This window comes from Streptomyces sp. NPDC003635, assembly GCF_053587635.1.
Map to the genome: position 1 here is coordinate 1 of NZ_JBSFOK010000033.1, position 57,411 is coordinate 57,411.

Annotated in this window: 47 protein-coding genes and 1 pseudogene; 14 read left to right on the plus strand and 34 right to left on the minus strand. The window is 71.7% G+C overall.

Features of this window, described 5'->3' with window-relative positions; genetic code table 11:
• Window positions 1-350 precede the first annotated feature (350 nt).
• The 3 genes from ACWDRW_RS26980 to ACWDRW_RS26990 form a co-directional block, all read right to left on the minus strand.
• Complete coding sequence (locus ACWDRW_RS26980) at window positions 351-2,042, minus strand: hypothetical protein (protein ID WP_451726702.1); 1,692 nt, start codon at window positions 2,040-2,042, stop codon at window positions 351-353.
• A gap of 64 nt (window positions 2,043-2,106) precedes the next feature.
• The gene (locus ACWDRW_RS26985; protein ID WP_451726704.1) at window positions 2,107-3,312 is read right to left on the minus strand and encodes an MFS transporter; all 1,206 of its coding nucleotides are present in this window, start codon (window positions 3,310-3,312) and stop codon (window positions 2,107-2,109) included.
• The gene (locus ACWDRW_RS26990) at window positions 3,309-3,887 is read right to left on the minus strand and encodes a helix-turn-helix domain-containing protein (RefSeq protein ID WP_451726903.1); all 579 of its coding nucleotides are present in this window, start codon (window positions 3,885-3,887) and stop codon (window positions 3,309-3,311) included. The genes ACWDRW_RS26985 and ACWDRW_RS26990 overlap by 4 nt, the downstream gene beginning before the upstream one ends.
• A gap of 7 nt (window positions 3,888-3,894) precedes the next feature.
• On the opposite strand from ACWDRW_RS26990, the gene ACWDRW_RS26995 reads away from it, so the two are divergent.
• Both ACWDRW_RS26995 and ACWDRW_RS27000 read left to right on the plus strand, forming a co-directional pair.
• Window positions 3,895-4,413 carry an N-acetyltransferase family protein gene (locus ACWDRW_RS26995; RefSeq protein ID WP_451726706.1) on the plus strand — a complete coding sequence of 173 codons (519 nt, stop codon included), beginning with the start codon at window positions 3,895-3,897 and terminating at the stop codon, window positions 4,411-4,413.
• A 57-nt stretch (window positions 4,414-4,470) separates the two neighbouring features.
• The gene (locus tag ACWDRW_RS27000; protein ID WP_451726708.1) at window positions 4,471-4,989 is read left to right on the plus strand and encodes an SMI1/KNR4 family protein; all 519 of its coding nucleotides are present in this window, start codon (window positions 4,471-4,473) and stop codon (window positions 4,987-4,989) included.
• A 43-nt stretch (window positions 4,990-5,032) separates the two neighbouring features.
• Here ACWDRW_RS27000 and ACWDRW_RS27005 read toward each other — a convergent pair whose 3' ends face one another.
• The 6 genes and pseudogenes from ACWDRW_RS27005 to pgm form a co-directional block, all read right to left on the minus strand.
• On the minus strand, window positions 5,033-5,803 hold the full coding sequence (locus ACWDRW_RS27005; protein ID WP_451726710.1) for a class I SAM-dependent methyltransferase: 771 nt from the start codon (window positions 5,801-5,803) through the stop codon (window positions 5,033-5,035).
• Between the two features lie 12 nt (window positions 5,804-5,815).
• Window positions 5,816-8,290: a tetratricopeptide repeat protein gene (locus ACWDRW_RS27010; RefSeq protein WP_451726712.1), complete on the minus strand. Its 2,475-nt coding sequence runs from the start codon at window positions 8,288-8,290 to the stop codon at window positions 5,816-5,818.
• Entirely contained in the window at window positions 8,283-8,654 is a 372-nt protein-coding gene (locus tag ACWDRW_RS27015) for an STAS domain-containing protein (protein ID WP_451726906.1), read from the minus strand. The genes ACWDRW_RS27010 and ACWDRW_RS27015 overlap by 8 nt, the downstream gene beginning before the upstream one ends.
• A 93-nt stretch (window positions 8,655-8,747) precedes the next feature.
• Window positions 8,748-9,089 (minus strand): annotated as a pseudogene (locus ACWDRW_RS27020) (STAS domain-containing protein); the annotation flags it as partial.
• Window positions 9,090-9,106: 17 nt separating this feature from the next.
• Window positions 9,107-9,688: a hypothetical protein gene (locus tag ACWDRW_RS27025; RefSeq protein WP_451726714.1), complete on the minus strand. Its 582-nt coding sequence runs from the start codon at window positions 9,686-9,688 to the stop codon at window positions 9,107-9,109.
• Window position 9,689: 1 nt separating this feature from the next.
• Entirely contained in the window at window positions 9,690-11,330 is a 1,641-nt protein-coding gene (gene pgm / locus ACWDRW_RS27030) for a phosphoglucomutase (alpha-D-glucose-1,6-bisphosphate-dependent) (protein ID WP_451726716.1), read from the minus strand.
• A gap of 145 nt (window positions 11,331-11,475) precedes the next feature.
• Here pgm and ACWDRW_RS27035 point away from each other — a divergent pair, with 145 nt between their 5' ends.
• On the plus strand, window positions 11,476-12,111 hold the full coding sequence (locus ACWDRW_RS27035) for a class I SAM-dependent methyltransferase (protein WP_451726718.1): 636 nt from the start codon (window positions 11,476-11,478) through the stop codon (window positions 12,109-12,111).
• Here ACWDRW_RS27035 and ACWDRW_RS27040 read toward each other — a convergent pair.
• Entirely contained in the window at window positions 12,108-15,482 is a 3,375-nt protein-coding gene (locus ACWDRW_RS27040) for a pyruvate carboxylase (RefSeq protein ID WP_451726720.1), read from the minus strand. The genes ACWDRW_RS27035 and ACWDRW_RS27040 overlap by 4 nt on opposite strands.
• A gap of 218 nt (window positions 15,483-15,700) precedes the next feature.
• Here ACWDRW_RS27040 and ACWDRW_RS27045 point away from each other — a divergent pair, with 218 nt between their 5' ends.
• Entirely contained in the window at window positions 15,701-16,357 is a 657-nt protein-coding gene (locus tag ACWDRW_RS27045) for a hypothetical protein (protein ID WP_451726722.1), read from the plus strand.
• 55 nt (window positions 16,358-16,412) lie between these two features.
• On the plus strand, window positions 16,413-17,144 hold the full coding sequence (locus ACWDRW_RS27050) for a DUF1775 domain-containing protein (protein ID WP_451726724.1): 732 nt from the start codon (window positions 16,413-16,415) through the stop codon (window positions 17,142-17,144).
• 49 nt (window positions 17,145-17,193) lie between these two features.
• Here the strand turns inward: ACWDRW_RS27050 and ACWDRW_RS27055 are convergent, their stop codons facing one another.
• A complete protein-coding gene (locus ACWDRW_RS27055) occupies window positions 17,194-18,252 on the minus strand; it encodes a hypothetical protein (protein WP_451726726.1) in 1,059 nt (352 codons plus the stop codon).
• A gap of 180 nt (window positions 18,253-18,432) precedes the next feature.
• Here ACWDRW_RS27055 and ACWDRW_RS27060 point away from each other — a divergent pair, with 180 nt between their 5' ends.
• On the plus strand, window positions 18,433-19,692 hold the full coding sequence (locus tag ACWDRW_RS27060; protein WP_451726728.1) for a hypothetical protein: 1,260 nt from the start codon (window positions 18,433-18,435) through the stop codon (window positions 19,690-19,692).
• Between the two features lie 57 nt (window positions 19,693-19,749).
• Here the strand turns inward: ACWDRW_RS27060 and ACWDRW_RS27065 are convergent, their stop codons facing one another.
• The 8 genes from ACWDRW_RS27065 to ACWDRW_RS27100 form a co-directional block, all read right to left on the minus strand.
• A complete protein-coding gene (locus ACWDRW_RS27065; RefSeq protein WP_451726730.1) occupies window positions 19,750-20,364 on the minus strand; it encodes a sarcosine oxidase subunit gamma in 615 nt (204 codons plus the stop codon).
• Complete coding sequence (locus tag ACWDRW_RS27070) at window positions 20,357-23,614, minus strand: sarcosine oxidase subunit delta family protein (protein WP_451726732.1); 3,258 nt, start codon at window positions 23,612-23,614, stop codon at window positions 20,357-20,359. The genes ACWDRW_RS27065 and ACWDRW_RS27070 overlap by 8 nt, the downstream gene beginning before the upstream one ends.
• 28 nt (window positions 23,615-23,642) lie before the next feature.
• Complete coding sequence (locus ACWDRW_RS27075; RefSeq protein WP_451726734.1) at window positions 23,643-24,875, minus strand: sarcosine oxidase subunit beta family protein; 1,233 nt, start codon at window positions 24,873-24,875, stop codon at window positions 23,643-23,645.
• 95 nt (window positions 24,876-24,970) lie between these two features.
• Window positions 24,971-27,409, minus strand: coding sequence for a GcvT family protein (locus ACWDRW_RS27080; RefSeq protein ID WP_451726736.1), 2,439 nt, complete (start codon window positions 27,407-27,409; stop codon window positions 24,971-24,973).
• A 193-nt stretch (window positions 27,410-27,602) separates the two neighbouring features.
• Window positions 27,603-28,565, minus strand: a complete 963-nt coding sequence (locus tag ACWDRW_RS27085) for an ABC transporter substrate-binding protein (RefSeq protein ID WP_451726738.1) — start codon at window positions 28,563-28,565, stop codon at window positions 27,603-27,605.
• Between the two features lie 13 nt (window positions 28,566-28,578).
• A complete protein-coding gene (locus ACWDRW_RS27090) occupies window positions 28,579-30,579 on the minus strand; it encodes an ABC transporter permease (RefSeq protein ID WP_451726740.1) in 2,001 nt (666 codons plus the stop codon).
• Window positions 30,579-31,664: a quaternary amine ABC transporter ATP-binding protein gene (locus ACWDRW_RS27095; RefSeq protein WP_451726742.1), complete on the minus strand. Its 1,086-nt coding sequence runs from the start codon at window positions 31,662-31,664 to the stop codon at window positions 30,579-30,581. The genes ACWDRW_RS27090 and ACWDRW_RS27095 overlap by 1 nt, the downstream gene beginning before the upstream one ends.
• Window positions 31,665-31,684: 20 nt before the next feature.
• Window positions 31,685-33,154, minus strand: coding sequence for an aldehyde dehydrogenase family protein (locus tag ACWDRW_RS27100; protein ID WP_451726744.1), 1,470 nt, complete (start codon window positions 33,152-33,154; stop codon window positions 31,685-31,687).
• A gap of 218 nt (window positions 33,155-33,372) precedes the next feature.
• On the opposite strand from ACWDRW_RS27100, the gene purU reads away from it, so the two are divergent.
• Window positions 33,373-34,245 carry a formyltetrahydrofolate deformylase gene (gene purU / locus ACWDRW_RS27105; protein WP_451726746.1) on the plus strand — a complete coding sequence of 291 codons (873 nt, stop codon included), beginning with the start codon at window positions 33,373-33,375 and terminating at the stop codon, window positions 34,243-34,245.
• A 70-nt stretch (window positions 34,246-34,315) separates the two neighbouring features.
• Here the strand turns inward: purU and ACWDRW_RS27110 are convergent, their stop codons facing one another.
• Together ACWDRW_RS27110 and betA are read right to left on the minus strand one after the other, a co-directional pair.
• Complete coding sequence (locus tag ACWDRW_RS27110; RefSeq protein ID WP_451726748.1) at window positions 34,316-35,152, minus strand: 5,10-methylenetetrahydrofolate reductase; 837 nt, start codon at window positions 35,150-35,152, stop codon at window positions 34,316-34,318.
• 3 nt (window positions 35,153-35,155) lie between these two features.
• A complete protein-coding gene (gene betA / locus ACWDRW_RS27115; RefSeq protein ID WP_451726750.1) occupies window positions 35,156-36,826 on the minus strand; it encodes a choline dehydrogenase in 1,671 nt (556 codons plus the stop codon).
• Window positions 36,827-37,029: 203 nt separating this feature from the next.
• Here betA and ACWDRW_RS27120 point away from each other — a divergent pair, with 203 nt between their 5' ends.
• Entirely contained in the window at window positions 37,030-37,776 is a 747-nt protein-coding gene (locus ACWDRW_RS27120; protein WP_451726908.1) for an IclR family transcriptional regulator, read from the plus strand.
• A 23-nt stretch (window positions 37,777-37,799) separates the two neighbouring features.
• On the opposite strand, the gene ACWDRW_RS27125 is transcribed toward ACWDRW_RS27120, so the two are convergent.
• From ACWDRW_RS27125 to ACWDRW_RS27145, 5 genes are all read right to left on the minus strand, one after another.
• Window positions 37,800-38,930 (minus strand): aromatic ring-hydroxylating oxygenase subunit alpha, encoded by a 1,131-nt coding sequence (locus tag ACWDRW_RS27125; protein ID WP_451726752.1) that lies wholly within the window; start codon window positions 38,928-38,930, stop codon window positions 37,800-37,802.
• A gap of 52 nt (window positions 38,931-38,982) precedes the next feature.
• Complete coding sequence (locus ACWDRW_RS27130) at window positions 38,983-40,146, minus strand: NAD(P)/FAD-dependent oxidoreductase (RefSeq protein WP_451726754.1); 1,164 nt, start codon at window positions 40,144-40,146, stop codon at window positions 38,983-38,985.
• Window positions 40,143-40,505, minus strand: a complete 363-nt coding sequence (locus ACWDRW_RS27135) for a bifunctional 3-phenylpropionate/cinnamic acid dioxygenase ferredoxin subunit (RefSeq protein WP_451726756.1) — start codon at window positions 40,503-40,505, stop codon at window positions 40,143-40,145. The genes ACWDRW_RS27130 and ACWDRW_RS27135 overlap by 4 nt, the downstream gene beginning before the upstream one ends.
• A gap of 195 nt (window positions 40,506-40,700) precedes the next feature.
• The gene (locus ACWDRW_RS27140) at window positions 40,701-41,786 is read right to left on the minus strand and encodes an S-(hydroxymethyl)mycothiol dehydrogenase (protein ID WP_451726758.1); all 1,086 of its coding nucleotides are present in this window, start codon (window positions 41,784-41,786) and stop codon (window positions 40,701-40,703) included.
• Between the two features lie 227 nt (window positions 41,787-42,013).
• A complete protein-coding gene (locus tag ACWDRW_RS27145; protein WP_451726760.1) occupies window positions 42,014-43,540 on the minus strand; it encodes a cellulase family glycosylhydrolase in 1,527 nt (508 codons plus the stop codon).
• Window positions 43,541-43,797: 257 nt separating this feature from the next.
• Between ACWDRW_RS27145 and ACWDRW_RS27150 the strand changes: the two genes are divergently transcribed.
• From ACWDRW_RS27150 to ACWDRW_RS27160, 3 genes are all read left to right on the plus strand, one after another.
• Window positions 43,798-44,805 (plus strand): NADP-dependent oxidoreductase, encoded by a 1,008-nt coding sequence (locus tag ACWDRW_RS27150; RefSeq protein WP_451726762.1) that lies wholly within the window; start codon window positions 43,798-43,800, stop codon window positions 44,803-44,805.
• A 27-nt stretch (window positions 44,806-44,832) separates the two neighbouring features.
• Entirely contained in the window at window positions 44,833-45,885 is a 1,053-nt protein-coding gene (locus tag ACWDRW_RS27155; RefSeq protein ID WP_451726764.1) for an alcohol dehydrogenase catalytic domain-containing protein, read from the plus strand.
• Between the two features lie 126 nt (window positions 45,886-46,011).
• Complete coding sequence (locus ACWDRW_RS27160; protein ID WP_451726766.1) at window positions 46,012-46,344, plus strand: putative quinol monooxygenase; 333 nt, start codon at window positions 46,012-46,014, stop codon at window positions 46,342-46,344.
• Between the two features lie 59 nt (window positions 46,345-46,403).
• On the opposite strand, the gene ACWDRW_RS27165 is transcribed toward ACWDRW_RS27160, so the two are convergent.
• Window positions 46,404-47,516: a catalase family protein gene (locus ACWDRW_RS27165; protein ID WP_451726768.1), complete on the minus strand. Its 1,113-nt coding sequence runs from the start codon at window positions 47,514-47,516 to the stop codon at window positions 46,404-46,406.
• Between the two features lie 296 nt (window positions 47,517-47,812).
• On the opposite strand from ACWDRW_RS27165, the gene ACWDRW_RS27170 reads away from it, so the two are divergent.
• On the plus strand, window positions 47,813-49,036 hold the full coding sequence (locus tag ACWDRW_RS27170) for a choice-of-anchor Q domain-containing protein (RefSeq protein WP_451726770.1): 1,224 nt from the start codon (window positions 47,813-47,815) through the stop codon (window positions 49,034-49,036).
• 43 nt (window positions 49,037-49,079) lie between these two features.
• Window positions 49,080-50,723 (plus strand): carboxylesterase/lipase family protein, encoded by a 1,644-nt coding sequence (locus ACWDRW_RS27175; protein ID WP_451726772.1) that lies wholly within the window; start codon window positions 49,080-49,082, stop codon window positions 50,721-50,723.
• Here ACWDRW_RS27175 and ACWDRW_RS27180 read toward each other — a convergent pair.
• A complete protein-coding gene (locus ACWDRW_RS27180; protein ID WP_451726774.1) occupies window positions 50,687-51,367 on the minus strand; it encodes a TetR/AcrR family transcriptional regulator in 681 nt (226 codons plus the stop codon). The genes ACWDRW_RS27175 and ACWDRW_RS27180 overlap by 37 nt on opposite strands.
• A 136-nt stretch (window positions 51,368-51,503) precedes the next feature.
• On the minus strand, window positions 51,504-51,890 hold the full coding sequence (locus tag ACWDRW_RS27185) for a hypothetical protein (RefSeq protein WP_451726776.1): 387 nt from the start codon (window positions 51,888-51,890) through the stop codon (window positions 51,504-51,506).
• Between the two features lie 181 nt (window positions 51,891-52,071).
• Between ACWDRW_RS27185 and ACWDRW_RS27190 the strand changes: the two genes are divergently transcribed.
• Window positions 52,072-53,313, plus strand: a complete 1,242-nt coding sequence (locus ACWDRW_RS27190; RefSeq protein ID WP_451726778.1) for a cytochrome P450 family protein — start codon at window positions 52,072-52,074, stop codon at window positions 53,311-53,313.
• On the opposite strand, the gene ACWDRW_RS27195 is transcribed toward ACWDRW_RS27190, so the two are convergent.
• From ACWDRW_RS27195 to ACWDRW_RS27215, 5 genes are read right to left on the minus strand one after another with little or no spacing between them, the layout of a single operon-like run.
• Window positions 53,314-54,666 (minus strand): cytochrome P450, encoded by a 1,353-nt coding sequence (locus ACWDRW_RS27195; RefSeq protein ID WP_451726780.1) that lies wholly within the window; start codon window positions 54,664-54,666, stop codon window positions 53,314-53,316.
• Complete coding sequence (locus tag ACWDRW_RS27200) at window positions 54,663-55,301, minus strand: GTP-binding protein (protein WP_451726782.1); 639 nt, start codon at window positions 55,299-55,301, stop codon at window positions 54,663-54,665. Before ACWDRW_RS27200 ends, ACWDRW_RS27195 begins: the two co-directional genes overlap by 4 nt.
• Window positions 55,279-55,638 carry a DUF742 domain-containing protein gene (locus ACWDRW_RS27205; protein ID WP_451726784.1) on the minus strand — a complete coding sequence of 120 codons (360 nt, stop codon included), beginning with the start codon at window positions 55,636-55,638 and terminating at the stop codon, window positions 55,279-55,281. Before ACWDRW_RS27205 ends, ACWDRW_RS27200 begins: the two co-directional genes overlap by 23 nt.
• Window positions 55,635-56,048: a roadblock/LC7 domain-containing protein gene (locus tag ACWDRW_RS27210; protein ID WP_451726787.1), complete on the minus strand. Its 414-nt coding sequence runs from the start codon at window positions 56,046-56,048 to the stop codon at window positions 55,635-55,637. Before ACWDRW_RS27210 ends, ACWDRW_RS27205 begins: the two co-directional genes overlap by 4 nt.
• Window positions 56,045-57,394, minus strand: coding sequence for an ATP-binding protein (locus ACWDRW_RS27215; protein ID WP_451726790.1), 1,350 nt, complete (start codon window positions 57,392-57,394; stop codon window positions 56,045-56,047). Before ACWDRW_RS27215 ends, ACWDRW_RS27210 begins: the two co-directional genes overlap by 4 nt.
• Window positions 57,395-57,411: the final 17 nt, after the last annotated feature.

The following is a 57,411-nucleotide window of genomic DNA, read 5'->3' on the forward strand; positions in this document are numbered from 1 at the left end:
GTGGAGCACCGCGGCGACCTGGGCGGTCCGGCCGGCGGATCTCGGGCCGGTGGGCTCCCGACCGATGAGCCTCGGGCCGGTGCGCCGTAAGCCCGTGGGCCTCCAGCCGATGGGCCTCGGGCGAATGAGCTTCCGGCCGGTGGGGCTCGGACCAGTGGGCTTTCGACCGGTGGGGCTCGGGCCGGTGGGTCTTCAGCCGGGGGAAGTTCGGCCGGTTGAGCTTCGGGATGCTGGCGGCCTTGCGGGGGTGGATGGGCGGCCCTCCTTCGTCCGGGGCGGCGACGGTTTCGCCGGTACGACGTCACCGTGCCACGCCCGGAAGGACCCCGACCATCGGGGACAACACCCATCTAATCGCCCGAGCAGCAGTCCCCCTTCGCGGACTTCTCCGAGTTCTCCGACCTCTCCACGCGGCAGAAGCACGACGACTCGATCGGCACGTCCGCCAACGCGGCCGCGATGCGCAGCTGTTGGGCGATGATGCCCGCCTCCGCGTCCTTGCCCTGCCGCATCAGGCACTCGTGGAGTCCGTGCAGCGCCCACACGTTGCCGGGGTGCTGGCAGGCCCGTGGGAGGGTGCCGTCCAGGCCCAGGTCGGCCCGGTAGACCGCCTCGGCCTCCGGGACCCGGCCCTGTTCCAGCAGGAGGGCGCCGTAGGCGTGCCGGGCGGGCTGCATCCAGCCCCAGGGTTCGTCGTAGGGGAGGTTGTCGTCGAGCTCGATCGAGCGTTCCAGCGCGGCGAAGGCGGCCTCGAACCGGCCCTTGCGGTACTCCAGTTCGCCCTCCCGCATGGCCGCGGCGATGGCGAGGATGTCGGCGCACGTGTTGTTGAACAGCATCCGGGTCTCCGGCACCCGGGTGACCGCCTCCTGGAACAGCCGCTGTTCCGCCTCGGCCTCGGGAACACGGCCCAGGGCGGAGAGGGCGACGCCACGGGCGTAATGGAGCATCGCGGTCGTCATGGAGTACAGCTCGGGGTCGGCGGGCAGCGGCAGTTCGAGGATGTCCGGCCAGCGTCCGAAGCGGATCAGCACGTGGACCCGCATGGCGAGGAACGCCTCCAGCCAGTCGGCCATCGGCGGGCTCTCCACCCGCAGCAGGTCCTCCGGTACCGCCGCCTCCAACTGGTCGGCGGTCTCCAGCGCGACCCGCGACTGGCCGAGGAACATCGCGCCGTAGATCCTGAAGTGGTAGTTGTGCGCGCGGTACAGGGTGTAGAAGTTCATCGCGCCGGAGCGCTCGCGGACCTTCTCGTCGGCGAGGATCGCGATCGTGTTGTCCGAGACCACCCGCCGGTAGTCCCCGCACAGCACTTCCAGGTGCGAGGGCATGTGGTGCAGGTGCCCGGCGGCGGGCACGAGCCCGCGCAGCCGGTCCGCGGCCGTCAGGGCCACCTCGGGCGTCGGGGACATCTCCATCAGGTGGATGTACATGTGCAGGACGCCCGGGTGCAGCCGGCCCTGCGGGGAGTCGACGACCCGCTCCAGCACCTCCCTCGCCTCCACGGTCCGGGCGCCCTCGGCCGGCTCGCCGGTCCGCAGGTCCCACAGCTGCCAGGGCGTGAGGTTCATCAGCGCGTCGGCGTACAGGGTCGCCAGGTCCGGGTCGTCGGGGGCGAGCCGGTGGACGGCGCGCATGGCGTCGGCGTAGGGCGCGTTCCACACCGAGCAGTCCTCGACGGCCTTCGCCTGCGGGTAGCGGGCGCGCAGGGCGCCGATGAGGGCCTGTTCCACGGGGGTGCAGCCGGCGGCCTTGGCGTGGGCGGCCTCGACGGCGTTGTGGGTGCGCTCGACGGTCCGGACCAGGTCCCGCTCGTCGAAGAACTCCCAGGGTTTGTTGTAGTTCGGGCCGAGCGCGTAGGCGAGCCCCCAGTGGGCCATGGCGCAGTCGGGGTCGGCTGCGGCGGCTCGCTGGAAGCACTCGGCGGCCTCCTCGTGATGGAAGGCGTACGTCCAGGTCAGCCCGCGGTCGAACCAGAGCTGCGCCTCGGGCGATGCGGTGGTCACGGTCCGGCCGTGCGGGCCGAGGTCGTAGTACTCCACGGGTGTCTCCTGACGCCGACTCGTAATCAGGATTCTTCCGGAGTTTCCCGGCCTTGCCCCGGCTCTACCTTTTCTGTCTCACTCGTACGAGGGGTTCGGCGGCGCCTGCCAGGAGTGCCGCCCCGGCCAGCGCGCCCACGGCGACGAGCGTGGTGCCGCGCATGCCGATGCCGTCGACCAGCGGCCCGGCGAGCGCGGTGCCCACGGCACCGACCGCGAAGTACGAGACGAGGTACGTGCCGCTCAGGCTGCCGGAATCGGCGGGGTCGATGCCGATGACGAGGCTCTGGTTGGCGGCCTGGGCGACGAAGCAGCCCGCGTCGAACACGGCGAGCCCCGCGGCGATGGCGAGGACGCTGTCCGGGGCGAGTGCGATGAGCAGCGTGCCGCTCGCGGCGGCGGTGACGGCGGCGGTCATCACGGTGTGCGGGCTGCGACGGTCGACGAGACGTCCGGTGAAGGGCAGTACGGCGAAGCCGAGCAGTCCGGCCAGGCCGAACAGTCCGATGGCGGTGGGGTCGAGGGAGTGCGGCGGCCGGGCGAGGGAAAGGGCGAGGCCGAGCCAGAGCAGGGTGAAGGCGAAGTACCACAGGCCCCCGGTGGCGATCGCGCGCCGGAGCCTCGCCTCGCGCAGGGGGAGGCGGGGCAGCGCGGCGAGGGCGGCGCGGTAGGAGGCGCGGGCGTCGGGCCGGGTGCGGGGCAGCAGCGTCGCGGCCGTACCGGCGCCGAGCAGGGCCAGGGCGGCGCAGACCAGGAGCATCGCGCGCCAGCCGAGGAGGTCGGTGAGGGCACCGCCGACCAGGCGGCTGAGCAGGATGCCCGCGGACAGGCCGGTGGCCACCAGGGCGACGGCGGCTCCGCGTCGGCCGGGCTCGGCCAGGCGTCCCGCGATGACGCTCGCCTGGGCGGCGACCGAGGCGGCGGCGCCGATGAGGAGATGCGCGGCCACCAGCACGGCCGCGTCGGACGCGGTGGCGGCGAGGAGGAGGCCGGCGGCGAGGGCGGTGAAGTGGGCGGCGACCAGGCGGTGGGGGGCGACGCGGTCGGCGAGGGGCAGCAGCAGGGCGAAGCCGGTCATGGAGCCGGCCAGCGCGGCGGACGGGACGAGGCTGATGGCGGAGAGCGGGACGTCCAGGTCGCCGGCGACGACGCTGAGGGCGGGCTGGAGGGTGTAGTTGTCGGCTGTCGCGGTGCCGGCCAGGGCGGCGAGCAGGGCGGTGGTGCCGCGGCGGAGGGGCTGGGTCGCGGCCGGGCCGGGTATCGCGGTCACGGGCGGCTGGTCCGGCTCAGGACTACGGCGTAACGGCACGCGGTGGCACCGGAGTTGACGAAGACGCGCGGGGCGGGATCACCGAGTTCGATGACGTCCCCGGGCCCGAGCTCGTGCACGCTGTCACCGTCGTGGAAGGTGAGGAACCCCTCCTGCACCCAGACGAGCTGGTGGAGGAAGGCGAAGGCGGCCGCGGGGTACGGAACACGCGCCCCGGGCGGCAGATGGATCTCGGCGATCTCGGCGGGGAAGCGCGGCGAGGTGATCTGGCGCCGCCGGTAGCCGGTCTCGGGGTCGGTCCACTCGACGTCGTCGCCCCGCCGCCGTACGCCCTGGGGCCCTTCCTCGACGGGGACCTCCTCGGCCACGGCGAGCAGGGAGGCCACGCTGAGCTGGAAGGCCGCGGACAGTTTGCCCAGCACGACGGCCGTGGGGTTGCTCTCGCCGCGCTCGATCCGGTTGATCATCGCCCGGGACACGCCGGAGGCGTCCGCGAGCTGGGCGAGCGTCCATCGGCGCCGCTCGCGCTCCACCCGGATCCGGGTGGCGATCCGCTCGACCAGAGGATCTATCATATTGGACATGATTCCAATATACGAGACGCGAGGAGGCGTGACGGTCCGCGCGGCCCGGCCGGAGGACACCGAGGCCGTGGTGGCGATCCGCAACCACGCCGTCGAGCACTCGACCGCGCTGTGGACCCAGGTGCCGCACTCCCCCGCCGAGGGCCGGGCCTGGTTCGCCGACCATCTCGACCGGCGCTCGGCGCTGGTGGCGGAGGTGGCGGGAGAGATCGCGGGCTTCGCGGCGTACGCGCCGTGGCGGGCCCTGGAGGGCTACCGCCACACCGTCGAGGACTCCGTCTACGTCCGCGACGAGCACCACGGTCTCGGCATCGGCGGCGCCCTGCTCACCGCGCTGATCGAGTCGGCCCGCGCCACCGGGCAGCACAGCATGATCGCCGGCATCGAGTCGGGGAACACCGCGTCGGTGCGGCTGCACGAGCGTCGGGGCTTCGAGCACGTCGGCAGGGTCCGGGAGGCCGGGACCAAGTTCGGCCGCTGGTTCGATCTGACGCTGATGCAGCTACGGCTCGGCTGAGCCCGTTGTCAGTGGCGCCCCGTAGTCTTCGGCGCGGTACTCGGCGATGGGGGAAGCATGGCGACGCTCGACGACATCACGGCACTGCTGGGTGAGCCCCGGTTCAACTGGTCCGATCCGGAGCCCTGGGTCCGGTTGGAGGAGGATCTCGGAGTGTCGTTCCCTTCCGACTTCCGGGCCGTCACCGACGCCTACGGTCCCGTGCTGATCAACAAGCAGGTGTACCTGGACCACCCGGGCCATCCGGTCAGGAACCTGCGAGGCCACATCAAGGAACAGCTCGACTTCTATCGCGAAGAGGGTTCGGCGGATTTCCTGACCAGCGCACCGGGTTCCGGTCCCGGAGAACTGCTGCCGGTCGCGACGACCTCGACCGCGGAGGACATCTTCCTGCGCATACCCGACGAGCCTTCCGGGCCCTGGGCCGTGGGCGTGCAGGAGTGGGACAGCTTCGGCTTCGTGCTCCACGAGATGGCGTTCGGCGACTGGCTGCTGGCGTATCTCAGGGGCGAGGACATGACCGTCCACGCTCACCACCTCGCCCCCGACGGGCCGTTCTTCGAGCCGCTGGTCTGAGCCGTGGGGTGGCCCTGGCGTCGGGGCCCGTGAGGCGACTCGGTCACGGATCAGAGTGCGGCCTGGACTCGAGATCGGTCACGAGCAGTCGATATCCGACGTCGATCGCGTCGAGGGTCAGCAAGTCTTGGTGCCGGGCATGCCAGCGTCCGGTCATCAGGTCCTCGGCGAGGCGGGCCAGTCCCGGTGCGAGTACGGTCTCGCCGGTCTGGGCCAGCAGGGAGATTCCCGCGCGTACCCGCGGGTCCAGGTAGGCGTCGGGGCGGCGCCAGTACGCGGCGGCGAACCCGTCGGCGCAGTTGTGGGGGACGCGGACGGGTTCCGTGCGTCCGCCGCCGAGCAGGTCGATCAGCTCGTCGGTCGGGACGGCGCGGGTGTCGTCGAAGTCGGCCGCCTCCGGAAGGTAGTCCCGCACGAGCCAGAACCGCTCACGGAAGAGGCGCTGATCCCAGGTCAGGACGATGACGCGGCGGCGGGCGACCCTGCGCAGTTCCCTGATCCCGGCCCGCACGTCGCTCCAGTGGTGGACGGTGAGCAGCGCCATGACGGCGTCGGCGGCGTCGTCCGGGACGGGGAGGTGCTCGGCGACCCCCTGCACGGCAGGGGCGGCCCCCGACGGCCGCTGGGAGATCATGACCCGGCTGGGCTCGACCGCGAGAACCGTCCGCGCCGGTTCGTAGGAGCCCGTCCCCGCACCGACGTTGATCACATCCGCGGCGTCCCCGAGTGCGGCGTGGATCTGCGCGGCGATCCGGGGATCGGCCTGCCGAGTGCGGCCGTACTGGGCACCGAGCGCGTCGTAGGTGGCGGCCATGCCAGTCTCCTCTCAGTCCTGCGGCGGAAGTCCTTCCCTGCGCAGCCGCTCCACCATCTGCGCCGATGCCGGGCGCGGCGCCTTGGCGGCCAGGGCCGACAGGAGGCCTTCCCACGCGTCGGGGAGCCCGGCGTCCACGGCGGAGCGGTAGGCGGTGCAAGCGTCGGCCGTACGGCCCTGCTCCAGGCAGAGGGCGCCCAGCGCGGCGTACGCCTCCGTGTCACCGGCCTCGCAGCCGCGGAGGTAGGCGCGTTCGGCGGCGGCCACGTCACCACGTGCCTCTCGTACGCGCCCCAGGGCCGTCCACGCGTCGTAGGCACCCAGGGCGCTCGCCCTGAGCACCGCGCGCCGGGAACCGTCCCGGTCGTCGGCCCGTTCCCGCATCCGGGACAGCGCGGCCCAGGCCGCCGGGGAGCCACGGTCGGCGGCGAGGTCGGCGGCGGTCTCCGCGCCTTCGGTGTCCCCGGCGCGTTCCCGGGCGCGGGCCAGGTTGATCCATGCCTCGACGTCGCCCGCACGAGCGGCCTCCGTCGCGGCATGCGCGGCGCCGGTGTCGTCGCCGCGTTCCTGACGGGCTTCGGCCAGGGCGGTCCATGCTTCGGGGTCCCCGGTGCGCACGGCCTGTGCGGCGGCTTCCTCGGCGGCGCGGAGGTCGCCCTCCGACTCGGCGAGCAGGGCGAGTTCGCGCCAGGCGGCCCCCACCCCGAGGGCGGCGGCCTCGCGGTGCGCGGCGGCGGCCCCGGACAAGTCGCCTTCGGAGTACCGCAGTTGAGCCAGCAGGGACCAGCCCTCGGGGTTCCCGGCAGCCGCGCCGGCGGTGGCCGCGGTCACGGCGGACGCGGGGTCGCCGAGCGCCCAGTGCAGTCGTACGAGAAGCGCCCAGGCGGCGGTGACGCCCGCCGCGGCCGCCCGACCGGCGTGCTCCACCGCTTCCGGGATCTCGCCGCCGCGCTCGGCGACCTGCGCGAGCCCCATGTGCCCCCACCCGTCGCCGACGCTGACGGCCTGCTCGAACGCCTTGGCCGCGGCGGGGCCGTGGGCCGCGCGCATCCGGCCGAGCGTGCGCCAGGCGAGCGGCTGCCCGGCATGGGCGGCCAGGGCCGCGACGGCGTCGGCGGCGGTCGGATCGCCCTCCTCTTCACGGATCCGGGCCATGGCCGACCAGGCCCAGGCGTCTCCGGCCTCCGACGCACGCAGGTAGGCGTCGTAGGCGGCTTGCCTGTCCCCGAGGTTCTCCCTGGACACGGCGAGCGCGGCCCACGCGCCGGGGTCCGTGGCGGCGGTCTCCTCGGCGGCGGCGGGACCGTCGGTGGTCTCGCGCAGGACGGCCCAGGCGGTACGCGCGCGACTGTGGCCCTGCCGCACGGCGTTCTCGTACAGCGCCGCGGCGCAGGAGTATCGACGGCGCTGTTCGGCGGCGCGACCGAAGGCGTAGAGGTCATCGGGGGTACGGGCCCAGGCGGCGCCGGTCCAGAACTCGGCGGGCGGTGCGCGATGCGCCCGGACGCGGCGGATGTGCTGTTCCACGTAGTCGTCCGGGCGGTAGCTGTCGGGGTCGCCGACGCCGGGGCCGTGCCGTTCCGCGATCAGCGGTGCCGGGCCGCGTCCGGGGGCGGTCAACGCGCTGACGGCGGCGGGGAACCACTCCTTGCCGGCGGTGGCTCGGGCGCCGGAGTCCATGAACCCGACGGCGGCCTCCATCAGCAGCCGTGCCGGTACGGCGCCGGCATGGCCGAGCCGGCGTGCTTCGACGGCCGCGGTAAGGACGGCATGCTCGGGCGCCGTGAACCACTGATCGGGTCCCATGTCCCAGCGGCGCACCAACTCGGGTCCGCCGGTGAGGTGTTGGAGGACGCGGTCGGTGGCGCCTGCAGCCCGCACCGCGGCCGCGATACGCGGATCCCGGGCTGCCGCAGCCGCTACGGCGGGGGAGTCTCCCGGCAGCGTGTCGGGCACCGTGACAGTCGGGTGCCGCCCCGTCAACAGCGCCCAGGCGTGCGGGGCTTCGTCACGGCTCTCCGCGAACCGCCGCAAGTGCTCGGGCCACATGGTGCCCACCACGGCGAGCGGCGCCACCTTGTCGAGCAGCCGCCCGATCTGCCGGGCGGCGCCCTCGCCCGTCGCACCGCTCAGATAACGCTGCGCTTCGTCGAGCCACAGCACGGTTCGGGGCCCGACGTCCTCCGCGATCAACTCGTCCGCGTCAACGGGGTGCAGCACGGGCCAGTCAGGCAGCACAGCCGCCACGGCTTCATAGACCGCACGCGTCTTGCCACTTGAGGAACGACCCACAAGCAGGACGAACACGGCGTCGTTCGTCGCCGCGGCACGGGTCAGCCGCTGTCGCAGGGTCTCGTCGTGCGGGCGAGGCAGGTAGTCCGGCAACATCAGGTCGACGGAACCGTCCGGGCCCGGAGCGGGGTGAACTCCGAGGCGTACGGCACCCCATTGGGCGGCGGTGCGCGTACCGGTCTCACCGTCAGGCATGTTCCCTGGCCTTCCGGCCGAGGTGCTCCACTGCGCGGTCCGCCGTGGCGAACGTGGGAAAGATCTTGATGAATCCAGTGATCCGCAACTGCTTGTGAATTCTCTCGCTCGACACGACCAGCGCCACCGCGCCGTTGTGTGCGCGAACGCGTCTGTCAGCGCCCAGCAGCACCCCCATTCCTGTCGAATCGAGCCATTCGATCGCCGTCAGATCCAGAACCAGGAACCGCCTTCCGTGGTTCACCAGGTCGACCAGCAGCTTGCGCGCGTCCGGAGTGGTGTACACGTCCATCTCGCCCACGAGTCTGACCAGGGTGACGTCCTCGGTGACGTGCTCATAGGAATGCCCGCCCGCAGCTTTGATACGGTTCGCACGCTCCGCCAGGGCCGCGCGACGGTCTTCGGCACTCGTCTCGGCATAGTCGGCGACAAGTTGCTCGACGGCGCCGGAAACGGTCTCGTGGACACGGAGGACTGGGTCCAGCCGTGTTTCGGCCAGGATCTGCCGTGTTTGCGGACAGCCGACAACCATAACGAGACTGCCGCCCTGGCAGTGCACCCGTTTCAGGGCACCGAGCACCACACGCAGGCCCGCCTTTCCGATGGCGTCCAAGGCGCTCAGATCGACGACCAGAACCACCCGCCCGGCGTCGCTGATCTCCCTCAGTACGGAACGCAGCTGCGAGGCTGAGTCGGCGTCCAATACGCCGCCGGGTCCGTCGCCCGCGACCCGCACAACGGTGACGTCCTCGGCTCGGCCCTCGTACGACACCTGCAGCTGCACCGGATCCCCCATCATTTCGGGCACTGTGGATCTTATCCGCCCGACGCGGACGGGACCGGAGTGAGCGCCCTACGCGCCGCGTTCAAGAACTCCTCCTGCGCGGTGGCATACCCGCTGCCGGGACTCACCGCGGCGAGTGTGCCGCGCAGAGTCTCCGCCGCCGCAGTCACAGCCTCCGGCCCCTCCAGCCGTACGACGTTCAGCGCCTCCCCCACCGCCGCCATCGCCACGTCGTGCTCCCGCCTGCTCGCCGCCTCGTCCCCGGTGCCGATGGCGTTCTGCCAAGCCGTGAGGGCCACATGGGCGCTGTCGGTCCGGCTGAGGTACGTGACATACGCCGCCCGACGCACTGCCCGCTGATTCGCCAGCGTCTGTTCGGTCAACGTTCGGCGGGCCACGTCGAGTTGGGCCGTCGCCTGGAGTTGGCCCGCGTCCCAGGCGGCGGCCGCCTGTTGGCGGCCCGCCTCCCACGCGGCCGCGGCCTGCCGCTCGCCCGCCGCCCACGCGGCCTCCGCCTGGCGCTTGGCGGCGGCGAAGGTGAACACCCCCGTCAACGCCCCGCCACCGATCGCGGCCCCCGCCGCGATCAGTGCCGAGACGACCGCGTCGTCCACGTCAGCCGCCCAGTGCCCCGAGCACCACCGACCGGGCCTCCTCCTGCACCCGGGCCAGATGGTCCGCCCCGAGGAAGGACTCCCCGTAGATCTTGTACACGTCCTCCGTGCCCGAAGGCCGCGCCGCGAACCAGGCGTTGGCCGTGGACACCTTGATGCCGCCGAGGGCCGCGCCGTTGCCCGGTGCTTCCGTCAGTACCGACGTCACCGGTTCCCCGGCGAGCGTGTCGGCCGTGACCTGTCGCGGGGACAGCTTCGCGAGGAGGGCCTTCTCCTCGCGGGACGCCGGGGCGTCGACGCGGGCGTACGCCGGGGCGCCGAACCGGTCCGTCAACCCCGCGTAGTGCTGGGACGGCGTCCTGCCCGTCACCGCCGTGATCTCGGAGGCGAGCAGCGCCAGGATGATGCCGTCCTTGTCCGTCGTCCACACCGAGCCGTCCCGGCGCAGGAAGGACGCGCCCGCCGACTCCTCGCCCCCGAAGCCGAGCGTGCCGTCGGACAGGCCGTCCACGAACCACTTGAAGCCGACCGGGACCTCGACCAGCCGTCGGTCCACGTCCGCCGCCACCCGGTCGATCATGCTGGACGAGACCAGGGTCTTACCGACCCCCGCGCCCGCCGGCCAGTCCCTCCGGTGGGAGAACAGGTACGAAATCGCCACCGCCAGGTAGTGGTTGGGGTTCATCAGGCCCCCGTCCGGCGTGACGATGCCGTGGCGGTCGGCGTCGGCGTCGTTGCCCGTCGCGATGTCGAAGCGGTCGCGCTGTTCGATCAGCGAGGCCATGGCGTACGGCGAGGAGCAGTCCATGCGGATCTTGCCGTCCCAGTCCAGCGTCATGAAGCGCCAGGTGGGGTCGGTGAGCGGGTTCACCACCGTCAGGTCCAGGCCGTGCTCCTCGGCGATCCGGCCCCAGTACGCCACCGAGGCACCGCCCAGCGGGTCCGCGCCGATGCGCACTCCGGCGGACCGGATCGCCGCCAGGTCCAGGACCTGCGGCAGGTCGGCCACGTACGTGCCGAGGAAGTCGTAGCGGCCGGTGCCGGGAGCCGTCAGGGCGCGGGAGTACGGGATCCGGCGTACGTCCTTCATGCCGCCCGTGATGATCTCGTTGGCGCGGTCCTGGATCCAGGACGTCGCCTCGGAGCCGGCCGGGCCGCCGCTCGGCGGGTTGTACTTGAAGCCGCCGTCGGCGGGCGGGTTGTGCGAGGGGGTGACCACCACACCGTCGGCCAGGCCCGAGGCGCGGCCGCGGTTATGGGTGAGGATGGCGTGCGAGACCGCCGGAGTCGGCGTGTAACCGTCCGCCTCGTCGATCAGGACGGTCACTCCGTTGGCCGCGAACACCTCCAGGGCCGTGACCCTGGCCGGCTCCGACAGCGCGTGGGTGTCCGCGCCGAGGAACAGGGGGCCGTCGGTGCCCTGGGCGGTGCGGTACTCGCAGATGGCCTGGCTGGTGGCCGCGATGTGGTCCTCGTTGAAGGCCGCCGCCAGCGCCGAGCCGCGGTGGCCCGAGGTGCCGAACGCCACCCGCTGCCCGGGCTCGGCCGGGTCGGGGTGCAGCGCGTAGTACGCCGTGACCAGGCGGGCCACATCGATGAGGTCCTCGGGCCCGGCGACCTGACCCGCTCGCTCGTGCTGCATCTCCCGGCTCCTCCGCAAGGTTCGACCGTCGGTTGGGTCCTCATTCTCCCCTGCCCGGGGCACGCGGACGCGCACCGGGCCGTCGTTGTGGCCCGCGTCCACCGGGTGCGACGATGCGGGCCGACGAGCGAAAGGGAGACCAGCCGTGACGCACGAGGACCAACGTCCGCCCGCCGCCGCCCTGTTCGACGTGCTGGGCGCCGACTACGAGAAGGCGTTCGCGCACGCCCCCGCGCATCTGGCCGCTCTGGAGTGGCTGAGCGAGCGGTTGCCGCCGGCCGCGCGGACGCTGGACGTGGGCAGCGGAACCGGTCGGCCCACCGCGGCGCTGCTCACCGCGGCCGGGCACTCGGTGCTGGGCGTAGACGTCTCCCCCGTCATGGTGGAACTCGCCGCCCGCCAGGTCCCCGAGGCCGAGTTCCGCCACGCCGACATCCGCGAACTGCCCCTGGACGAGGACCGTTTCGACGGCATCTGCGTGTTCTTCTCGCTGCTCCAGATGACCCGCGCCGAACAGTCGAGCCTCATGCGGCGGCTCGCTCTGGCCCTCAAGCCCGGCGGGCACCTCGTCCTGGCCACCGTGCCGGCCGACGTGGAGGACGTCGAGGTCGTCTTCATGGGCCGCCCGGTCCGCGCGACCAGCTTCGCCGAGGACGACCTCACGTACATGGTGGAGGCGGCGGGGCTGACGGTGCTGTCGCGGAACAGCACCGTCTTCACTCCGGACCACCCCGGAGCGGGGCCTGAGCCCCACCTGTTCCTGTACTGCCGTCGGGACTAGGCGATCTCCACCAGCAGGTCGCCGCCCTCGACCTGCTGGATACGGTTCACGGCGAGCCGCGAGACCGTGCCGTCCTTGGCGGCCGTGATCGACGCCTCCATCTTCATCGCCTCGATCGTCGCCACCGTCGCCCCGGCCGCCACCTGGTCGCCCTCGGCGACGGCGAGGGTCACCACGCCCGCGAACGGGGCAGCCACATGGCCGGGGTTGGCGCGGTCGGCCTTCTCGGTGGCCGGGATGTCCGAGGCCACCGACCGGTCGCGGACCTGGATGGGCCGCAACTGGCCGTTCAGCGAGGACATCACGGTCCGCATGCCGCGCTCGTCGGCCTCGCCGACGGCCTGGAGCTCGATCAGCAGCCGCACCCCGGGTTCGAGGTCGATGGCGTACTCCTTGGCCTGGCGCAGGCCGTAGAAGAAGTCCTTGCTGTCCAGGACGCTGGTGTCGCCGTAGCTCTGGCGGTGTGCCTCGAACTCTCGGGTGGGGCCGGGGAAGAGCAGCCTGTTGAGGGTGGCCCGGCGGTCCTTGACCAGCGCCCCCCGGTCGTCGGCTGACAGTTCCGCGGTCGGCTTGGCCTCGGCCCGGCCGCGCAGCGCCTTCGTACGGAAGGGCTCGGGCCAGCCGCCGGGAGGGGTGCCGAGTTCGCCGCGGAGGAAGCCGATGACGGAGTCGGGGATGTCGAAGCGGTCCGGCTCGGCCTCGAAGTCGGCCGGGGACACGCCCGCGCCCACCAGGTGGAGCGCCAGGTCGCCGACGACCTTCGACGACGGGGTGACCTTCACCAGTCGGCCCAGCATGCGGTCGGCGGCGGCGTACATGGCCTCGATGTCCTCGAAGCGGTCGCCGAGACCGAGCGCGATGGCCTGGGTGCGCAGGTTGGACAGCTGTCCGCCGGGGATCTCGTGGTGGTAGACGCGCCCGGTCGGCGCGGGCAGGCCGGCCTCGAAGGGGGCGTAGACCTTGCGGACGCTCTCCCAGTACGGCTCCAGGTCGCCGATTGCCTGGATGTCGAGGCCGGTCGGGCGGGCGGAGTGGTCGGTGGCGGCGACGATCGCGGACAGGGACGGCTGCGAGGTGCTGCCCGCCATGGACGCCACGGCTCCGTCGACGGCGTCCGCGCCGGCCTGGACGGCGGCGAGGTAGGTGGCGAGCTGGCCGCCCGCGGTGTCGTGGGTGTGCAGGTGCACCGGCAGGTCGAACTCCCTGCGCAGCGCCGATACGAGGGTGGCGGCGGCCGGGGCCCGCAGCAGTCCGGCCATGTCCTTGACGGCCAGGACGTGGGCGCCCGCTTCGACGATCTGCTCCGCGAGGCGCAGGTAGTAGTCGAGGGTGTAGAGCCGCTCGTTCGGGTCGGACAGGTCGGAGGTGTAGCAGAGGGCGACCTCGGCGACGGCGGTCCCGGTCTGGCGTACGGCGTCGATGGCGGGACGCATCTGGTCGACGTCGTTGAGGGCGTCGAAGATGCGGAAGATGTCGATGCCGGTGGCCGCTGCCTCCTGCACGAAGGCGTCGGTGACCTCGGTCGGGTACGGGGTGTAGCCGACGGTGTTGCGGCCGCGCAGCAGCATCTGCAGGCAGATGTTGGGCACCGCCTCGCGCAGGGCGGCCAGCCGCTCCCAGGGGTCCTCGGCGAGGAACCGCAGGGCGACGTCGTAGGTCGCGCCGCCCCAGCACTCCAGGGAGAGCAGCTCGGGCAGGGTGCGGGCGACGACCGGGGCGACGGCGAGCATGTCCTTCGTGCGGACCCGGGTGGCGAGCAGTGACTGGTGGGCGTCGCGGAACGTGGTGTCGGTGACGCCGATGGTGGGTGCCTCGCGCAGGGCGCGGGCGAAGCCCTCGGGGCCGAGCTCGACGAGCCGCTGCCGGGAGCCCGCCGGAGGCAGCCCCTCTGGTACCGGGGGCAGCTTGCCCATCGGGTCGGCCAGATCGGGCCGTTCGCCGTGCGGCCGGTTGACGGTGACGTCGGCCAGGTAGGTCAGCAGCTTGGTGCCGCGGTCCGCGGAGTGGCGGGCGGTGAGCAGATGCGGGCGCTGCTCGATGAAGGAGGTGGTGACCCGGCCCGCCTGGAAGTCCGGGTCGTCCAGGACCGCCTGCAGGAAGGGGATGTTGGTGGCGACACCGCGGATGCGGAACTCGGCGACGGCACGCCGGGCCCGGCCCACCGCGGCGGCGAAGTCCCGCCCCCGGCAGGTCAGCTTGACCAGCATGGAGTCGAAGTGGGCGCTGATCTCGGTGCCGGCGTGGGTGGTGCCGCCGTCCAGCCGGATGCCGGAGCCACCCGGTGAGCGGTAGGCGCTGATCCGGCCGGTGTCGGGGCGGAAGCCGTTGGCGGGGTCCTCGGTGGTGATACGGCACTGCAGGGCCGCGCCGCGCAGGGTGACCGTCTCCTGGGCGAGCCCGAGGTCGGCGAGGCTCTCACCGGCGGCGATGCGCAGCTGGGCCTGGACGAGGTCGACGTCGGTGACCTCCTCGGTGACCGTGTGCTCGACCTGGATGCGCGGGTTCATCTCGATGAAGACGTGGTTGCCCTCGCGGTCGAGGAGGAACTCCACGGTGCCCGCGTTGCGGTAGCCGATCTGCCGGGCGAAGCGGACGGCGTCGGCGCAGATGCGGTCGCGCAGGGCGGGGTCGAGGTTGGGGGCGGGGGCGAGCTCGATCACCTTCTGGTGGCGGCGCTGCACCGAGCAGTCCCGCTCGAAGAGGTGGATGACGTTGCCGTCGCCGTCGGCGAGGATCTGCACCTCGATGTGCCGGGGCTCGACGACGGCCTTCTCCAGGAAGACGGTCGGGTCGCCGAAGGCGGAGGCGGCCTCGCGGGAGGCGGCCTCGATCGACTCCCGCAGCTGGGCGGGGTCCTCGACACGCCGCATCCCGCGGCCGCCGCCGCCCGCGACGGCCTTGACGAACACGGGGAAGCCGATGTCGTCGGCGGCGCGGACGAGTTCGTCGACGTCGTTGGAGGGCGCGGAGGAACCGAGCACGGGCACGCCGGCCTCGCGGGCGGCGGCCACCGCGCGGGCCTTGTTGCCGGTCAGCTCCAGGATGTCGGCGCCGGGGCCGACGAAGGTGATGCCCGCTGCCTCGCAGGCACGGGCCAGTTCGGGGTTCTCGGAGAGGAATCCATAACCGGGGTAGACGGCGTCCGCGCCCGCGCGCTGGGCCGCGGCGACGATCTCGTCGACGGACAGATAGGCGCGCACCGGGTGCCCGGGCTCGCCGATCTCGTATGCCTCGTCGGCCTTCAGCCGGTGCAATGAGTTGCGGTCCTCGTGCGGGAAGACGGCGACGGTGCGCGCGCCCAGCTCATAGCCCGCACGAAACGCCCGAATCGCGATCTCGCCACGGTTGGCGACCAGCACCTTGCGGAACATTCGTGATCCCTTCGCCTGCCGGTGAGAGCCCCCATGGTGTCGGCCGCACCCCGCCCACGCCATGTGAACCTGGCCACGGCCGGGCCTAACACACGTCCACTTCACTCTGGCGGCCCGGCCTCGGGCGCGTCTGGGGCCCGGCCGCCTCGAACCCCCGGCACCGACTTTGCGGGAGCCGCCTGCCGTCCGGGCCGGTCATGACCCATGATGGGCGGGCCATGAACCAGCCCAGCAGCCCCTGTCCCCCGTCGCGGCCCGCGCCGCTGCGCGTGACGCGGGCCGGGGTGTTCACGGTGGCCGGGACCGCGCTCGGGGTGAGCGCGCACCAGCTGGCCGCCGACGGCGCGGTGCCGTGGCGGCAGGCGGCCGCGGCCGCCGTCGTTCTCTTCGGCGTCGCGCTCGCCGGTGCGCGCCGTCCGCGCTCGCTCGGCGCGGTGGTCGGCACGTGCGGCGTCGCGCAGACGGCGCTGCACCTGTGGCTGTCGGCCGCGCACGCGCACCGTGCCGGACCGGTCGCGGCCGGACACACCCACCACGGCGCGGCGGCCGGCCGCCCCTGGCACGAGCAGGTGCACGTCTCCCCCGCGATGACCGCCGCGCACGCGGTCGCCGCCCTCCTGGTCGCCGTGCTCCTGCACCGCGCGGACGCGGCCTGCTGGACGCTGGCCCGCGGTGTGACCTCGGCGGTGGACGCCGTACGGGTGCGGATCGCCACGGCGGGGGCGCTGGGCTCGGAGCGCACGGCCCCCCTCACGGCCGTAGGACCGGCACCGGTCCTGGCGCGGACCGGACCGCCGCCTCGGAAGACGGCGGTGCTCGCGGACGTGGTGGTACGGCGGGGTCCTCCCCGGTGCGGAGTCGCACCCACCAACTGACCGCACCGGAGCGGCGGCTGGTCCGCTCCGCTCTTCCCCACGCCCGGAGACTCACATGTTCCGTACCACCACCGCGCGGCGCCTGCCCCTCACCGCCGCCGCCCTGACGGCCACCGCCGCCGTCCTCCTCAGCGCCGGCACCGCCGCCGCGCATGTCGAGGTCGAGTCCGAACAGGCCCAGGCCCTCGCCGAGAACGTCCGTATCGAGTTCACCGCCGAGTCCGAGTCCGCCACGGCCGGGATCACCGAGCTGCGGATCGTCCTGCCCAAGGGCATCGCTCCCGGGGACGTGACCTACGACGACGGGCCCACCGGCTGGGAGTTCACCACCGAGGACGACCATTACACCGTCAAGGGCCCGGCCGTCGCCGTGGGTGAGGACGCCGCGCACTCCGTCGTCGTGCGCCAACTGCCCGACGCGAAGGAACTGGTGTTCAAGACACTCCAGACGTACAGCGACGGCAAGGTCGACCGCTGGATCGAGCTGGGCGAGTCCGGCGGCGACGGACACGGGCACGGCAACGAGGCGCCCGTGCTCCAGCTCGAGGCCGCGGCGCCCGGCGCGAAGCCGGTCAGCCCCTCACCGAGCGCGACGGAGTCCCCCTCGCCGACCGCGACCCCGACTCCCGCCGCGTCCACCCCCTCGTCCTCCCCCGCCGCCTCGGCGACCGAGGACGAGGACAGCGGCCTGTCGGCGGGCGCCTGGACGGGCATCATCGCGGCTGTCCTCCTCCTGGCCGCCGGCGCCCTGTACTTCATGCGCCGCCGCTCCGACGGGTCGGCGTAGTCCGGGCGCTCCCGTGTCCCGCGGCTCGGCGGGACACGGGAGCCGGGGCCTAGTCGCCGCCGCCCCCTCCGCCGCCGTCGCCGCCGCCCCCGTCGCCGCCTCCGGAGTCGCCGCCGTCGCCGCCGTCCGCGCCCCAGCCGTCGGAACCGCCGGATTCGTTGTCCTCGCGGCCCTGGCCCAGGTTGCTGAACCAAGGGCGGTCCCACCACTCGTCGGGGGCGATCGGCTCGGCGGTCCGCGACCGGCGCCGCTCCTTGCGGAAACGGGCCGAGCCCGTCGTGTCCCCGATACCGAAGGTGACCGCGAAGGCGTGGGCGACGACGGCGTCCAGCGGGTCGGTGCTCTCGTGCTGTACGGGGGACAGCGGTATCAGGACCGTGCCCGGTTCGGGCACCGGCCGGCCGTGCGGGCGACTCAGCAAGGCGACCGGGCGGTCGTCCCGCAGCAGCCGCGAGCTCTTCGCGTTCTCCCGCCGCAGCACCCAGTGCTGTCCGGGCAGTCGGATCTCCGTCTGCCGCTTGGACTTGCGGATCGTCCGCTTGAGGACCACTTGGGCCGAGACGTCACCGACCGTCACCAGCAACCCCTGCGCGGGATCGGAGCCCTCGCCCCGGAAGCCGTACGGTGCGCGGATCCGTACGACCGGAGCGTGCGGCCCCCAAACGTCGACCCGCACCAGGTTCCGGTCCACGGCGACGGCGATCGGCCCGGCGGGCCCCTGGGCGAACCGGCGCGCGATCCACAGCGGTACGCCTTCGGCGCGGGCCTGGGCCGCCAGCGCGGCCACGTGCTCCGGGCCGCCGCAGTGCCGTACCGCCAACTCGCCCAGGGTGCGGGCGAACTCGGCCGCCTGCCGGACCTTCCAGGGCCTGGTGGTCCCGGTGATCCGGGTCACCGGGACGGCCCCCGGTCCGTCCGGCAGCGACCCGAGCGGGCGTTCCGCCCCGCCGCCGCCGAGCCAGTACCCGCGCTGGTACGCGTCCGCCATGGCGGCGAGGTTCAGCTCCCCGAGCGGCATGCTCCTGCCGCCCCTGCGCAGCCCGCCGTCGGTCAGCTCCGTACGTGTCAGCGGATTCCACGACCGCTCGCCGTAGAGCAACTGGCTCACCACAACCCCCCTGCCTGCGCGGCCCTGCCACAACGCCTCTCCCCCACAGAGTGTCCGGAGCCCGTCTGCGGTTCCCGCGCGCCGGGCGCTCAGGTGACCTGACCCGGGCCTCGTTGTCAGTGCCCCGCCCTAGTCTTCTGGTGATCGCCCGGTTCAGGGGCGCGGGAGAGTGAGGGGGTCGTGGTGCGCAGGCCTGTCGAGGGGGAAGTGCATGTCCACTACGGGCAGATCTACGTGGAGAGCGATCCGGACTGCTGCGGCACGGATCTCGGGGACTCGTTCGCCGGGCAGCGGGCCGGGTTGTGCGGGGCGGCCGTACCGGGTGCCCTGTTCCTGCTGACCGGCCTGCACACGGGCCATGTCGGCTTCACCGTCGAGGTGCATGACGAGGAACCGCCGTTGGACCCGGCGTGGGAAGACGTCGTGGAGGTGTCCTTCCGGCCCCTTTCGGCCGACTGCTCGCTGGTGGAGTGGGGCGGCGAGGACTCCTGGGAGCTGGACCTGGAGGAGATCGACTTCCGCGTGCGCTACTGCGCCAGAGGCATGGACGCCGGGAACGAACTCGACACGCGGCTCGACGAGGAACCCCAACAGGACTCCTACCTCTTGCAGTTCTGGCCCGCCGCGCCCGCCCCGGACCGCGTCGTGAAGCAAACCTCCAAGACCGCTTCCTACTGGCACGAGTACGCCCGCGAGCAGCCGGCCCCTCCCACGCCGGCCGAACGCGCCGAAGCCGAACGCCTGGCCCGAGAGGCACAGGAGCGGGAAGACCGTGAGCGTCGGCTCGCCTACGAGCGGTGGGAGTGGGGCGGCCGGCTCCCGAGCGACGCCCTGCGCGGCGTCCAGGGCAACGTGCGCGGTCTCCTGGAGTTCGATCCGGACCTGGTCCACGCCCTCGACGCGGCAGGGCCCGACACCCAGCGCGCGGTGGCCGCACTGGCGGCCCGCCGTGCCTGCGAGGCGGCCGGTCTCGCCGCACTCGACTGGGTCGCCGCGGGACTCGCCGCCCTGGACGAAGGGCGCCCGCTGCCGCCGCCCTTCGACGACTGGGACCGCATGTGGCAGGCCCTGTACGACGACCCCGGTGCGCCCGACGGGACCGTGGGCCGGGCCGTCCCACCCGAGCGGCCACCTTTCCGGCCCGAGCACGAGAGCCCGGCACAGCAGATCGTGGGCCCGGCGGCCGCCATGGTGACGTCACCCGCGGCGCAGCTCCCCACCCGCCGCGTCCGAGGGGCCTCGGGCGGGCTCCTGGTCACCCACGGAGCGCCGGACGACTCCCTGCCCATGTCCCAGCCGCACATGGCGCTTCCCGCGATCCCCGGTGCCGCCGAACCCGATCCGCTCCGGGCGGCCCTGGACGCGGTGTTCGCGGCGGTGGTCACGTACGGCGAGGACTACCCGGTCCTCCTCCAGCAGATCCGGGCGGCCCTGCCGTAAGCACGCTCACCGACCGCCGGAGTGCCGCCGTACGTCTCGTAAAGCCGATGCGCCACGTCAGGAACGGCCGGTCACAGGCCGGGAAACGTACTCGGTCGCGGCGTCGAGGAGCCAGTCCGTCAGGTAGCCGGCGAACGACGAGCGGACCAGGATCCAGAACCCGGCCCTGGGTTCGTCCCTGGCGACCAGGACGACCTGGGTGCGGCCCAGTGTCGACTGGGCGCAGCGGCCGGGGCCGAAGGCTCGGGGGTGCAGGTCCAGCGGGCAGCCGTGGGCCAGGAGGTCGCGGGCGCGGGGGCCGGAGACGAGGAGCGTGGTGCGCTGCGCGGAGACGTCGGTGACGGCGATCGGCACGTCACCCGCGGCCTGACGGATCCGCGCCTCCAGATCCCGCTCGCTGCCCGGTGGCCCCACCAGCAGCCACTCGTCCGGGCCGAGCCACAGCGCGGTCAGCCCGCCCGCGCGGACCACGGTGTTCGGCTGGAGCGGCAGCTGCAGGTCCAGGGCGAGGCCGACGGCTTCCGCCGCGGCTCCCTTGGCGTCGAGGCGCACGTCGAGCTGGGCCAGGAAGGGGAGTTCGGCCAGCCGGATCGCGCCCGCGGAGCCGCGGGTGGCGGCGGCCAGGCGGCCTGTGGCGTGCGACAGAGGACTGATGAGTGCGGTGTCAGCCATCGCGGCGGGCTCCCTCGGGGTCGTAGAGGACAGGGCCCGCGACGGTCACCGGCACCAACTGGTCGCCGACGGGGGCGTACAGCCGTTCGCCGACGCGGTCCCGGCCGCCCTTGATCAGGGCGAGCGCGAAGGTCCGGCCGAGGGCGGCGCTGCGATAGCTGGAGGTGACATGGCCGAGCATCGGGACGGGCGGGGCGGGCAGTTCGCGCTCGGCGACCAGATGGGTGCCTTCCGGGAGTAGCGTGCCCGGGTCCTCGGGGAGCAGGCCGACCAGGTGCTTGCGGTCGGGCCGGGAGGTGTCGGGGCGGGCGTGCGACCGCTTGCCGATGAAGTCCGGCTTCTTCTTCGACACCGCCCAACTCATGCCGAGATCCTGGGGGGTGACCGTGCCGTCGGTGTCCTGGCCGATGATCGGGTAACCCTTCTCGGCCCGCAGGACGTGCATGGTCTGCGTGCCGTACGGGGTGATGCCGTAGGGGGCGCCCGCCTCGTACAGCGCCTCCCACAGGCTGAGCGCCTGCCACGGCGACACGTTGATCTCGTAGGCGAGTTCGCCGGAGAAGCTGATCCGGCAGACCCGGGCCGCGATGCCCGCGACGGTCGTCTCGCGCCAGGCCATGAAGGGGAAGTCCGCGTTGGCCAGGGCCAGTTCGGGCGCGAGCGAGCCGAGGACCTCGCGGGACTTCGGGCCGGCCAGGGCGACCGTGGCCCACTGCTCGGTCACGGAGGTGCAGTGCACCTTCAGCTCCGGCCACTCCGTCTGCAGCCACTCCTCCATCCAGTCCAGTACGGCGGCGGCGTTGCCGGTCGTCGTGGTGACCAGGAAGCGGTCCTGGGCGACGCGCATGACCGTGCCGTCGTCGAAGACCATGCCGTCGGGGCGGCACATGACGCCGTAGCGGATCATGCCGACCTTCAGAGTGCTGATCATGTTGGTGTAGAGCCGGTCGAGGAAGACGCCGGCGTCCGGGCCCTGCACGTCGATCTTGCCAAGGGTGGAGGCGTCCATGAAGCCCACGCTCTCGCGGGTGGCGGCGCACTCGCGCAGCACGGCGGCCTCCATGTCCTCGCCGTCCCGGGGGTAGTACCAAGGGCGTTTCCACTGGCCGACGTTCTCGAACAGGGCGCCGTGCGCGACATGCCAGCCGTGGAGGGCGGTCGTACGGACCGGGTCGCTCAGTGCGCCCCGGTCGCGGCCCGCGAGGGCGGCGAAGGAGACCGGCGTGTACGGCGGGCGGAACGTGGTCGTACCCAGCGCCGCGATGTCCACGCCGAGCAGTTCGGCGACGACTCCGCCGGCCAGGACTCCGGAGGTCTTGCCCTGGTCGTTGGCGGTGCCGGCCGTGGTGTAGCGCTTGGTGTGTTCGACCGAGCGCAGGCCGGCGCCGGTCGCGCGGGCCAGGTCGTCGACGGTGACGTCGCGTTGGAGGTCGACGAAACGGGGGACGTCGGCGGGGCCGCCCGGGACGACGTACACGTGCGTCGGGGGCGACTGTTGCGGCTGCGCGTGCGGCTCCGGGAGGCGGGGCGTCCGGGACGTGTAGCCCTCGGCCTCCACGGCACGGGCTCCGGCCGCGGCGCCCTGCGCCAGGACCGTGGTCAGGTCGAGGGCACCGCTCGCGCTGCCCGCCACCTCGACCGCCTGCCGGCAGGTGCCCGGGACGAAGGTGCCGAGCGCGTCGTCGTAGCGGAGCCTGCCGCCCGACTGGCTGAACAGGTGCGCCACCGGGTTCCAGCCGCCGGAGACCAGCAGCAGGTCGGCGGCGAACCGCCGCCCGGCGGTCTGTCCGTACGGCGCGACGGTGACGGCGGTGAGGCGGGCCTCTCCCTCCGTGCCGGTGACGGCGTGGCCCGCCAGCACCTCGATGCCGGCCGCCCTCGCGCGCTCGGCCCACTCCCCCGGCGCGGGGCGGACGTCGACGATCGCCGTGACGGACAGGCCCGCCGAGGCGAGGTCGAGCGCCGCCTCGTATGCGCTGTCGTTCGTGGTGAAGACCACCGCGTGTCGGCCGGGCAGGGCGCCGTGGCGGTTGACGTGGGTGCGGGCCGAGGCGGCGAGCATCACTCCGGGACGGTCGTTGTCCGGGAAGGCCAGGGAGCGCTCGTGGGCGCCGGTGGCGAGGACGACTCGACGGGCGCGGATGCGGTGGACGCGTTCGCGGGAGACCGTGTCGGGGGCGTCGGCGCCGAGGTGGTGGGTGCGGCGTTCGACGGCGAGGAGGTGGTTGTCGTCGTAGTGGCCGAAGACGGTGGTGCGGGGCAGGACGCGGACCTCGGGGGCTCTGGCCAGCCGCTCCTTCGTCTCCTCCACCCAGTCGAGGTGTTCCGCCGTGCCGAGGAGGCTGCCGCCCGGTTCCGGCTGGTCGTCGGCGAGGATGACTCGGGCGCCGCTGTGCGCGGCGGCGGCCGCTGCCGCGAGGCCGGCCGGGCCGGCTCCGACGATCAGCAGGTCGCAGTGGGCGTGTACGGCGTCGTAGCGGGCGGGGTCGGGGGTGGTGGCGAGGCGGCCCTGACCGGGGAGGCTGGTGGCGACGAGGCCGTCGCAGAGCTCCACGGTCGTGGCGGGGAGCATCGGCTCCGGAAAGGGTTCCTCGATCTGGACGACGGCGTTGGGCTCTTCGGGGCCGGCCGAGAAGATGCCGCGGGGGCGGCCGAGTCTGATGCTGGTGCCGGTCTGGATGACGCCGTTGGCGAGGAGGGCGGAGGCCAGGGTGTCGCCCTGGTAGCCCTGGTATCGGGTGCCGTCGAAGGTGAAGGTGAGGGGGGTGTGGCGGTTGATTCGGCCGCGGGTCGCGTGGCGGAACGGCTGGTTCTCGCCCCCGCCGCCCCTACCCGTCCCGTCCTGAAGGGGCTTCGCCCCATCGACCCCACTGGGGGCCACGCCCCCAGACCCCCGCTTCGGCCCCGAAGAGGCTGACGCCCTCGGGCTCGGCTCGGCTGGTGTCGGGTGGGCCGGGACCCATGGTCTTGGCTCGGCCGGTGCCGGGCGCTGTTCGCCCGGTCGGTATGCCGCCAGGATCTCGTTCGTCGACGTGTCCCGTACCGCGTTGAACCAGCGGCGGCAGCCCGACGCGTGGCTCCAGCGTTCGGCGAAGGGGCCCCTCGGGTTGTCGCGGAAGAACAGGTAGCGCGCCCAGTCCTCGTCGGAGAGGGACGCCGGGTCCTCCGGGTACGGCACGTGGGCCTGGCCGCCGTAGTGGAACTCGGCCTCGTCGCGGGGCCCGCACCACGGGCAGGGGATGAGCAGCATGGATCGGCTCCCAAAGCGTCCAGTGGTCCTAGTGGGCCACCGCGGCCGCGCCGTGCTCGTCGACGAGCGCGCCGGTGGTGAAACGGTCGAGCGAGAAGGGGGCGTTCAGCGGGTGCGGAGCGTCGTGGGCGATCGTGTGGGCGTAGACCCAGCCCACGCCCGGGGTCGCCTTGAAACCGCCCGTTCCCCAGCCGCAGTTGAGGTAGAGGTTGTCCACCGGGGTGAGGCCGACGATCGGTGACGCGTCGGGGCTGACGTCCACGATGCCGCCCCAGGTGCGCAGCACGTGCGCGCGGGCGAAGACCGGGAAGAGCTCCAGGGCGGCCGACATCTGCTCTTCGATGATGTGGAAGGCGCCGCGCTGGGTGTAGGAGTTGTACGCGTCGATGCCCGCGCCCATCACCAACTCCCCCTTGTGCGCCTGGCTGACGTACACGTGGACCGCGTTGGACATGACGACCGTGGGATGGACCGGTTCCAGCAGCTCCGAGACCAGGGCCTGCAACGGGTGGCTCTGGAGCGGGAGTTCGATGCCCGCCATCGCCGCCAGGACCGAGGTGTGGCCCGCCGAGCACAGCGCCACCTTGCCGGCCGCGATGGGGCCCAGGTTCGTCCGGACCCCGACCACCCGGCCACCGACCACGTCCAGACCGGTGACCTCGCAGTTCTGGATGATGTCGACGCCCGCCGCGTCCGCCGAGCGCGCCAGGCCCCAGGCCACGTGGTCGTGCTTGGCGATGCCCGCGCGGGGCTGGTAGGTGGCGCCCAGGACCGGGTAGCGCACGTCCGGCGAGACGTCGACGATCGGGCAGACGTCCTTGACGCCGTCCGCGTCGAGCCATTCCGCGTCCACGCCGTTGAGGCGGTTGGCCTCGACCCGGCGCACGCTGTCGCGGACGTCCTGGAGGCTGTGGGCCAGATTCAGGACGCCTCGCTGGGAGAACAGGATCGGGTAGTCCAGTTCCTCGGCCAGGCCTTCCCACAGCCTGAGCGCGTGCTCGTAGATGCCGGCGCTCTCGTCCCACAGGTAGTTGGAGCGGATGATGGTGGTGTTGCGGGCCATGTTGCCGCCCGCGAGCCAGCCCTTCTCCAGCACCGCGACGTTGGTGATGCCGTGGTTCCTGGCCAGGTAGTGGGCGGTGGCCAGGCCGTGTCCGCCGCCTCCGACGATCACCACGTCGTACGACCGCGCGGGCTCCGGACTCCGCCACAGCCGGTCGGGGTGCTCGGGGAGGTCGGCGCCGGGGGTGCGGGGGCTCATCGGGCGTCTCCGTTCAGCGCGTTCATACGGTGTTCGCGTTCCGCTCGGCCGGGTGGATGCCGTCGAGTACTTGCGCGGTCATCGGCTTTCCTCCGTCAGCCACGGAGGCGGGACATCGTCGGGTCGAACAGGGGCTCTTCGGCCACGACCGCCTCGACGCGCTGGTCGAAGTAGCCGATCCGCACGGACGTGCCGGGGGTGGCGAGTTCCGTCGGGAGCCAGGCGTACGCGATGCCCTTGCCGATCGTGTAGCCGTACGCGGCGCTCGTGACGTATCCGACCGCGCGATCACCGGCGTACACCGGCTCCTTGCCCATGACGACCGACCGCGGGTCGTCGATGGTCAGGCAGGTCAGCCTGCGCCGGACGTCGGCCTTGCGGCGCTCCAGCGCCGCCTTGCCGATGAAGTCGCCCTTGTCGAGCTTGACGGCGAAGCCGACACCGACCTCGTAGGGGTCGTGCTCGTAGGTCATGTCGGTGCCGAAAGAGCGGTAACCCTTCTCCAGGCGCAGGCTGTTGAAGGCGCCGCGGCCCGCGATGACGCCGCCGAGGGGCCGCGCCGCCCGCCAGAGCGTGTCCCACAGTTTCAGGCCCTGGTCGGCGGTGGTGTAGAGCTCCCAGCCGAGTTCACCGACGTACGACAGCCGCATCGCCGTCACCGGCACGCTGCCGACGTAGGCGTGCTTGGCGCGGAAGTACTTAAGGCCCTCGTTGGAGAAGTCCTCGTCCGTCAGGGGCTGGAGGACCTTGCGGGCGAGCGGACCCCACAGGCCGACGCAGCAGGTGCCCGGCGTGATGTCACGGACCTGGACGGTGCCGTCGGCGGGGAGGTGGCGGGTGAGCCAGTCGAGGTCGAGGTTGCCGTTGGCGCCCACCTGGAAGAGGTCACGGGCCAGGCGGGCGACGGTGACGTCGCTGCGGATGCCGCCGTCGTGGTCGAGGAGCAGGGTGTACGTCACCGAGCCGACGGACTTGGCGACCTTGCCGGTGCACAGGCGCTCCAGGAGGTCGGCGGCGCCGGGGCCGCTCACCTCCAGGCGTTTGAGGGCCGTCATGTCGTACATCGCGACGGTCTCGCGGGTGGCCTGCGCCTCGGCGCCGACGATGGGCGACCAGAACCGCGCGGCCCAGTCGTTGGGGGTGGGGATGGTGCGGCCGTCCACCAACCCGGCGTTGGACTCGTACCAGTGCGGGCGCTCCCAGCCGTTGGCCTCCAGGAAGAAGGCGCCCAGCTCCTGCTGGCGCGCGTGGAAGGGGCTGGTGCGGATCGGGCGCGGGTCCCCCGAGGGCTGCGAGGGATGCAGGATGTCGTAGACCTCGACGAAGTTCCGGCAGTCGCGGGCGAGGACGTACTCCGGGGCGAGCTGGTGCGGCTCGAAGCGGTTGACGTCGCACTCGTGCAGGTCGAACGACGAGCAGTGGCCGTCGACCAGCCACTCGGCCATGGCCCGGCCCACACCGGCGGAGTGGGTGACCCAGACGGCCTCGGCGACCCAGAAGCCCTTGACGTCCCGCGACTCGCCGAGCAGCGGGAAGTTGTCGGTGGTGAAGGAGAACAGGCCGTTGATGCCTTCCTCGACCTTCGCCTCGCGCGTCGCGGGCAGCAGGGACCGGGTCTCGGTCCAGGCGTCCTCGAAGTCCTCCTCGGTGAACTTCAGGACGGACGGCATCTCGTCGGCCTCGGCGACGGAGAGGATGTCGTCGGCGGAGATCGGCATCGGGCGGTGGCCGTAGAAGCCGATGCCGATGGCGTCGAAGCGGTCGCGGTAGTAGAGGTCCGCGTCCTGGTGGCGCAGGATCGGGCGGACCGCCTCCTCGGTCTGGCCGGCGAGGGCCGGAATCGGCCCGGTCCAGGCGAGTTGGTGGGCCAGCGGGGTCAGCGGGAGGTTCATGCCGACCATGCGGGCGATCCTCGGGCCCCAGATGCCGGCGCAGCACACGACGATGTCGGCTTCGAGGTCGCCCTGGTCGGTGCGGACGCCGGTGACCTCGCCGTCGGCCCGCAGGACGTCCAGGACCTCGTGACGGGCCAGGAAGGTCACACCGCGCTCGGTGGCGCGGCGGATCTGGGCCTCGACGGCGAGGACGGCCTTGGCGAGGCCGTCGGTCGGGACGAGGAGGCCGCCGAGGACCCTGTCGCGGTTGACGAGCGGATGCCGCTCGACGCACTCGTCGGCGCTCAGGATCCGTGCCTCGACGCCCCAGGCGGTGATCCAGCCGTGCCGACGGTGCAGTTCCGCGAGGCGCTCCGGGGTGGTCGCCACTTCCAGGCCGCCGACCTGGAGGAAGCAGGGCTTGCCGTCGACGTCGAGGGAGCGGAGCTTCTCGACGGTGTAGCGGGCCAGTTCGGTCATCGTCTTGGAGGAGTTGGTCTGGAAGACCAGGCCGGGGGCGTGCGACGACGAACCCCCGGTGGCGGGGAGCGGGCCCTGGTCGACCACGGTCACTTCGGTCCAGCCGCGTGCGGAGATCTCGTCCGCGAGCGCCGCGCCGACGACTCCCGCTCCGATGATGACCACTCGGGGTCCCGCCATCGCCGCACCTCCGGTTGAGTTGCTTCGTGCGCAACGCGATTCAGGTTGCGCAACTCAATGTGCCTGCCCGCGCAGAGGGGTGTCAAGAGGTCCGGTGACGTCGGGGAACGTCGGAAAACGCCCTGGAAAAACGGCGATGCCCGGTGGGCGGTACGCGTCACTGCGCACCGCCCACCGGGCACCCGGCGAGTGGTTACTTGATCCAGGCCTCCACCTTGTCGCGGTTGGCCTCGACCCACTTCTCGGCCGCCGCTTCGGGGGTCATCCGGTCCACGGCGATGTACTTGGCCACGACGTTCTGGTCGTCGTTGGTCCAGGTGAAGTTCTTGACCAGGTCATAGGCGGGGCTGCCCGACTTGGCGAACTTCGCGCTGACGATCTTGTCCAGCTCGTACACGGGATAGTCGCAGGCGACCTTCTCGGGGTCGGCGTCACAGCCCTCCGTGTACTCGGGGAGCTCGACCTTCTCCAGCGGCACCTCGGACATGAACCACTGCGGCTCGTAGAAGTAGCCGATCACCCACTCCTTGTCCTTCTCCGCCTTGCGGAAGGCCTGGATGAGGGCGGTCTCGCTGCCCGCGTACACGACCTTGTAGTCCAGCTTCAGGTTCTTCACCAGCGACTCGTCGTTGGTGACGAACGACGGGTCGCCGTCGAGGAGTTGGCCCTTGCCGCCGGACTCGGACGTCTTGAACTCGGCCGCGTACTTGTTGAGGTTCTTCCAGTCGAGGATGTCCGGGTGCTCCTTGGCCAGCCACGGCGGCACGTACCAGCCGATGAGACCTTCGTTGCCGGTGGGGCCCGCGTCGACGGCGGTCTTCTGGTCGGTGATGTACTTCTTCTTCAGATCGTCGTGGCCCCAGTTCTCGACGACGGCGTCGACCTCGCCCGTCCCGAAGCCCTGCCAGGCGATCTCCTCCTTCAGGTCCTTCTTGGTGACCTTGCAGCCCAGGTCGTTCTCGGCGACGTACGCGATGACGGCCGCGTTGGCCTCGTAGCCCACCCACGGGTTGACCGCGAGGTTGAAGGTGCCGCACTTGCCCGATTCACCGGAGTCGCCGGCGCTGTCGTCACCGACCTTCGCACCGCCGCAGGCCGTGAGGGTGAGGCCCAGTATCGCCAGGCCGGCCGCGCCGGCTCGCCAGTGTCCTGCCATGGTGTGGTGCTCCTTATGCCCCGACGCGGCGCGCCGCTGCCTGAGTGATCCGGTCGAACATGACTCCGAGAAGGACGATGGCGAGCCCCGCGGCGAGCCCCTTCCCGAACAACTGCCCCTGCGAGAAGCCGGCCACGACGTCGTAGCCGAGCGCGCCCGCTCCCACCAGTCCGCCCACCACCACCATCGACAGCACGTAGATCAGGCCCTGGTTGGTCGCGAGGGTCAGGGCGCCGCGCGCCATGGGCAGTTGGACCTTGGTGATGATCTGCCAGGTGTTGCACCCGGTGGCCGTGGCCGCCTCCACGGTGGTGGCGGGCACGTTCCGTATCCCGTCCGCGATGATCTTGATGGCTACGGGGGCCGCGTAGACGACGGCGGCGACGATCGCCGTGAAGCGGGTCGCGCCGAACAGCGCGAGGAACGGCACGAGGTAGACGAACGGCGGCATGACCTGGGCCGCGTCGAGGCTGGGCCGCAGCAGCCGGTCCACCAGCGCGCTGCGCCCCATCCACACGCCGAAGACGACGCCGAGGACCATCACGAGCACCGTGGCGACGACGGTCGACGCGAGCGTCGTCATGCTGTCCGACCACACCCCGGTGGCGACGAGGAGGCCCACGCACACCAGGGTGGTGATGCCCGCGCGCAGGCCGCCGAGGACGGCGCCGAGCGCGATCAGGGCCGCGCCGACCAGCCACCAGGGAGAGTCGGTGAGCAGGGTCTGGAACGGGTTGAGCAGACCGTTGGTGAGGGCGTCCCGGAAGGCGCTGGTGAGGCCCGAGAGGTTGTCCTGCGCCCAGGTGGTCACGGTGTCCGCGCCACTGGAGATGGCTCTGCCGGTGCCGCCCTCGCCGGGGAACTCCGCCGCCCACACATAGGTGTGGGACAGGTAGACCAGTACCGCCATGGCTGCCGCGCCCGCGCCGAGCAGGGGGCGTCGCCAGGTCAGGACGCGGTGCGTCGAGCGCCGGGCGGTCTCCTCGCGGGTGCTCGCCGCGGTGGTGACCCGGTCCAGCACGATGGCCAGGACGACGATGGCGAGGCCGGCGTTGAAGGCCGTGCCGACGTCGAGCGACTCCAGGGCCTGCATGACGGTCTTGCCGAGGCCGGGCGCGTCGATCAGGGCGGCGATGGTCACCATGGCCAGGGCGGCCATGATGGTCTGGTTGACGCCCAGCACCACGGTCCGCTTCGACATCGGCAGCAGGACCTTCCGCAGGGTTTGCCACCGGGTCGCGCCGAGTGAGTCGGCCGCCTCCACCGTCGTCGCCGGCACGGACCGGATGGCGTGGGCGGTGATGCGGATCGCGGGCGGTGCCGCGTAGATCACGGTCGCGATGGTGGCGGAGGCCGGACCGATGAGGAAGAACAGGGTCAGCGGGGCCAGGTAGACGAAGGTCGGCATCGTCTGCATGAAGTCGAGGAAGGGCGTGACGATCCGGTTGAACCGGTCGGACAGCCCCGCCCACACGCCGAGCGGGATCGCGAACAGCAGCGCCACGAGGACGGCGGAGACGGTGAGCGCCAGGGTGTCCATGCTCTCCTGCCACAGGCCCTGCAGGCCGAGGAAGGTGAAGCCGGCCACGGCCAGCAGCGCGACCCGCCAGTTGCCGACGGCCCAGGAGACATAGCCGACGATGCCGACGACACCGAGCCAGCCGATCCGCGGGACGGGCCGGTCGGCGGACGGCTGTGAGATGAGCTCCTGGACGAAGGTCACCAGGGTGTCGATGGCCAGGCGGATCTCGTTGAAGAAGTACAGGAAGAGCGGGTTGGAGTTGCGGTTGGCGCCGATGGAGTCGTTGACGTCGTTGAACCACCGGTGCAGATCCGTCAGGTCGGCCGCCGCGAGGGCGAGGGTCTGTTTGCCGCGCAGTACGGCGAACAGCACCAGCCAGCCGACCAGGACGGCGCCGACCACCATGGACCTGCTGACCTTGCGCGGCTTCCTCGCGGGCGCCGCCGGTTCGGCCTCCCGTGTCCGTTCGGGTTTCTCCACGGCCACGGTCATCAGGCGCCGCCTTCCCGCCCGGCGACCACCGCGAGGATCTCCTCGTCGCCGACGATGCCGAGCAGCTTGCCGTCCTCGACGACCTTGACCGGCTTGTCGGCCGCGAGGACGGCCCGCGTGGCCTCCTTCACCACGACGTCCGGGCCCAGTTCGGGTCCGTCCAGGGCGTCGCCGTCGGCCACCGACCGCATGATCCAGCGCAGAGTGAGCACGTCACCGCGCGGCACGTCCCTGACGAACTCGCGGACGTAGTCGTCGGCCGGGGCGCCGACGAGTTCGTCGCCGGTGCCGCACTGGACCATCCTGCCGTCCCGCATGATGAGGATGCGGTCGCCGAGCTTGAGGGCCTCGGAGAGGTCGTGGGTGATGAACACCATCGTCTTGCCGACCTCGTGGTGCAGCCGGATGACCTCGTTCTGCATGTCCCGGCGGATCAGCGGGTCGAGCGCCGAGAACGGCTCGTCGAAGAAGAGCACGTCGGGGTCGCCCGCCAACGCGCGGGCGAGGCCGACACGTTGCTGCATGCCGCCGGACAACTGGTCGGGGTAGGAGTTCTCGTAGCCCGCGAGACCGACCAGTTCGACGACCTCCTGGGCCCGCTTGGCGCGCTCGGCCCGGCCGGTGCCGCGAATCTCCAGACCGAACGCCACGTTGTCGACGACGCGGCGGTGGGGCAGCAGACCGAAGTGCTGGAAGACCATGGAGAACTTACGGCGGCGCAGCTCGCGCAGCCGCCCGGCGTCGGCCTGGCGGATGTCCTCACCCTCGAAGACGACCTCGCCGGCGGTGGGTTCGATCAGCCGGGTCAGACAGCGCACCAGCGTGGACTTGCCCGAGCCGGACAGGCCCATGACGACGAAGACCTCACCGGGCGAGACGTCGAAGTGGACGTCTCGTACGGCGGCGGTGCAGCCGGTGCGGTCCATGAGCTCGCGCCGGGTGAGCCCGCACAGCTCCTCGGATCCCGGCACCTGGTCGGCCTTCGGCCCGAACACCTTCCACAGCCTGCGCACGGAGATGACCGGGGTGGAGCCCGGTTCCTGGGGCGTGCCGCGCCGCTGCGGCACCTCGGTCTGTGTGGTCACGTTCGACCTTCTTTCGGCGTTCAGCCGCGGAACCAGTGCTGCGGCCGGGGTCGGATGTTCTGCCAGACGTGCTTGGGCTCGCGGTACTCGTTCAGGCCGGTCGGTCCCAGCTCCCGGCCCACGCCCGAGTGCCCGAAGCCACCCCATTCCGCTTGCGGCACATAGGGGTGGTAGTCGTTGATCCACACCGTGCCGTGGCGCAGCCGCCGGGCGACTCGCTGGGCCTTGCCGGAGTCCTGCGTCCAGACGGCTCCGGCGAGTCCGTATTCGGTGTCGTTGGCGATGCGTACGGCGTCGTCCTCGCCGGTGAAGCGCTCCACGGTGAGCACGGGCCCGAAGGACTCCTCGTGCACCACGCGCATGTCCTGCCGGCACCCGTCGAGCACGGTGGGCAGGTAGAAGTGGCCGCCCCTGAGTGCCGGTTCGTCGGGCCGGGCGCCACCGCAGCGCAGTTCGGCACCTTCGGTGAGCCCGGCGGCGACGTACGCCTCGACCTTGGCCAGGTGCTGAGCCGAGATCAGCGCCCCGGTCTCGGCGTCGGGGTCGAAGGGGCCGCCGAGCCGGATCCGCCGGGCCCGGCGGACGACCTCGTCGACGAAGCGGTCGTGCAGGGAGTCCTCGACGATGAGCCGGGCCCCCGCCGAGCAGACCTGGCCCGAGTGGAGGAACACGGCGGTGAGGGCGAAGTCGACGGCCGTGTCGAAGTCGGCGTCCGCGAACACGACGTTGGGGTTCTTGCCGCCGAGTTCCAGCGCGACCTTCTTCACGGTCGCGGCGGCCGTGGCCATGATCCGCTTTCCGGTCTCCGGTCCACCGGTGAAGGAGACCATGTCCACGGCCGGGTGCTCGGCGAGCGGTGCGCCCGCCTCGGGCCCGGCGCCCAGGACGAGGTTCGCGACGCCGGCCGGGAGCCCGGCCTCCTCAAGGGCCTTCATCAGCAGGATGGAGGTGGACGGGGTGAGCTCGCTGGGCTTCAGGACGATCGTGTTGCCGGCGAGGAGCGCCGGGGCGATCTTCCAACTCGCTTGGAGCAGAGGGTAGTTCCAGGGGGTGATGAGTCCGCACACACCGACCGGCTCGTAGACCACGCGACTTACGGCGTCGTCGCGGCCGGTGTCGATCACGCGTCCGGCGTCGGCGCCCGCGAGCCCGCCGTAGTAGCGGAAGCAGGAGACGACGTCGGCGATGTCGTACTCGCTCTCCACCAGCCGCTTGCCGGTGTCCAGGGACTCGGCGCGGGCGAACTCCTTGGCGTCGCGCTCGAGAAGGTCGGCGGTGCGCAGCAGCAGCGCGCCGCGCTCGCGTTCGGGGGTGTCCGGCCAGAGCCCGGCGTCGAAGGCGCGGCGGGCGGCGGCGATCGCGGCCTCGGTGTCGGGGCGGGTCGCCTCCGAGACGGTCGCCGCGAGGGTGCCGTCGGCGGGACAGCGGATGTCCCGGTGTCCCCCGGCGACCGGATCCCGCCATTCGCCATCCACATACAGGTCTGCCACGCGACGAGCCTTTCCATGGAACTTCGTTGCGCATTGTGCACCCGATTGCTTGTGGTGGAACACAGTGTCGAATGGACCGACTGGCGTCAAGAGGTTGGCCGATGACGATTTCGCCATGCGCGCCTTTGACCGTCCGCCCTTGACCACGCGCGGTACCGAGCCGACGATGTTGCGTATTACTCACCATGTTGTGCATTACGCACCGACGGAGGCCGCACATGTCCCCCCGCCCCCAGCCCGGCCGTGAGTACGTCCTGACCCTCTCCTGTCCCGACAGCGCGGGACTGGTACACGCCGTCAGCGGCTTCCTCGTCAGGAATTCCGGAAACATCCTGGAAAGCCGGCAGTTCGACGACCGACTTCAGGGCCGCTTCTTCATGCGGGTCCACTTCGACGTCTCCGACCCGGACGTCGAACTGGAAGGCCTGCGCCACCGGTTCGGCCCCGTGGCCCAGGCTTACGGCATCTCCTGGGCCCTGAGCGAGGCGGCCACGCCCACCCGGACCCTCATCATGGTGTCCCGGTTCGGCCACTGCCTGAACGACCTGCTCTTCCGCAGGCGCACCGGCGCCCTCAACATCGAGATCCCCGCGATCGTCTCCAACCACCGGGACTTCGAAGGCCTCGCGGAGACCTACGGCATCCCCTTCCACCACATCCCGGTCACCGCGGACACCAAGCCCGACGCCGAGGCACGACTGCTGGAGCTGGTGCGCGAGCTGGACATCGACCTCGTGGTGCTGGCCCGCTACATGCAGATCCTCTCCGACGACCTGTGCAAGCGGCTGGAGGGCCGCGCCATCAACATCCACCACTCCTTCCTCCCCAGCTTCAAGGGCGCCCGCCCCTACGAACAGGCCCACCAGCGCGGAGTGAAGCTCGTCGGCGCCACGGCGCACTATGTGACGCCGGATCTGGACGAGGGCCCGATCATCGAGCAGGACGTGATCCGGGTGGACCACTCACTCGACCCCGGCGACCTGGTGACGGTCGGCCGGGACGTGGAGGCCCGGGTGCTCGCGCACGCGGTGAAGTGGCACAGCGAGAGCCGGGTGATGGTGGACGGCAACCGCACGGTGGTCTTCCGCTGAGCGCGCGTACGCAGGGGGCGGGATCACGGGCCCCGCCCCCTGCCTCGTCGCCACCGGCGAACTCGCCTGCTCAGCCGCCCAGTCGGTCGAGCAGCGCACGGCGCCACCGCTCGGTCTCGGCGACCTGGTCGAACGTGAACAGGTGCAACCCGGCGACCCCCGCCGAGGGCGCCGTCAGAGTCTCCCGCGCGCGGTTCACCAGCTGCTCGGGGTCGTACCCTCCCGGGGCCGCGAACCGCGCGAACCACGAAGCGTGCCGGGTCAGAAAGCGCGCCGACTCCCCCACACCGATCTTCGTCGCCATGGCCAGCAGCTTCGTCCGCTGCACGGGCCCGGCGACACCGACGTACAACGGCAGCGTGACGCCCCGGCGTCGTATACGAGCGATCCACTCCCCCAGCACCCGCGGGTCGAAGCAGAGGTTGCTCACGAGGTACGTGGCGTGCTCGCGCTTGTCCCACATGGCCTGCACGGTGACGTCGTCGTGGAGGAGGGGATGGCTCTCGGGGTAGCCGGTGACGCCGACGCGGGTGAAGGGGCTGCCCAGCTCGCTCAGCCTGCGCAGCACCGGGAGCGCGCCGTCGTAGACCCCGGCGGGCGGGTCGGCGTCACCGGCCGGGACGAACACGTCGTCCACGCCCGCCTCCCGCAGCCGTCCCGCGACCTCCTTCAGGTGCCGGTCGTCCCGCAGCAGCCGGGCCGGGACGTGCGGGACGACCCGGTAGCCGTGCCCGGCGAGGCGCGCGGCGAGGTCCAGGGTCGGTTCCAGGCCCTTGACCGGCGACGCCGTCACCGTGACCACGACGTCCAGCGGGACATGGGTGAGCACCTTGTCCTCGGTCGCCCTCGTGGGCAGCACCTCGTAGCGGACGCTGTTCAGCAGCGCGCGGAGCCCGGTGGCGGCCAACTCCTACTCCGCCCGGGCCCGGACGTCACGGTGGCGGTAGTACACGGCCTTCGACGGCGCCAGCGGCTCGTTGCCGAGGATCAGGTCGGCGGCCTTCTCGGCGACCATCATGACCGGGGCGTAGATGTTGCCGTTGGTGACGTACGGCATCACCGACGCGTCCACCACCCGCAGGCCCTCCACGCCGTGCACCCGCATGGTGGCGGGGTCGACGACGGCCCTCTCGTCCGTGCCCATCTTGCAGGTGCAGGACGGATGCAGAGCGGTCTCGCCCTCCTTCGCGACCCAGGCGAGGATCTCCTCGTCCGTCTCCACCCCCGGGCCGGGCGAGACCTCACCGCCGTTGTAGGGGGCGAGCGCCGGCTGGTTGAGGAGCTTGCGGGCGACCCGGATGGCCTCGACCCACTCCCGGCGGTCCTGCTCGGTGGAGAGGTAGTTGAAGCGCAGCGCCGGGTGTTCGCGCGGGTCCTTGCTCCTGATCTTCACCGAGCCGAGGGCGTCGGAGTACATGGGCCCCACGTGCACCTGGTAGCCGTGTCCGCCGGCGGGCGAGGAGCCGTCGTAGCGCACGGCGACCGGCAGGAAGTGGAACATCAGGTTGGGGTAGTCGACGTCCTCGTTGCCGCGCGCGAACCCGCCGGCCTCGAAGTGGTTCGTCGCGGCCGGGCCCTTGCGGAAGAGCCACTGCAACCCGATGAAGGGGGCGCGCCACTTCGCCATGTACGGCTGCATCGAGACGGGTTGCGTGCACGCGTACTGGACGTAGACCTCCAGATGGTCCTGCATGTTCTCGCCGACGCCCGGCAGGTCGTGGACCACGTCGACGCCGAGGGCGCGCAGTTCCTCCGCGTTGCCGACGCCGGAGAGCTGGAGCAGTTGCGGGGAGTTGATGGCGCCGCCGCACAGGATGACCTCGCGGGCGCGGACCCGCTGGAGAGCGCCGCGGCCGCGTTGGTACTCGACGCCGACGGCGCGCTTGCCCTCGAAGAGGACGCGGGTGACGAGTGCGCGGGTCCTGACGGTGAGGTTCGGTCGTTTCATCGCGGGCTTGAGGTAGGCCTTGGAGGCCGAGAGCCGGCGTCCGCGGTGGACGTTGCGGTCGAACTTGGCGAAGCCTTCCTGCCGGTAGCCGTTGACGTCGTCGGTGGGCGCGTAGCCCGCTTCCTCGGTGGCCTTGAGGAAGGCGCCGAAGAGGGGGTTGGTCGCGGGGCCGCGTTCGAGGACGAGGGGGCCTTCGTGGCCGCGGAACTCGTCGTCCGGATCGGCCGCCAGACAGTTCTCCATGCGCCGGAAGTACGGCAGACAGTGCGCGTAGTCCCAGGTCTCCATGCCCGGGTCGGCGGCCCAGCGCTCGTAGTCCATGGGGTTGCCGCGCTGGAAGATCATGCCGTTGATGCTGCTGGAGCCGCCCAGCACCTTGCCACGGGCGTGGTAGATCCGTCGGCCGCCCATGTGGGGCTCGGGCTCGGACTCGTACTTCCAGTCGTAGAACCGGCTCCCGATCGGGTAGGTCAGCGCCGCGGGCATATGGATGAAGACGTCCCACGGGTAGTCCGAGCGGCCCGCCTCCAGGACCAGCACCCGGTGGGCCGGGTCGGCGGAGAGCCGGTTCGCCAGTGCGCTGCCGGCCGATCCGCCGCCGACGATGACGAAGTCGTAGTGCACATCAGCCATGGTGCCTCGTCTCGCTCGCGCCGTAGATGTGCGAGGCATGCTAGCGCCGGTATCGCTATACGCACCAGGTTGCGAACCGCGCAACCTGGAAGGACTTCGGCATGCCGTGATTGCTTTGCCGTTACGTTGTTTACTACGCGTATAGTTTCACTGTGAGCAACTACAGCCCTGACTCGGAAACGTCAAACCCGCACAGCGGAGGAGTGCAGTCGGTCGACCGCGCCATCAGCGTCCTGGAGATCCTCGCCCAGCGCGGCGAGGCGGGCGTCAGCGAGGTGGCGGGCGAGATCGACGTCCACAAGTCCACCGCGTTCCGGCTGCTCGGCGCCCTGGAGGCACGCGGTCTGGTGGAGCAGGCCGGCGAGCGCGGCAAGTACCGGCTCGGCTTCGGCATCGTGCGCCTGGCCGGCGCGGTCACCGGCCGCATCGACATCACCCAGCAGGGCCGCCCGGTCTGCGAGCGCCTCGCCGAGGAGATCGGTGAGACTGTCAACATCGCCGTCATGCAGGAGCACTACGCGATCAACCTGTACCAGGTGCGCGGCCCCGGTGCCGTCACCGCGCACAACTGGGTCGGCCAGCTGACCCCCCTGCACGCCACCTCCAGCGGCAAGATCCTGCTGGCGCATCTGCCGGCCAAGGAGCGCGCCGCGCTGCTGACCGCGGGCGGGATGAAGAAGGTCACTCCGCACACCATCACCGCCAGGACGAAGCTCGAGAAGAACCTCGCCGAGGCACGGGAGCGGGGTTACGCCTTCACCCTGGAGGAGCTGGAGATCGGCCTGCACGCGATGGCCGCCCCGGTCCGCGACCGGGACGGCGAGGTCATCGCCGCCCTCAGCGCCTCCGGACCCGCGTACCGGTTCACCGAGGAGCGGCTGCACGAGCTCTCCCCGGTCCTGCTCAAGGGCGCCGAGGAGATCAGCCACCGGATGGGCTTCCTGGGCTGACTCACCCCTGGATCACCCCAGGATCACCGCTGAGGGATGCCCAGGCGCTCGTTCACCCAGCCGTGGAAGGCGCCGATGTGGTGCTCGCTGGGCACCAGCACACCGCCCTTGGCGTACATCCGCGAGCTCATGCCGGGCTGCGTGCGCTCGCAGGCGTCGAAGTCCTGCTGGTTGACCCGGTGGAAGAGCTCCACGGAACGGCTCACGTCCCTGCCGCTGTCCACCACGTCCGGCAGATACAGCCAGTCGCACTCGACGACCGTGCGGTCCACGGACATCGGATACATCCGGTGGAGGATGACGTGGTCGGGCACGAGATTGATGAACACCTGGGGCTTGACCGTGATCGCGTAGTACCGGCGGTCCTGGTCGTCGCCGACCCCCGGAATACGGTCCAGTCCCTCGGAGCCGTCGACGGTGAAGCCCTCGACGTCCGCGCCGAACTCCGCGCCGTGGCCGACGTAGTACTGAGCCGCGTAGCCGTCCGCGAACTCCGGCAGCACCTCGGTGAGTTCGGGGTGGATCGTGGCGCAGTGGTAGCACTCCATGAAGTTCTCGACGATGAGCTTCCAGTTGGCCTTCACGTCGTAGGTGATACGGCGGCCCACCTTCAGGTCCTCGATCCCGTACCGCTCGATCGACTCGACGTCTCCGAGGCGGGCGACCACCTCGCCGACGACGTCCTCCTCGAAGGAGGGCGGGTTCTCCGCGAGGCAGACCCACACGTAGCCGAGCCATTCGCGCGCGGCCACGCTCACCAGGCCGTACTCGGTACGCCCCACGTCCGGCATCCTGGTGAGGTTGGGCGCCGCGACGAGCTTGCCGTTCAGGTCGTACGTCCAGGCGTGGTACGGGCACTGGAAGGCCCGCTTCACCTCGCCCGCCTCCTCCGTGCACAGCTTCGCGCCCCGGTGCCGGCACACGTTGAAGTACGCGCGGACGCCGTTGTCCCGCGCGCGGGTGACGAGGATGCTCTCGCGGCCCACGGCGACGGTGCGGAAGGCACCGGGCTTCGCCAGCTCGGAGGCGCGCGCCACGCAGAACCACATGGTCTCGAAGATGCGCTCCTGCTCCTGGGCGAAGATCCCCGGATCCGTGTAGGAGGAGCCGGGGAGAGTGGCGATCAGACTGTCCGGCAGGCCGGTCGAGGTCACGGTGGCACTCCTCGGGAGGACGTCGTGGAGGGGGCGTTGAGGCGGGCGGCACTCAGGACGCGGTGGCCGCGAGTTGCTTGCGCCAGCGCGTGAACAGCCGGGGCTGGTTCATCCCGAGCACGGCGACCGGGTCACCGGTCCGCCGGTAGACGGCCAGGACATCGCGGCCCTCCGCGGTGCCTGCCTCGATGGTCACGCTGTCCGCGCCGGCCGCGTGTCCGGCGAACTGGATCCGCACGCCGTACTGGTCGGACCAGAAGTACGGCGGCCGGGGCACACCCGCTTCCACCGCACCGCCCGCCAGCAGCGCGGCGACGGCGGCGTCGGGGCGCTCCCGGGCGCCGGTCCAGTGCTCGACGCGGCGATGACAACCCGCGCGTGGGTCGTACCAGTTGGCACAGTCGCCGACCGCGACCACACCGGCGAGGCTGGTGCGGCCGTCGGCGCCGCACTTGACGCCGTCGTCGAGGGCGATGCCGGAGCCCTCCAGCCACTCGACGTTCGGGCGTGCGCCCACGCCGACGACCACGATGTCGGCGGGGACGCTCCGGCCGTCCTCCAGCAGGACGGCCTCGACGCGGGTCTCCCCGCTCAGCCCCTTGACGCCGACACCGCACACCAGCCGTACGCCGTGGTCGGCGTGCAGGGCGGACACGACGGCACCCATGATCGCGCCGAGCGGTCCCGCGAGCGGTGTCGGGGCGGCCTCGACGACGGTCACGTCCAGCCCGAGGGCGTACGCGGTGGAGGCGACCTCGGCTCCGATGAACCCCCCGCCGATCACCACCAGCCGTCCGCCGCGCGCCAGTTCGTCCCGCAGCGCCCGGGCGTCGTCCAGGGTGCGCAGGGTGTGCACGCCGGCCGGTCCCCGGGAGCCGGGGAGGGTCCGGGCCGCCGCGCCGGTCGCGATGACGACGCCGTCGGCGGACACCTCCCGTCCGTCGGCGAGCCGGACCACCCGCCGCGCGTGGTCGAGTCCGGAGGCGCGGACGCCGAGCAGCCACCGCGCCCCGAGGTCCTCGTCGTCGCCCTCCAGGGCGAGTTGGGCCTCGCCGAGGGTCCCGGTCAGGAACTCCTTGGACAGCGGGGGCCGGTCGTAGGGGCGGTGGAGTTCGTCCCCGATCACGACCAGGTGGCCGTCGTAGCCCTGCTTGCGCAGTGCGCGTGCCGCCGACAGGCCGGCCAGCGAGGCACCGACCACGGCGACGGTCCTCACGCGGGTCCCCCGGCGAGCCGCGCCGCGACGCAGGGCGGCAGGTTGGGCGCCTCGGTGGACAGCAGGACGTGGATCACGCCGTCCTCGACGACGACCTCGTGCGTCCGGACCGGGAGCTTGGCCGGCGGGGCGTCCACCGCACCCGTTCGCAGGTCGAACTTCGAGGCGTGCAACGGGCATTCCACCTCGCGGCCCTCCAGCCAGCCGTCGGCGAGCGACGCGTCCTGGTGGGTGCAGGTGTCGTCGATGGCGAAGAGCTCGCCGTCGTCGGTGTGGAACACCGAGACCGGCGGGTCGATGTCGAGCCGGTAGGCCTCGCCTCGGGGGAGGTCCTCGAGACGGCACGCGGGAATCATCATGACACCTCGGTGCGTATAGCGAAACGGATTGCGATTGACGCAACGCCAGTCTGGGGGCGGCTCCGAAGCGTTGTCAAGGCGTCGAATCGCCGGTTTCCGGTCGCTGCGCGCCGCGGTCCCCGGGCAGCGCGAAGCGCCCGAACCACCTGCGGAAACAGGCGGAACGGGCGCTCCACGAAGGCCGTCACGAGACGGTCAGAAGACCACCACCGAGCGCAGCACATCGCCGTGGTGCATCCGCTCGAAGGCCTTCTCCACCTCGTCCGGCGCGATGGTCTCCGTGACGAAGGCGTCCAGGTCGAGCCGGCCCTGGAGGTAGAGGTCGACGAGCATCGGGAAGTCGCGGGAGGGCAGACAGTCCCCGTACCAGGACGACTTGAGCGCGCCACCACGGCCGAAGACGTCCAGCAGCGGCAGTTCGAGCTTCATCTCGGGGGTGGGCACGCCGACCAGCACGACCGTGCCGGCGAGGTCGCGGGCGTAGAAGGCCTGCCGGTACGTCTCCGGGCGGCCGACCGCCTCGATGACGACGTCGGCGCCGAAGCCGCCGGTCAGCGCCTGGATCGCCGCGACGGCGTCCACCTCGTGCGAGTTGACGGTGTGGGTCGCGCCCAGCTTCCGGGCGGTCTCCAGTTTGCGGTCGTCGATGTCGACGGCGACGACCGTGGCCGCGCCCGCCAGGTGCGCCCCGGCGATCGCCGCGGCCCCGACACCGCCGCAGCCGATGACGGCGACCGAGTCGCCGCGGCCGACGTCGCCGGTGTTGATGGCCGCGCCGATACCGGCCATCACCCCGCACCCGAGCAGACCCGCGGCGGCCGCGGAGGCGGCGCGATCGACCTTGGTGCACTGCCCGGCGGCGACCAGCGTCTTCTCCGCGAAGGCGCCGATACCGAGGGCGGGCGACAGTTCGGTGCCGTCCGGCAAGGTCATCTTCTGCTTCGCGTTGTGGGTGTCGAAGCAGTACTGGGGACGTCCCCGCAGACAGGCACGGCACTGGCCGCACACCGCACGCCAGTTGAGGATGACGAAGTCGCCCGGCGCGACATCGGTGACGCCCTCCCCCACCGACTCCACCGTCCCGGCGGCCTCATGGCCCAGCAGGAACGGGAAGTCGTCGTTGATGCCGCCCTCGCGGTAGTGCAGATCGGTGTGGCAGACCCCGCAGGCCTCGATCCTCACCAGCGCCTCGCCCGGGCCCGGGTCGGGCACGACGATCGTCTCCAGGCCGACGGGGGCGCCCTTGCCCCGCGCGACGACAGCTCGGACCTGGTGCGTCATGGCCACTCCTCGGCTGGTCGAGACTTGATCAGATGTTGCTCATTACGGCACACATCTCACACGTCGCAACACAGCATTGTGGAGGGCCGACCGGTGGTCAAGGATCCAGGCGCGGTCCCGGAAGTCGGGACGCCCTTCGTACGGGGACAACGCGAACGCCCGGCGGGGCAGTGGCCGAACGGGTCGGTTCCACGGCCCTGCCGGGCGCGGGTGGCTTCGGGGCGCGCTCAGGTCGTGGGGAAGGAGTCCGGTGTGCGGATCCGGTCGCGGATCCAGACGCCGGCCGGCTTGAGTGAAGTGGTGCCGGTCCAGGGGCCGTTGTTGTTGCAGGTGCCAAGCTTGAACACGGCGCCGGTGCGCTCGTCGTCGGAGAAGTTCCAGTTGACCCAGCTGATCTTCTTGGCGGTCATCAGATCGAGGTACTGCTGGGTGCGGGTGAAGTTGTTCGGGCCGTCACCGGAGGCTTCCTGGGTGCCGAACTCGGTGACGAAGATCGGGATCCGGTCCGATGCCCGGTTCAGGGCGTCCAGGTACTCCTGGCCGTGCGAGGCCGCGTAGAAGTGGAACGTGTACATGATGTTGGTCGCCTGGACCGGGTTGTTGATGACGTCGGTTTCGTTGCGGCCGTCGGAGATGCCGAGGGATCCCCAGCCGTGCGTGCCGATGAGGATCGGGGTGTCGGGGTCCTGGGCACGGATGACGGGGATGAGCTGCTCGGCGTAGGACTTGATCCGCGACCAGCTGACGCCGTTGGGTTCGTTGGCGATGTCGTACAGCAGGTTGGTCTTGCCGCGGTGGCGCTGGGCGATCTCGGTGAAGAACGTCTTGGCGCGGGACAGGTTGTGGTTGGGGTCGCCGGGCGTGAGCTGGTGCCAGTCGACGAGGGCGTACATGCCGCGGGCCGTGGCCATCTCGATGAGCTGGTGCACCCGGTCGGTGAACATCCTCGGGTTGGTCTCGTAGCCGCCTTCCTGGACGTAGAGGGAGATGCGGAGCACGTCGGAGTTCCAGTCGGTGGCGAGCGCGTCCAAGGAGCCGTTGGTCAGACAGTGGCTGTACCACTGGAGGCCGTGGCTGCTCATGCCGCGCAGCTGGATCGGCTTGCCGTACCGATTGCACAGCTTGACACCGCACACCTTGAGTCGGCCGTTGATCGCGGCGGGGGTGGTGCCCTGCGGTGGCTCGCCACCGCTCTGTGTGGTGGCGGTGACGGCGCCGGAAGCCGGGGAGACGTTGCCCGCCGCGTCGCGGGCCCGGACGGTGAAGGTGTACGCCGTGCTCGCCGAGAGGCCGCCGACGCTGTACGAGGTGCCTGTCGTCGTGGCGACCTGGGTGCCGTCGCGATACAGCAGGTAGCCGGTCACGCCCACATTGTCGGTGGAGGCGTTCCAGGCGAGGGAGACGGTGGAGGAGCTGGTGCCGGTGGTGCGCAGGCCGATCGGGGTGGCGGGAGCCGTGGTGTCGGTACCGCCGCTGCTGTCACCCAGCAGCTTCCACAGGGCGGGCACGTTGGAGGGCTCCCAGCCCGTGAGGGAGGTGTGGCTCTGCAGGCATTCGTAGTCCTTGCCGCCGTAGGACACGCGCGTGCCCGCGGTGTACGAGGTGTTCGGCCGCCACTGCGGGGCGGCGGAGATCTGGACGCTCGGGGTGGGGGCGAGCGCGTGGACGGTGGCGAGCGCGGGGGCGGGGGCGAGGCCGAGGCCGAGTGCGGCGAGCAGTGTGCCGGCGAGCAGCGTGGACAGGGGTCTGCGCATGGGGGGTCTCCTCGCGCGATGATTGTTAGGAAAGTTTCCTTACATTGACCGGGAGAGTAGGACCCTGACGGAACACGGTCAATAGCAAGCGCGTGGGGCGTTCCGGCACCCCTTGCCTCGCACGCCTCGGCCCCGTACGCTCACGAGCCATACCGACCGGCTGGTATGCCGCGCAGCCACCTCAGTTCACGACCACGGACGATGTGCCGATCGTGACGCGCCGCCGGCCCACGCGACCGTCCGAGGAGCCGCCGAAGATGAGCACGATCAACCACCAGGTGCGCTTGGCCGCCCGTCCTGTCGGAGAGCCGCGGCCCTCCGACTGGCAGCACACGCAGGAGCCGGTCGGGGAGCCGGGCGACGGGGAGTTCCTGGTACAGGTGCTCTGTCTGTCGATCGACCCGGCGATGCGCGGCTGGATGAACGCGGGCCGGTCCTACATCCGTCCGGTGGAGATCGGGGAGGTCATGCGCGCCGGTGCGGTGGGACGCGTGATCACCTCCCGCCACCCCGGTTTCGCGGTCGGGGACCACGTCACGGGGTCCTTCGGCGTGCAGGAGTACTGCGTCTCGGACGGGCGCGACGTGGCCAAGGTCGATCCGGCGGCGGCTCCCTTGCCGACGTATCTCGGCACCCTCGGCATGTCGGGCCTGACGGCCTACTTCGGCCTGATCGACATCGGGCGTCCGGAGCCGGGCCAGACCGTCGTCGTCTCCGGTGCGGCGGGCGCGGTCGGCAGCGTCGTCGGGCAGATCGCCAAGATCCTCGGCTGCCGGGTCATCGGCATCGCCGGCGGCGAGGCCAAGTGCCGGATGGTGGTCGACGAGTTCGGGTTCGACGCCGCGATCGACCACCAGAGCGAGGACATCCGCAAGGCGCTGGGCCGGCACGCCCCCGACGGCGTCGACGTGTACTTCGACAACGTCGGCGGCGATGTCCTGGACGCCGTACTGCTGCGCCTGGCCCGCGGCGCCCGCGTCATCGTCTGCGGCGCGATCTCCCAGTACAACAGCACCAAGCCGCAGGGCCCCGCCAACTACCTGTCGCTGCTGGTCAACCGGGCCACCATGACGGGCATGGTGGTCTTCGACTACGCCGACCGTTACGCCGAGGGCATCACACAGATGGCCGCGTGGCGAGCGGACGGCCGGCTGAAGTCCCTTGAGGACGTGGTGTCCGGCGCGGTGGACTCCTTCCCCGACACCCTGATGCGCCTGTTCCGTGGCGAGAACCACGGCAAGCTCGTGCTGAAGATCGCGGACTGACCGGGCGGGGGGGAAGGAAGCGATCCGATGAAGGCACTGACCTACCACGGCCGTCACGACATCCGCTACGGCGATGTCGCCGATCCGGCCGTGACCAGCCCCACCGACGCGGTCGTGCAGGTGACCACAGCCGGCATCTGCGGCAGTGACCTGCACATCTACCACGGGAACCCGTTCAGCCCGGAACTCGGCTACACCCCGGGACACGAGTGCGTCGGCGTGGTCGTCGACACCGGCGACCGGGTCACCCGCTTCAAGCCCGGCGACCGGGTCCTGGTGCCCGCCTCGGCCGGCTGCACCCAATGCCGGTCCTGCGCGGCCGGGTTCACCGCCCGGTGCGAGCGCGCCAAGTCCAGTGCGGAGCTCTGCTACGGCGTGAGCCCTCAGCTCCCCGGCAGCCAGGCCCAGGCCCTCGCGGTGCCGTACGCCGACATCAATCTGGTGCACCTGCCCGAGGGCATCTCCGACGAGGCCGCCGTCGTCCTGACGGACAACGCCCCGACGGCCTGGTACGGCTGCCGCCGTGCCCGCATCCAGCCCGGCGAGACCGTGCTGGTCATCGGCCTCGGCCCGGTCGGCCTGATGGCCGCCCAGTCCGCCTTCGCGATGGGCGCCGCCCGCGTGCTCGGCGCCGACCTGGTCGCGGAGCGCCGCGCCTTCGCCGCCGGGCTCGGGGTCGAGCCGGTCGAGGGCGAGGACGCCAAGGCCGCGATCCGGGAGATGACCGGTGGACGCGGACCGGACGCGGTGGTGGAGGCCGTGGGCTCGGACGCCACCATCGAGCTGGCCCTCAAGGCCGTCCGGCAGGCCGGCCGGGTCAGTGTCATCGGGGTCAGCCACAACAAGGCGTTCCCGTTCCACATGGGGCTGGCGCAGATCAAGGAACTCGAGTTCGCCATCGGGCTGTGCTCCATCCACTACGAACTCCCCACCCTGATCGCCCTCGCGCAGGCCGGCCGGATCAAGCCGGAGGTCGTGGTGTCCCATCGCTTCCCGCTCTCCCAGGGCCCTGCGGCCTACGACCTGTTCGCCGGCCGCTCCGACGGAGTCCGCAAGATCCTCCTCGACCCCAGCGGCTGACCCTGTGCGAGAGACACGCCGTGGCCTCCCCCTCGCACAGGGCCCTCCCGGCGCGGGTGAACTGCCCGTGTGCGGCTGCCGTCGTACGGTCGTGTCAGCACGCACCACGAGGAGGCAGGAAGACTGATGATCTTCATCACCGCCAAGTTCCGAGTCCGTCCCGAGCATGCCGACCGGTGGCCGGAGATCACCGCCGAGTTCACCGACGCCACGCGCCGGGAGCCCGGCTGCCTCTGGTTCGACTGGTCGCGAAGCGTGTCGGACCCCACGGAGTACGTCCTGGTCGAGGCCTTCCGCGACGAGGAGGCAGGCGCCGCCCACGTGCAGTCGGCGCATTTCAGGGCCGCGCAGCAGACGTTGCCGCCCCACCTGGTCGAGACACCCCGCATCGTGAACGCGAGCATCGCCCAGGACGACTGGTCACTGCTGGGGGAGATGGCCGTTCCCGAGCAGGGATAGGAAGGGCGCCGCCGCATCGCCCGGCGGACACCGCGGGCGGCGGGAGAGGGCTTGGCGGGTCAGCCGAGCAGTTGTGCGCTGCCGGCAGGTTCGCGCCGCTGTTGTCCGTTGACGCGGTGCCGCTCGACGGACGAGCGCCGGTACACCTCCTGCCGCACCCGCTGGATCTCGCCGATGGGCCGGTGCTCCTCGCGTGAGCGCCACGGTGTGATCGACGTGGCATCGGCCGCCGCCACGTTGTCGTCGTCGCCGATGTCCTGACGCGGCAGGTCCACACGCGCGACGGTCACCCACGGGGACAGCTCTTCGGGCCACTTCACGGAGGTGTTGTCCACCGGCATGCGGGACAGATCGGTGTTGAGCTGCACCTGGAGTTCGAAGGAGTGGTCCCGCTCCGCGGCCTCGGCGACCAGGGTGCGGCGGAACGCCTCGTTGTCCGCGCGCACGTCCACGATCTGGTGCGCGAGGGAGGCCACGGACTCGGCGGTCGGCACGGTGCGGATCTTGGCGATGTGATCGCCGTAGCGGAAGGCGCCCATGCTGTTGTAGGTGTACGACAGCAGGTTCCTGCGCGGGACGGTGGTGAACGAGAGCATCGCGAACAGTTCGTCCCACAGCCAGCCGTCGGGGTCGGTGAGCGTACCCCGGCGCGTCAGGAACTCCGCCATCCAGGTCTTGCGGCGGGCGGGGTTCGCGAGGCCCTCGGGCAGCTCGGCGAACAGCTCCTCGATGACCATGTAGTCATGGGCGGTGTTCGCGAAGAAGACCTCGTTGTTGATCAGGTTGAGGTCGAAGGTTCCGGTGTCCGGTTCGTCGTCCAGCAGCGAGGTGCCCGGCACCCCGAACAGCTTGATGCCCATTCCGCACGCCGCGCCCAGCTGGTGGTCGGGGCGTTGGTGGCCCAGTCCGTTGGAGTAGCGGACGACGGCGTCGTACACGGTGGGGCTGGCGAAGATGCCCTGCCCGTGGAAGCCCTGGTTGTCACCGACCGTCACGGTGGCCTTCAGGAGACCGTACGTCTTTCCGTGGGCGGTGCGGACGGCCCGACCGACGCTCTCGCGCTCGACCGAGGCGCGGGTGCGCTGCGCCACCTGTGCGACCACTGCGTCCAACTCCTGCTGGTAGGTCGGTCGTTCGGCGGGGTGGTAATCCTCGTAGCGGACGGGATCCATGGCGTTGCCTCCCTGTGCGGTGGTGTCGAGCTCAAACGCTAGCCATCAATTAAATTGTGCACAACATAACTAGCTGTGACGCATCACACGTAGCCCAGGGCAACCATGTCGGGGGACGGTGCCCTTTCGGCCTTTCCCGGTCGGTGTGTGGACACGGTCCGCCCTGAATGGAACGCTCCCTCCAGAGCCGCGGACCTGTTCTTCCGCTCCGCCGCTTCCTCATCCCCACCCGTGCGCAGATCTCGCAGCGCCCGATTCCTCGTACGCCCAGATTCCTCGCCGGAGGAGTTCACCGCATGAGAGTCCGAGTCACCCCTGCGACACTCGCCGCCCTCGTCCTGGCCCTCACCGCCACCGCCGCCGATGCCGCCGCGGCCCCGGCCGCCGACCCTTCGGGGTTCACCGTGGACACCACCTCCGACGGGGTGGACGCCGATCCGTCGGACGGCACGTGCCGTACCGCGTCCGGCACGTGCAGCCTGCGCGCCGCGGTGATGGCCGCCAACTCCCGGCCGGGCAGCACGATCACGTTGCCTCCCGGCCACTACCGGCTGACCATCCCACCCGACCCGCGGCTGATCAACGGCGACCATCCCGACCCCACCACAGGAGACTTGAACGTCGACGCCCCCACCACGATCAAGGGGTCCGGAGCGCGAACCACCGTCATCGACGCCAACCTCCTGGACCGGGCCTTCCGTCTGCGGGCCGACACCCACATGTCCGACGTGACGATCACCGGGGGCAGGGCCGTACAGCGCGAACTGCCCTTCACCGACACCGGTGGTGGCGGCATCGCCAACGGCAGGCATCTGACACTGCGTCGGGTCACCGTCACCGGGAACTCCGCCGGCTACGGCGGCGGCATCTTCAACGTCCCGGACTCCCATCTCGATCTCGTCGACAGCACGGTCAGCCGGAACGCGGCCGGAGAGGCCGGCGGCATCAGATTCGACGACACCGGAACCGTGACGAACTCGACGATCGCCGACAACCGGGTGGTGGACCCCGGTGACCGGCCCGGTAGCCTCGGCGGCTACGGCGGCGGCATCGACATCCGTGGCCTGGGAACCGTACAGATCCTCAACTCGACCATCACCGGGAACAGTTCCAGCGACGGCGGGGGCGGGATCAACATCGCCCCGGCCTATCTCGACAGCCTCCCCGGGCCCGTGGACCTGCCCCTGGGGCGCATGACCCTGCGCAACACCGTCGTCGCGGACAACACCGTCGACGGCGCCGCCGCCGACTGCGACAAGGCCTTCGCCACCATCGTCTCGCTGGGCCACAACATCGACGCCGACGGAAGCTGCCACCTCACCGCCGCAGGCGATCTGCCCAGCCGTGACCCGCTGCTCGGGCCGCTCGCCGACCACGGCGGCCCTACGGACACCATGGCTCTCCTGCCGGGCAGCCCTGCCCTCGACGCGGCCGACGACTGCCCTGGCACCGATCAACGCGGCGTCGCCCGCCCCCAGGGCCCCGCCTGCGACATCGGCGCCTACGAGCGCACGCCATGACCCCGCCCCGCACCGGCGTCAAGACCGATGAGGATGCGACGAGATGAGCTCTCCTAGCCCGCGCCACCCCCTTGCCCGCGCCATGGCCGTCGTCGCGGCCCTGCTGCTGCCGCTCACCGCTCCCCTGCCCAGCGCCCGGGCCGACGCCGGGCACGGCTCCGTCGTCGTACCCACCGACCGCGGCTTGGTGCGGGGGGCCCAGGGCCGCGACGGCGGGCGGGTCTTCCAGGGGATCCCGTTCGCCGCCCCGCCGACCGGCGCGCTGCGCTGGCGCCCGCCCCGGCCCGCTGCCGCGTGGCATGGCGTGCGGGACGCCACCGCACCGGCCCGCCCGTGCCCCCAACTGCCGTTGACACTCCTCCCCGACGGAGGCCCCGTCCTGCCCGGGGAGTCCAACCGCACCGGCAGCACCACGGAGGACTGCCTGTACCTCAACGTGTGGACCCCCGCCCGCACCACCGGCCGTCCCCTGCCGGTGCTGGTCTGGCTGCACGGCGGCGGCAATGTCTACGGCGCGGGCAGCGACTACGACGGCTCGGCGCTGGCGGCGCGGGGCCTGGTCGTGGTGACCGTCAACTACCGCCTCGGAGCACTGGGGTTCCTTGCCCATCCGGCTCTGTCGACCGAGAGCACGGACCATGCCTCCGGCGATTACGGCCTGATGGACCAGCAGGCCGCGCTGCGCTGGGTGCAGCGCAACATCGGCGCTTTCGGCGGCGACCGGAACCGGGTGACGCTGGGCGGCCAGTCAGCCGGGTCGGCGGACACGTGCGCCCACATCGCCTCGCCGACCGCGAAGGGCCTGTTCCAGCGGGCGATCCAGCAGAGCGGCAGCTGTGTCTCGCCCGGCGCCCTGACCCCGCTCACGCTCGACGCGGCCGAGCGCAGGGGCAGCGGTTTCGCGGCCGCCGTCGGGTGTGCCGATCCGGCGACCGCGGCGGCCTGTCTGCGGACCGTGCCCGTCACCGAGCTGATCCGCACGACGGATACCGGGGCAGCCTCCTTGTGGGGCCCGAACACCGGGCCGCGGGTCCTGCCGCGCCCTCCGCGGGCGGCGTGGGCCGAGGGACGTGTGAACGCGGTGCCGACACTGAGCGGCAGCACCCGGGACGAGTACCGCTACTTCACGGCTCTGTACGTGGATCTGCTCGGCGGCGGTCCGTTGACTCCCGCGTCGTACGCGGCGCTGATCCGGCTTCAGTACGGTGAGCGCGCGGCCGCGGTCCTCGACACGTACCCGGCCTCGTCGTACGCCTCCCCCAACCTGGCGTACTCCGCCGTCGGCACCGATCAGCGGTTCGCCTGTCCTGCACGGTCCGACAGCCGGCTGTACAGCACGCGGGCACCGGTCCACGCCTACGAGTTCGCCGACCCCCAGGCTCCCCCGTTCATCCCGGCACCGCACACGCCACAGGGGGCCTTCCACGCCTCCGAACTGGCCTACCTCTTCCCCATGGAGGAGGTACGGCCCCTGACGCCGCGGCAGCGGCGGCTGTCCTCGACGATGACCGCCTACTGGGCCCGCTTCGCCGCGACCGGTGACCCCAACGGGCCCGGCGCGCCCTCCTGGCCGCGGTACACGCCCGACGGAGACCGCGTCCAGGTACTGGCTCCCGACCGGGTCGGTCCCACGACCCGGTTCGCGGCCGCTCACCACTGCGCGTTCTGGCAGCCCGACCCCTCCTGATCGCCGGTCGACGGGGCGTCCCCGCTCGGGACGCCCCGTGCCGCGACGCCGCGATGGGCCGCCAGTGCCCGCAACGCCACGCACAACGGGCCGGTCTCCAGTGCGGCATCCGCGTCGAACCAGCGCGCCACGGCCGTTCCGCTCGCCATCCGGAGGGTGAAGCGCGCCAGTTCGTCCGCCACTTCGGGACGATCACCCAGTTCGAAGACAGCGCTCAGCGCCTCCCGGGCCCAGACCACCAGTGCGTCCCGGTAGCCCCGCACCTCGGCCACGGCCGCCGCGCTGGCGTCCTGTCGCACCATTCCCAGTCCCAACAGCAAGCGCACGCCGTGCTGATGACGCTGAAACGCGTCCCCGACCTCGGCGAGGAAGGCCTCCAGACGCTCGTCGGCGTCGGCACCCGGCACCTCGGCCGGGGGCAGGGCCGCCAGCAGGGTGGTCCTGGCCCGTTCCAGCACCGCGACGTAGATCCCGTCCTTGCTGCCGAAGTGCCAGTAGAGCGAGCTCACCGGCAGGCCGCACGCGGCGGAGATCATCGAAATGGACGTGGCGGCGTAGCCGTGCCGGGCCATCAGTTCGCCGGCGGTGTCGAGTATCGCGTCCCGGGACCGTGCGCCGCGGCCCTGGGCCGGTGCCTCCGTCATACGGCCGACTCTAAAGGACGTGAGGACGCCGTTCGCCGCGTCCGCGGTGCGCGAACCACGCGTACGCCGACTCTTCGAGTGCCCGGGAGCACGCTGTCCCGCCCCGGCCGGGCTCAGGTTCGGCCGGGGCGGGTGTTCAGGGGGTGGGGGTCCTCTCGCGGAGGAGGGCCGCGTGCAGGCGGGGGGTGTTCGTCCACTCACGGTCCCGTGTCGGGGGGAGCTGCCAGCACAGGCCGGGGCACATGACGCGGTGCAGCGGGGGGATCGCCACATGGCAGCCCCGGCCCAGGACGCGTACCTGCGGGATGCTCCAACCGGCGGCGGATCCAGGGGGGATCATCCAGTACAGACGCCCGGCGAAGTTGTCCCGGATCACGGCTCCCGTTTCGTCGCCGAGGTGCCGGAGGGCGCCGAGACCAAGATCGAGGGGGACGCGTACGGCATCCCACCAGCCGCCCGCGGCCACGGTCCGCACCTCGACACAGCCCGGTTGCATCCACCACGAGGTCCCGCCGACTGCCATCGCCCTCACCGGCCTCCCGATCCGACACCCCGACCGTAGGGCGGAAGCGAACCGCCGACTTGCGGCCGGACGCAGAGAAGTTGTCCCCGTGCGCAGCGCACACCGGGCACTCTCGCCCGGACACGCTACGCCCAAGTAGCTTTACCGGTCGTATCGTTGTGCGAGCGCCAGGGAGGCTTCCATGGGACACCCCCGCCCCTTAGTGATCGACCCGACCGGCCGTGACATCCACGGCGAGGCCGCCCGCATCCGCGAGCGCGGACCGGTGACCCTCGTCGAACTGCCCGACGGCGTCCAGGCCTGGGCTGTCAGCAGTCCCGACCTCCTCAAGCGCCTGCTCACCGACCCGCGCGTCTCCAAGGACCCGCGCCGGCACTGGCCCCGCTGGATCAACGGCGAGATCTCCCCCGAGTGGCCGCTGTTCACCTGGGTCGCCGTGCAGAACATGTTCACCGCCTACGGAGGCGAGCACAAACGGCTGCGGGCCCTGGTCTCCAAGGCGTTCACCGCACGGCGCGCCGCGGCGCTCCAGCCTCGTGTCGAGGAGATCACCGCGGGCCTGCTGGACCGTATCGAGGCGGCCGGTCGGCACGGCCAAGCCGTCGATCTGCGCGAGGAGTTCTGCTATCCGCTGCCGATCGGGGTGATCAGCGAACTCTTCGGCCTGCCCGAGGACCAGGGTGCCGAGCTACGGGCCGTCGTGGACGGTGTCTTCCACACCTCCGCCACCCCCGAGGAGGTCACCGACAACTACGCCCGGTTGTACGCGGCGCTGGGCGAACTCGTCGCCGCCAAGCGGCGCTCGCCGGGCGACGACCTGACCTCCGCGCTGATCGCGGCCCGCGACGAAGGCGACAACCGGCTGAGCGAGCAGGAACTGCTCGACACCCTGGTGCTCATGGTCAGCGCCGGCCACGAGACCACGGTCAACCTGATCGACAACGCCATCCACCTCCTGCTGACCCATCCGGACCAGCTCGCCCTCGTCCGCTCCGGGCGCGTCCCCTGGGAGGACGTGGTCGAGGAGGCGCTGCGCGTGGAGGCACCCGTCGCCAGCCTGCCGCTGCGGTACGCCGTCGACGACCTCAAGATGAGCGAGTTCGGCGGCCCGGACGAGGTGGTGATCGGCAAGGGCGAGGCCATCCTCGCCGCGTACGCGGCCGCCGGACGTCACCCTGGCAAGTACGGCGAGGACGCCCACCGCTTCGACGTCACCCGCGCCGACAAGGAGCACCTCGCCTTCGGGCACGGCCTGCACTTCTGCCTGGGCGCCCCGCTGGGCCGGCTGGAGGCCCGCATCGCACTCCAGGCCCTGTTCGACCGCTTCCCCGGCCTCCGACTCGTCGAGGAGCAGCAGGAGTTGGAGCCCGTCGACTCCTTCATCTCCAACGGCCACCGCACCCTTCCGGTCCTCCTGTCCTGATCACTCGCCACGCCACCACGCCAGCAGCCGGGCGCCCCATCCGTGCCGCACACGGGCGGGCGCGTCGGACGGCAGGAGCACCGGGGCGGTGGGTGCCACGGGCTGCTCGTCGCCGACGCCCGGCGGGGTGACAGCGGCCGGCGGGAACGTCACGGGCAGTGCGGCCAGCGCGCGGTGGAAGGGTCCCGGTCGCCACGCCAGTTCCTCGACCGGTACGGCGAGTTCGACGTCGGGGAGCCGGTCGAGCAGCTTCTCCACGGCCACTGCCGCGATCAGCCGGGCCGGGCTCTGGGCCGGGCAGTTGTGCGGGCCCGCGCTCCACGCCAAGTGGGCGCGGTTGCCCGCGCGCTGATGTGCCGTCAGGGACGGGTCGGTGTTCGCCGCGGCGAGACTGACCACGAGCGGATGCCCAGCCCGCAGCAGTGTCCCTTCGTACACGACGTCGTGGACCGGGTAGTGGACGGCGTAGTTGGCCATGGGCGGGTCGGTCCACAGCACCTCGTCGAGGGCGTCCTCCACCGGCAGGCTGCCGCCGGAGAGGCTGCCCGCGAACCGGTCGTCGGACAGCAGCAGCCGGAGGCTGTTGGCGATCAGGTTCTGCTGCGGTTCCGTACCCGCGCCCATGAGCAGGACGAGGGTGTGCACCATCTCCTCGTCGGTGAGCCCGGCGGAGTGGGCCATGATCCAGGAGGTCACGTCCGCCCCGGGCCGCCGGCGCTTCAGCGCGACGAGGTCCTGCAGCGTCGTCGCGAGCAGTTCGTTCGCCTGCTCGGCGTCCACGCCGTCGAAGATCCCGGACATCCCCCGCACCAGCCGCTCGCCGTAGTCGGCCGGGCAGCCGAACAGACGGTTGAACACCAGCAGGGGAAGCACCTGGGCGTACTCGCCGAGCAGATCGGCCCGCCCGGCCGGGGCGACGCGGTCGATGAGGGTGTCCGCGCTCGCCTCGACATGGCCGCGCAGGGTGGCGGAGTCGACCCGGGCCAGGCTGTCCGTGATCGCGCCGCGCAGCCTGCGGTGTTCGGCGCCGTCGGTCCACAGCGCGTTCGGCCGGTACATCATCATCGGCACGACCGGGCTGTCCATGGGTACGGTGCCGTCCGCCAGGTCCTTCCAGCGGCGGGCGTCCTTGGAGAACGTCTCGGTTCCGCGCAGCACGTGCAGGGCGGCGTCGTATCCGACGACCAGCGAGGCGGGCACCCCGGGCGCCAGTTCGACCGGCGCGATCGGTCCGACCTCGCGCAGCCGCCGGTAGACGGCGGCCGGGTCGGCGGCGAACTCGGGCCCGTACAGGGACTCGCGCGCGGGGCAGCCCGGCGGCGGGACGGGCGGTACGGGGGATGCGGAGGTCACGCGTGCTCCAAGTTGCCGATGGGGGTCCCCCCGGTCGAGCGAAGCCGAGACTGGGGGAGGTTCAGGAGGTATTCGACGAGGCTGATGAGCGCCCGCGTGGACGAGACCCGGTCGCGGGCGTCGCACCGCACGAGGGGGGTTTCGGGGAGCAGGTCGAGGGCGTCACGCACCTCGTCGAGCTGGTGCGCGGCGGCGCCGGGGAACTGGTTGACGGCGACCGCGTAGGGCAGTCCGTGTTCCTCCAGCACGCCCATGACCTCGAAGGACTGGCTGAGGCGGCGGGTGTCGGCGAGGACGAGCGCGCCGAGCGCGCCCTGGGTCATGTCCTGCCACAGCCGGGTGAAGCGCTGCTGGCCCGGGGTGCCGAAGAGGTAGAGCACCAGGCTGTCGTTGAGGGTGAGCCGCCCGAAGTCGAGGGCGACCGTGGTGGTCGTCTTGTCCCGCATCCCCGCCAGGTCGTCGACCAGGGCCCCGGCCTCGGTCATCACCTCCTCGGTACGCAGCGGCCGGATCTCGGAGAGCGTGCCGACGAACGTGGTCTTGCCGACCGCGAAGTGGCCCACGACCAGCAGCTTGACCGCCGTCTGCACGCTGGGCCCCAGGTAGACGCCGTCAGAGGCGGGCGCGGAGTCCATCGAGCACCTCCTGGAGGATGCGGGCGTCGGCCGGGCGGGCGGCGGGAATGGGCGCGCGGGTGACGATATGGCCGCTGTCCATGAGGTCGGCGATCAGCACCTTGGTCACGCCGACCGGCAGCGACAGGTGGCCCGCCACCTCGGCGACGGACAGGGCTCCGGGCCGGCACAGCTCCATGAGCCTGCGTTTTTCCGGGTTGAGACCGGTCAGCGGCAGATCGTCGGCCGCGATCAGCAGGGTGACCAGGTCCAGGGTGTTGCGGGTGGGGTGGGCGCGGCCGTCCGTGACGACGTACGACCGCACCAGCCTGTCCGTGGGGCGGCGCCGGGGTGTCATGCCGGGCTTCCGGTGTCCTGCCGGGCGGGGCTGGTCAGCTCCTTGCCGAGCCGGTCGACGAGTTTGTGCATGCGGTAGGTGACCGCCTCCATGTCGACGTCCTCGCCGGTGGAGACCGCGAGGTAGGCGCCCTCCCCCGCGGCGACCAGGAAGACGTAGCCGTGCGCGAACTCGATCAGGGTCTGCCGCCACGGGGTGTGCGGGGTGCCGCAGAACTCGGCGGTGCTGCGGCTGATCGACTGGACGCCGGACAGGCCCGCGGCCAGCCGTTCGGCGTCGTCGCGGTCGATGTCCTTGGAGTGGGCGCGGAGCATACCGTCGGCGGAGAGCAGGATCGCGTGCCGCGCCCGCGGGACCTTCAGCACCTCGTCCAGCATCCAGCCCAACGTGTTGTTGGTGGGCCCGGTCATTCGTGGCTGTTCCCTTCGTCGTCGTGGAGCGTGTGCCGGGCGGCCCTGCCGGAGCTGGTGCCGCGTGCGAAGGCGCCCATGCGCCGGGCGTTCTCCTCGGCCGAGCGGCCACCGACCTCGTCGGCCGCCGGTGCGGGCTGCGCGGCCGGCCGCCGTGCGGAGCGGCGACGGCGCCTGGGCAGGCCTCCGGGCGTGGTCGCCGCTGCCGGTTCGGGATCGGGTTCGAGTTCGAGTTCGGGTTCGAGTTCGGGTTCGGGTTCGGGTTCGCGGTCAGCAGGGTCCGCGAGGGGTGTGGTGCCGGACGTGGGCGCGGGCGGTTCGGCGGTCGGTGCGGGCGCCTGCGCAGGGGCCAGGTGCGTGAGCAGGGCGGCCGGCAGGAACACCACGGCGCGTGCACCGCCGTACGGGGAGAGCGTGTCCACGGAGACGGTGAACCCGTAGCGCTCGGTCAGCGTCCCGATGACGGCGAAGCCGAAGCGGGGCGGGTCGCCGAGCCGGGTGATGTCCACCGCGTGTGCGCCGGCGAGCAGTTCGGCGGCGTGCTCGGCCGCCCGTCCGTCCATGCCGACCCCGGCGTCGTCGATCACCACGCAGGCGCCGTTGTGCACCGTCTGAACGGTGACCTCGACGGTCGTGCCCGGCTGCGAGTGGCGTGCCGCGTTGTCGAGGAGCTCGGCGACCGCGAGCACCACCGGTTCGACCGCGCGGCTGCGTACGGCGATGTCGACCTCGCCGTTGACGCGGATGCGCCGGTAGTCGCGGATGCGGGAGGTGGCGCCGCGTACGACCTCGATGAGCGCGGAGGTGGCGCGCTGGCGGCCCGGCCATGATCCGCACAGCACGGCGATGGCCTGGGCACGACGGCCGAACTGGGCGTTGGTGTGGTCGATCTCGAGCAGGTCGCGCAGCACGCAGGGGTCGTCGTGCCGGTCCTGCATCTCGGCGATGGCCACCTGCTGTTCGTTGGCCAGGGCCTGAATGGAACGCATCGACGCCTTGAGGGCGGCCTTGGCCGACTGGTCGGCGCGCGAGCGAGCGTGCTCCACGGCGCCGGCGAACCGTTCCAGGACGGCGTCCAGGCATTTCGCGAACTCGGTGTCGGCGAGCCGCTCGTCGAGCAGGCCGACGGCCGGGAACTGCTGGTGGGCAGCGTCCTCCAAGGCGGGCAGCCGGGCCGCGACGAGATGGCGGAGTTCCTCGTCCCGGCCCCGCAGCCGGTCGCTCAACGCGGTGTTCCGTCTGCGTTGCCGCGCGGAGATGCCGCGTTCGCGCACCAGCAGCACGGCGACGGCGATCAGGCCCACGGCCAGGCACCAGAACACCGCCTCCGGTATCCGTTCCGTCATCAGGTCCTCACAGCAGG

Coding starts and splice junctions, on each gene's coding strand:
- ACWDRW_RS27065 (WP_451726730.1), bottom strand. CDS start 20,364: ATGGCTGACACCGCACTCATCAGTCCTCTGTCGCACGCCACAGGCCGC.
- ACWDRW_RS27145 (WP_451726760.1), bottom strand. CDS start 43,540: ATGCGCAGACCCCTGTCCACGCTGCTCGCCGGCACACTGCTCGCCGCA.
- ACWDRW_RS27080 (WP_451726736.1), bottom strand. CDS start 27,409: ATGGCGGGACCCCGAGTGGTCATCATCGGAGCGGGAGTCGTCGGCGCG.
- ACWDRW_RS27215 (WP_451726790.1), bottom strand. CDS start 57,394: ATGACGGAACGGATACCGGAGGCGGTGTTCTGGTGCCTGGCCGTGGGC.
- ACWDRW_RS27150 (WP_451726762.1), top strand. CDS start 43,798: ATGAGCACGATCAACCACCAGGTGCGCTTGGCCGCCCGTCCTGTCGGA.
- ACWDRW_RS27135 (WP_451726756.1), bottom strand. CDS start 40,505: ATGATGATTCCCGCGTGCCGTCTCGAGGACCTCCCCCGAGGCGAGGCC.
- ACWDRW_RS27090 (WP_451726740.1), bottom strand. CDS start 30,579: ATGACCGTGGCCGTGGAGAAACCCGAACGGACACGGGAGGCCGAACCG.
- ACWDRW_RS27170 (WP_451726770.1), top strand. CDS start 47,813: ATGAGAGTCCGAGTCACCCCTGCGACACTCGCCGCCCTCGTCCTGGCC.
- ACWDRW_RS27040 (WP_451726720.1), bottom strand. CDS start 15,482: ATGTTCCGCAAGGTGCTGGTCGCCAACCGTGGCGAGATCGCGATTCGG.
- ACWDRW_RS27010 (WP_451726712.1), bottom strand. CDS start 8,290: ATGCCTGACGGTGAGACCGGTACGCGCACCGCCGCCCAATGGGGTGCC.
- ACWDRW_RS27050 (WP_451726724.1), top strand. CDS start 16,413: ATGTTCCGTACCACCACCGCGCGGCGCCTGCCCCTCACCGCCGCCGCC.
- ACWDRW_RS27155 (WP_451726764.1), top strand. CDS start 44,833: ATGAAGGCACTGACCTACCACGGCCGTCACGACATCCGCTACGGCGAT.
- ACWDRW_RS27070 (WP_451726732.1), bottom strand. CDS start 23,614: ATGCTGCTCATCCCCTGCCCGTGGTGCGGGCCCCGCGACGAGGCCGAG.
- ACWDRW_RS27185 (WP_451726776.1), bottom strand. CDS start 51,890: ATGGCAGTCGGCGGGACCTCGTGGTGGATGCAACCGGGCTGTGTCGAG.
- betA (WP_451726750.1), bottom strand. CDS start 36,826: ATGGCTGATGTGCACTACGACTTCGTCATCGTCGGCGGCGGATCGGCC.
- ACWDRW_RS27200 (WP_451726782.1), bottom strand. CDS start 55,301: ATGGACTCCGCGCCCGCCTCTGACGGCGTCTACCTGGGGCCCAGCGTG.
- ACWDRW_RS27175 (WP_451726772.1), top strand. CDS start 49,080: ATGAGCTCTCCTAGCCCGCGCCACCCCCTTGCCCGCGCCATGGCCGTC.
- ACWDRW_RS27085 (WP_451726738.1), bottom strand. CDS start 28,565: ATGGCAGGACACTGGCGAGCCGGCGCGGCCGGCCTGGCGATACTGGGC.
- ACWDRW_RS27005 (WP_451726710.1), bottom strand. CDS start 5,803: ATGGCCGCCACCTACGACGCGCTCGGTGCCCAGTACGGCCGCACTCGG.
- ACWDRW_RS27205 (WP_451726784.1), bottom strand. CDS start 55,638: ATGACACCCCGGCGCCGCCCCACGGACAGGCTGGTGCGGTCGTACGTC.
- ACWDRW_RS27000 (WP_451726708.1), top strand. CDS start 4,471: ATGGCGACGCTCGACGACATCACGGCACTGCTGGGTGAGCCCCGGTTC.
- ACWDRW_RS27180 (WP_451726774.1), bottom strand. CDS start 51,367: ATGACGGAGGCACCGGCCCAGGGCCGCGGCGCACGGTCCCGGGACGCG.
- ACWDRW_RS27210 (WP_451726787.1), bottom strand. CDS start 56,048: ATGACCGGGCCCACCAACAACACGTTGGGCTGGATGCTGGACGAGGTG.
- ACWDRW_RS27190 (WP_451726778.1), top strand. CDS start 52,072: ATGGGACACCCCCGCCCCTTAGTGATCGACCCGACCGGCCGTGACATC.
- pgm (WP_451726716.1), bottom strand. CDS start 11,330: ATGCAGCACGAGCGAGCGGGTCAGGTCGCCGGGCCCGAGGACCTCATC.
- ACWDRW_RS27165 (WP_451726768.1), bottom strand. CDS start 47,516: ATGGATCCCGTCCGCTACGAGGATTACCACCCCGCCGAACGACCGACC.
- ACWDRW_RS27160 (WP_451726766.1), top strand. CDS start 46,012: ATGATCTTCATCACCGCCAAGTTCCGAGTCCGTCCCGAGCATGCCGAC.
- purU (WP_451726746.1), top strand. CDS start 33,373: ATGTCCCCCCGCCCCCAGCCCGGCCGTGAGTACGTCCTGACCCTCTCC.
- ACWDRW_RS27140 (WP_451726758.1), bottom strand. CDS start 41,786: ATGACGCACCAGGTCCGAGCTGTCGTCGCGCGGGGCAAGGGCGCCCCC.
- ACWDRW_RS26990 (WP_451726903.1), bottom strand. CDS start 3,887: ATGATAGATCCTCTGGTCGAGCGGATCGCCACCCGGATCCGGGTGGAG.
- ACWDRW_RS26995 (WP_451726706.1), top strand. CDS start 3,895: ATGATTCCAATATACGAGACGCGAGGAGGCGTGACGGTCCGCGCGGCC.
- ACWDRW_RS27075 (WP_451726734.1), bottom strand. CDS start 24,875: ATGAGCCCCCGCACCCCCGGCGCCGACCTCCCCGAGCACCCCGACCGG.
- ACWDRW_RS27045 (WP_451726722.1), top strand. CDS start 15,701: ATGAACCAGCCCAGCAGCCCCTGTCCCCCGTCGCGGCCCGCGCCGCTG.